This window comes from Bradyrhizobium sp. ERR14, from assembly GCF_014198235.1.
GTDB lineage: Bacteria > Pseudomonadota > Alphaproteobacteria > Rhizobiales > Xanthobacteraceae > Bradyrhizobium.
Genome location: NZ_JACIHD010000028.1, coordinates 1 through 57,671, shown reverse-complemented (window position 1 = coordinate 57,671; position 57,671 = coordinate 1). Strand labels below are relative to the sequence as shown.

Here is a 57,671-nt window from a genome sequence, read left to right as displayed (position 1 = left end):
GAAAACCGCGTTCTCATAACCGACGGCCCCTATGACAGGCAGGAATAGGTTCTTCAGCTCGGCTTCGCTGTTCGCCTGCTGAGTCCGTTCTATGAAGTCTTCGACAGTCGTGATCATGGCGCCCCCCATCTCCAACGACACCTATCCAGCGTGGACCAGAAACTCCTTCATTCGCTCGTTGAACATCGTCGGAACCTGCCAATGAGGTGCGTGCCCGGCGTCGATCAAGACTGGCTTCTTCGTCCAGAGGTTGCGGTACTTGAGCTTGGATAGGTAATTGAGATTCACAAAAGGGTCTTGGACACCCTGAACGATTGCGATCGGGCGCTCATCGGTCTCGACGGTATCGACCTCGTCGACGCCGACCCCAGCCATGCCATTCTGGACCATCCACTTCCGGGCGTTGCCATCGGTGCGCAGCGCGGCAGCCAGATGCTGGTCCGAAGCACGCGGGCAGCCCATCATCGCACGGACATATCTGCGGCAATCGTCGTCGGAAAAGTGGCGTCGGCCAGCAAGTGCGGTTGATGGCGTCCATCGAAATCCGGCACTGATGCCGGCAGGATCGAGCCTCACGGGCGGAGTTCCGGTGAGCAGAAGAGAACGAACCTCGCGGTATCGGGCCAGCATCTCCAGGCCGATATGGCCACCCAATGACCACCCGACGATGTGATAAGTCTTAAACCCGAGCTCGCCCATCAGCTCATGCAGGATGCGCGCGTACCCTGGAAAGCTATACGTGGATCGCGGGGTATTCGACCATGCCGATCGTCCGTGGCCGGGAAGGTCAGGGGCGACGAGGCCGAGACCCATCCGCGTCAATGTGCCGAACTGGGCATAAAATGCAGAACTTGACGAGGAATTGCCGTGGACAAGAAGCACGCCCACGCGCGCCGGCGATCCAGTAAGGACGCTCAAACGGTGGGCTCTAATTGTGCGCTCACGCAAACGAATATTGTGAGCCAAGGAACGACGCTCGGCCATCAGAAAAGCTCAAGTACCGACGCAACCAGTATGACTCGCACGGAAATATTACCCGTATTAAGCCATCAACAACCTGCGCGGTCAATATGTTATGAGGTGTTCCCGCATGGGCTAGAGGGCATACGGACGTCCGGCACTCTGTGGGCGGGCGGTAGCGGTCGGCGGGACGAGCTTGCAGCGCGAATGCATCGCAGTCGATCCGCTGCATGATGGAAGATGCCGCTGTCGGCCCCGAACAGGTAGCCTTGTCCGACGTCGCACCCCGTCGCAGCGAGGACTTTGGCCTGTTCGGAGGTTTCGATTCCCAGCCACCACTGCCATTCTGAGGTCGCTTCCGAACTCGACGATTGCCCTCGCCCATCAGAAGCTCTCGGTGAAAATGATCCGGCCGTTTGCGACATAATCGACATTGGCGAGCGAGCCGTTCTTGCCCAGCCTCAGTATCGCAAACCCGTGTTCGTAGACGCCTTGCTCCACCTTGAGCTTCGTTCCTTCGATCAGCAACGGCGGATCGACGCCTTCCTCCAGCAATTGATACGGGTTCTCACCCTCGAAGATGGGCACGGCACCGTGTCCGATGCATCTGCCACGTTCGAGGTCCAAGTGGGGCTGATAGATGCACAAATTATGCTCATGGCCCCAAAACCAGGCTGAGATGCTGCGACCTGTGGACTTCAGGCGTTTGAACAGCGACAGCAGGTTCGGATTGTGGGTCGTAAGACGGCCATCCGCGGCAGGCTTTCCTATCTTCGAGAATGCAGAGAACAACTGGTGGTGGGATAACAGAATCGACTTACCATCAAATTCAGCCACGCGTGCTTCTAGCCAGGCTTGCTCCTCCTTCTCGACGAACGTAAGTGCATCTCCTACCGAAAGAGGGCTGTAGTCGTGCAGTCCGGTGTCCATCGCAAGCAATTGCCATTGAGCATCCGACGACCTCAAGCAGAAAAAACTACTGATTTGCGATTGACGTCCTCGATTAAGTCTTCTGATCAAATCGTAGTAGGCGATTCCTCCGCTGTACATGTCGTGGTTGCCCGCCAAGGTGAAGACCGGAAGTGGATTGTCCTTTCGATCGAACACATCCTCGATTACGTCCTCGAAATTGACCGCGCATTCGGCCTCCGTGCCCGAGTAGTAGATATCGCCCAGATGAACGAGGATATCCGGAGAGAACGCCTTGATCGACTCCAGAGTCTTGCGTGCCGTCTTGGTCCCCGCGGCCCAGTCACCGAATAGCGCGATGGTGGCGCCAGTCTTGATCTCAATCGGACGAGAGGCCTCTGTGGGCTTGAGGTATGGAATCTGGCGTCGTGTGCCATCCCAACCAAAATAGTCACTGTATTCGCGAAGTGTCCGACCCCACTTCGGATCGCATGTGCTGACTTCCATCTGTTCAGCAAGCAAGGCTGCGCCAGCTTCGTCTCCCGTAACCAAGGCTTCAAGATAGCGTAGACCAAGCGCACTGCAGACTCTGGCGATATCGCCAAATCCCTCTTCGATCACGTCTGAGTGGGCCTCCACCGTTTGCTGCGCTCGTTGCGCTGCAACCGCGGCCGCTGCCATCGCAAAACTTTGCCCCTCGCCAAGGCCCTCCTCGACGATGTCGGTTTGAGTCGTCCGCTCGTATTGAGCAGCGGCAGATTGGAAAATCGACAGAAAATGGTCGCGGAAGGTCGGCATCTCATCCGTCACGAGATCTCTCCATCGTTGATCGTTCAAGCGGCAGTTTCCGCCAGTGGCACGGGCCGGACACCCGGTAATCTCCCTAGGTGACAGTCGAGTCGTTTGACCGCTTTGTCATCGGGTTCTACCTCGAAGTGATTTCCAGAAGATGTCGATTAATCAGAGCTACGGCGACGATATCCTGCAGGACGCCCAGTCGGGCTGGAAACCGCTAGTCCTTACCGTGTCGAGCGCCGCTCAGAAAAGCAGTTGGCAAGACGCCATTCACCGGGTCCTGAAGCCGCATTTCGTCTGCAGGGGTTTTCCGTACAAGAACCTTGGCGGCCGACTTTGGCGTCCGAACATCATCATCGATCTCCGGTGCTGTCTAGCGGCCTTTGCATTAATAGTCTCCAGCTTCTTGGTCGAATGGCCGCTTTACGTCGTCACAGCTACGCTGGCCGTCGCGGCAGCGGCTCTCGGAGTGCAGCTCGCCCGCCGTTATCGTGCCGCATGCGCGAACGTGATGGCCGTCTGGATGACGGATCAAGGAGACGTTCAGCCACACGTCGTTGCCAACGGTTTCGGATCGTATCTGGTCGGAGCGGCGCTGAGCGATCCGCGTGGAGTTAAAGTACGAAACACCATCATGAGAAGCGCGCCGCTACCTCGGCAATATCCATGGCTCCAAATCTTGCGACGGGCCCGGGACATAAATGTGCGAAGCGAAATAGTCCGAGCGAATCTTCTTACCCGGTTGTTCCGGCTGCTGCCGCTGTTTTGCGAGGACATGGGCGACGCCGGAAGTCACGGATTTGATCACGGAGACGCGGTCCATACGGCCGGGTCGGATGGATATTGCGAACAATGCCGACTGAAGGCATTCGCGCCCATACACAACGTCACGCTGGATCTGATCGATGGCCGCGAATCCGAAGCCAGGCTGTATATCCAAGGCTATTGGCTTCCGTTTCTTTGGAATATTCCGATTTACGAGTACCAAATCCTCCTGAGCCATGGGCAGCGTATTCTGGAGCTACTCAGGGCCGGCCGCTTTTCGGAAGCTGAGGAAGCGGCCGGAGCGGTGCTCGATCGGGAATTCGACTGGACGGACGAGCGACCTTTGCGACAGTGGATCAGGACGATGGTGAACAACTACCTCGGCTTCGGGGGGCAGATGGCCCTAGCCGACGACGTTGTCCATTTCGTGAGCGACAGGTTTCTTCCGAACATCGCAATTGCCCACGAGGAGTCACTCAAGTCGGACGAACAGAACGAAAAGGTGATACAGTCTCTCAATCCACATTTGGCGATGGCTCGTCTGGTCGAAACAGCTGTCCGCCAGCAATGGACGAGGCGATGAACGATCAAGTGTTGGACCGGGCGCTTGCAGTTTTGTCTTCGGACCCGAAGGATCAAGACGCTTGGAGAAAGCTCTTCCGGGCGCTGTGGCCGTTCGTCATTGCAGTGGTCTGGCGTCGACTCCGGGATCGCACTCTAGCCGAAGACGCTGCCCAGGAGGTGTTTCTGCGCCTCGTACGGACCAGCCCGTTCCCGGAGATTTCCAATGCTGCGCAGCTACGAGCATACGTTTGGAGGGTGGCGATAAACGTCTCTACGGACCTGCTGCAACGGCGGCGGCGTTTGATGCGAAGCGACAGAGCGCTCAGCGATCTCCACGAGCCTAATCTAGCTTCGGATACGCCAAGCGAAGAACGGATCATCTTCGGAGAGGCGGTTGCGCTGACGAAAGACGCCTTGGGTCCGGAGGAAAGCGAATTATTGCTGCATTTCATCCAGGGACGTACTATTGCCGAGACGGCATTGGCGCTCGGCCAAACATACTCAAATACCGCAGTGCAGCTGCACCGTCTTCGGCGAAAGCTAGCTAAGCTCTTGTTATTACACTAGAAATAATTTTTCGATCTGGCCTGTAAAAATTCACGTCGAGAAGCGGTCTATTTATGAACCCGCAACTTTGAGTAATTCCGATGGTTGACAGAAGTTTTGCATCGTCTCTGACCGCGCCGCGACATTCTATCGTAGCTCCCTCTGGCCTGGAAGTGCGCCTTCGGCGGCGCGCTGACGAGCTCGGCATGTCGGTCTCCCAGATGCTCGAGCACGACGCTCTCGCCGCGTCGAGAACCAACTATCCGACGCCCGAGTGCCTAGACCCTCTCGAAATCGCGCAGATCTTCTCCGACGATCTTTCTCCGGCGAAGCAGGAGCATCTGTCGAAATGCCCGATGTGCAGCGCCCTGGCGGAAGCGGCGAATCCTCCGGAGGCATGGTTTAAGGAGGTGCTCAAGACTGAAGCAGCCGCGGCTTCAGAACCGAAGCGTGCGGCCGCCTCATCGACCGCGAACCGCTTTTTCCTGGCAGTCTCCTACGGCGGTGCCGGCGTGGTGGCGAGCATCGTCGCATTCGTCTTGTATCAGTACGCCTTCAATGATGCCATTTTGTCTGCTTTGGTCCGAAATGGCGCCCTGCGGATTTTCGCCCAATTGGCTTTGTGCAGCGCGGCACTTTGTGCCGTGGCGTTCGTTTCCTCCCGCTACATCGTTTCTCCCACGGTTCGTCCTAGTGGAGCGATGGCGATCGTGGTTGTGTTTGCCGCAGGACTTACGATTCTTATCGCACGCGACTACGCCACTTTTTCCGATCAGTACGAGGATATGACGGCGACACAAGCGTCGCTTGTCAAGCAGATTGCCGCAAGCGCTCGTCTCCCGCTTCCTGCCCAATTGACCGAGGAGGCCCCTGGTGCCTTGCCTGGCTGGGTCATTGTAAAGAAAGATCACAATTCGGAGTTCTCGGTTCTCTGGAACAAAGTCGCCGTGGCCGCCGACTCTCATGCAATGCCGATCGCCAAGATTTACGAGGGGCGGGTACAGCGTGTTAACAATGTTCTAGAAGTCAGTACGAAGTCGAACGGTAGTATGAAGATCTCGGCGCGCGCGATGGATGCGTCCATAAAGGTCGGGGACCAAGTCATGGCGCTAGTCCCGAACAATTCGTCCAATGTGTCGCAGATATCGGCCGTCCCGGCAGCTAAGTAAGGTGCGAGACTGAGTTTGATCCCGATGAATGCGGGCCGTCGTTTACCGCGCCGGCAAAGGCCTTCCTTTCAGAAGTAGTAATTCGGATGTGTGATCGGTTTTCTATCCGCGCGGACAAGTACAGCCATGCTGACCGCGCAGGAGCGTGAATACATCGAAGGCAGATTGCTCGACCTCGTAGCCAATCTTCCGGCGAGAATGACGCTCCTCGCGGGCATGCCTCAAGCCCTCAAGCTCAGGCTTAATGAGGGGAAGCCGCCGTACCTCCTCGTCAAGGAGGCAGTCACGCTCTGCGAGGAGGACGGATACAACATCACCCCGCCGACCCTCTGTACGTTTATCACAATTCTAATTCCAAATGACGAAACCATTAAGAGCATATGCACCCGTATTCTGCTTCCACCGCCCGCTTCCGTCGTCGCCGATCCCTTCGAAGCCGTTCTGTTGGGGCGGCTCCCCTTCTTGGGACGCCCAACCGCAAGAGCATATCTGCGAAGCCTTCTACAAGACCTTCCGAGTCAGCCGATCGTCGTCATCAACGGCACTCGCGGAGCAGGAAAGACGTATACAACCGAGTTGATTGATCATGTCTGCCGAACGCATCAGATCATCAATTCCTGCCATGTAGAACTTAAGCCGGAGCAAGGCCCTTCCATCGGCCCCGCCGAACTCGCTGGGGATATCGTGACCCTGATGGGAGGAGACACTTCGCTGATCCCCAAGCAAGGTGTGACAAACCTGGAGCGATGGACACAAGAGCTGGCCAATTGGGTGTCGCTAGTGGCGAAAAACTCCGGTTCTAAACATTGGATCGTTCTCGACGGTTTCAGCAACGGTGAATTGCGGCAAGACACCCTCCTTTTCATCGTGAAGCTCGCGCACGTGCTCACCTCCGGGGTGGCGAGGCGCCTTCATCGACTGATCCTGTTGGACTTCGATCACACGGCGCTTCCTGTCCCTCCTGGCAGCATCGCGCACGAGACGATACCCGGTCTTAGTCGAGCATTCGTGACCAATTTCGTGAACGATCTCGTTGCTCGGTCCGCTGGCGGTCTGGACGCGCAAGCCATCCTTACCCAGATAGCGGAAGGCCTCGCAGACCCGATTTCGGATCTGCGGGAATTAGGCAAACGTCTGAACGATTTGATCGAGGTCGTGGGATGATCGCATGAGCAGCTCTGTAACCCGCTCGACAAGCGACGTCGTCGCCGAGCTGCAGAAGCGCACACTGGCGCGAAGCAACGCAAGCATGGACTTATCGTCATCGACTTATCTCTTTGCCGCCGCGGTGCTTCACGTTTTCAGCCCATCCAACCTTAAGCCTTGGCTCCCGCTTTCCTCGCCGATCAATCCCGCCCCCGATCTATTCGGAGCTTCGGTGGTGGCGGTTGGTTGGCGGCATCTCGGGCTCCGGACCCTGAAGCCGGAAGAGCGACGGTCCGCCTTGTCATTTCTTTGGAAACTTGGAGGAAGAGAGATTCTGCGGTCCGTTCTGGCCGCCAATCCGGATCGATTGATGACGCCGATCCAACGGGCTTTCGATAAGTGGCTGGCTGGAGACCAGTGTGATCTATCCAATATGAGCTTCGACGACCTGGTGTCGACCGGACAGTTGTATGATTGGGGTATCGCCGAATTTGGGGGGCTGCCGGATCGAGCCAAGTTCGATGTTGCCTTGCGCCGCCGGTCGGCCGTATCGCTTTTCGAGCACCTCGTCGACGACAGTTTCGTCGGACGAGAAGAAGAACTGCAGATACTTCGGGACTACGTTGGTGTCGTGGAGCCCTCGCTCTGGCAGCGGTTGCGGGGCTTCGTCGGGCCCGGCTCCCGCCCTCCACTAGTTCTTTACGGTCCAGGCGGCGTCGGTAAGACTGCGCTTATCGGGAAATTTCTGCTTGAACATGTAAACGCTCCGACGAAGGGATGGTTTCCTTTCGCCTATTTGCCCTTCGATTCCTCGTCCCTCGATGTGAGCGAGCCGTTCACCATCCTCGTAGCGGCCTCGACCCAATTGAGCGCTCAGATCAACGACGAAGCCCGGAGCGATAGATCGACTCAGGAGTTCAGCTTTCTCGTTTCAGAATATCGCGATGAACGGGCACAGCTTAGGCAGCGGGCCTCCAACATCTCGGCGCAGCAAGAAAGATTGGCCAACTACAGTGGTGCCGAGGAGCGACTCTACGTGGCATTCGGGCGCATGCTCGAACGCATCGCATCCGCAGCGGGCCGCCAGCAAAAAGCCGGAGCCGTGCCCGTCGTGCTGGTCTTCGACACTTTCGAGGAAGTTTACTACCGGACCAAAGAAGATCTGTTCAGTTTCTGGCAGATGCTGGCGGTGGTACAAAAGATATTCCCGTCTCTTCGCGTCATCATCGCGGGACGGGCCAAGCCGAATCCATTTACTGTTAAGGGTGAGCATCCAGAGGAATACTCGCTCGGCGATCTTAATCAACAGGACGCCACGCGGTTGCTTTCCAGCCTTGGCGTCGATGGTGCGAGCGCAACTGTAATTGCAAGACAGATCGGAGGCAGTCCGCTCTCCCTTCGCCTGGCGGCAAGAATCGCGCAAAGCGAAGATGCATCTCGAGGAATCACAGGCCTCCAAACGAAGCGGTATTGGCTTTTCGATGTGGCTCCGGAGGTCGTTCAAGGGAGTCTCTACACGCGTGTGTTGGACCATATCCACGATGAAGACGTGAGGGCGCTGGCCCACCCGGGGATGGTTCTTCGACGTGTCACCAAGGAGATCATACGCTTCGTGCTCGCGCCGTTGTGCAAAGTTACCGTCTTGAACGACGAGCGAGCCGAAGAACTTTTCGAAGAACTCCGAAGAGAACATACCCTGGTCAGCATCGAGGACGACGAAGCGTTGCGCTACCGCGAAGAAATTCGACGCCCCGTTCTGCTCCTGATGAAGAACCAGCGCCCCGATCAGGTCAGAACACTGCAGTCGGCGGCTGTTCACTACTATGAAATGGAAGGCGAAACGCTCGTCGAGCGCGCGGAAGAGATCTATCACCGTCTCATGCTTCACGAAGATTCTGAAGCCATAGCAACCAGGTGGCTATCTGGAGTCGAGCAGTATCTCTCATCGGCCATTGCCGATCTCGAGTCGGAGCAGCAAATCTGGTTGGCGGAAAGAATGAGTATCGAGCTGCCGGCCGACGTCTACGACAAAGCGGACTTATCGAGTTGGGAACGGCTGATCGGAAGGAAGGCTCTCGAGACATTCCGGTTTGCCGCTCCGGACCAAGTTCTTGCGCTCGTCAGGCAGCGGTCCGAGCGCACAAGTGACAGTCCGCTTTTTGCCATCGAAGCCCGAGCCCTCCTGGCTTTGAATAGAACCGATGAGGCGGAACGGTTGCTCGAAAGGGCTCTTGACGGCTATCCACTTATGGCCAACAGGGGCCGCTTGGCCGAACTCCTTTGGCTCCAGATTCAAGTCAATTCTCAGCGCAGGCGAGCCGACGACGCGCTCGATCTGCTGGTTCGCTTGCGCGAAGTAAGCGACACATTGCGCTCCCCTCTGCCGAGCATTCAGACGCTGACCGAGACAATCATCCGTAGCCCTGAATCCGCCAAAGCCAGCTTGCGGCTTGCCTTGGTGAACAAGCTGGCCCTATTGGGGCCAGCCGAGATCGATAAAGAAAGGTCTCTGATCCGCCTGGCGCTCGTGAGTCTCGGCGTTGAGTATCCGCAGACGATCGCCAAGCTGCTGCCCCTCGTTATCCACGATTTCTATTACCTCATGCGGCGCTCGCGCGCCGATATTGAAACGGCTCTGCGTTCCCCAGTCGTGATCGAAAACCTGGCACCTCACGGGCTTCCAAACGATCCGCCGACTGCAGCACTCCAGCGCATCCTCGAATACTTCATCTCGAAGCTGATTGAGGGGGAACAAGAACCCCAATTAGTCGAAGCCATTATTATGTTGCTTCGATTGGAGGAGGCATCGTTGTCCGGTGCAAATCTCGGCGGTCTTGATGAATACCGCGAACCCTGGGAATTGAATGTCGTAACGGAGGTTGCGATCTGATGGAGCATTTTAGCCAAGACGAGATCCAGAAGATCGCCGAGGTGACGATGGAAGTCTTCGGGTACGATCCTCCCGTCAGGGCGGCGTTGCTTCAAGGCATGCCGCGACGGTTCGCTGGGTTGCTGCCGGGGGGAATGACGGCGCCCACGATCGGGTTGAAACTGGATCTGGATTATCTGAACACCGTCCCGCGTCTCGATGACGGCAACATACCCTTGAAGAGTTGGCTGAGAAATGCGTCCTGGCTCGCAGCAGGTAGGGCGGACGCAGAGCCGCTCCGCCGATTTCATGAAGCGATCGACGAGAAGGTCACAGGCAGTCCACCCATCAAGACGGTAGGTTTTACTGAACTCCAGGAAGTCGTAGTCCATCACGACGACATGTTGCCCTACGCATATATGAAAGCTGGTGTGTCGGCCGGCGAGGCGGTGGCAAAGCTTCTGGTGACGCGGTATTTGAACAGCGAAGTTCAAAAGAATTCATCGGGTAACCCATCCAAATTCCTGGGTACGGGCTGGCTGGTGGCGCCAGGGCTTATGCTGACGAACAACCACGTTGTGAATGCGCGCGAGAAAGGCGAGCCGCCGGCGTCGGACTCAGATTTCGAATTGCAGGCGAAGTCGACGGTCGCACTGTTCGACTACGACGCGGACGGAGCTGCTGGTTCGAGCGCCAATGCCATCGAATTGATAGCACGCGACCGAAGACTGGATTACGCGCTTTTGAGAATAGACAGCGGAGCCCGAAAGCCACTTTCACATGGCCAAAAGCTTGCAGCCACAAGCAGCCAGGAAGACCGATTGGCACTGAACATCATCCAGCACCCCGATGGAGACCCCAAGAAATTCGCCATAAGAAACAATCTGTTAACGGCCGCAACGGATACTGAGCTGCGGTATTTCACGGATACGATGGCGGGATCGTCGGGCTCGCCTGTTCTTAATGACCTTTGGGAGGCTGTTGGGCTGCACCGGGGAGCCACCCGTGTAACCGGGGTCAAATTCAATGGTCGGGATGTTGCGTACGCCAACGTCGGGACACAACTAAGTGCCATAAAGACTGATCTGGCTCAGCGCTACCGTGGCAAGGTTCCGGAACTCGGCATATAGTAGTCTAGCGAAGCTTCAAGGAAGTCATATGCGCCCCTTCGACGATTTCGGTGGCACTTTCCGTGACCTGGTGAGCCGAGTGGACGAGTCCGCTCTTCCGAGGCTCATTGGCGCAGCCCTGCAGACGTCGCAGGTTGGCGATCTACAGTCGGTGGTCGTCGGACTCGAGAAGAAGGGCCTGGCCGAAACGGTGTCGAGCTGGGCAGAAAAGGCGCCGACGCCGTTTTCCGCGAAAGAAGTGGAGGCCGCGCTCGGAGCGGACAATATCGGACGTGTTGCCGTGACGCTCGGTATTCCGACCCAATCTGCCGCGGAGCTGCTCGCCGAAAGCCTCCCTACGGCGGTCGGCGTCGCTACGCGCAGCGGCACGGTCGTACTTCAAGGGTCAGTCGGGAAAAAGAACGCCCCTTAGTCCTCGCCATTTGCCTGCGCTCTGCAGCGCTTTGGCCGCGGGCCATACTCGCAATCTTCGGCTTCTGCGTGCCAGTGAGGCTCGGTCCACGGTCGGGCGGCTTTTTGCTGGCTGGTATCCGTCGAATATCGATCGCCGTGCAATGGTGCGAATACGGCACCCCCGACCTGGGGAGTGGTCCCGCCGGCCTATTTCATTCCGGAAGGGTATGATCCCCATTTCTGCGACCTGTCCGAGTTCGTGATCGAGCGCGCCCTGAAGGACTGGCATTATCTCTTGGAACGGCAGAGCGCGATCGATCTGTCGATCAACCTGCCGGCATCGTATCTGAGAAAGCCGCAGGTCGTCCGCGACCTCTGCCGCCGGATACCGATGCATCCAGCCTTCGGTGGGCTGACGATGGAAAATCGCCAGCGTTGAGGCGATCGTCGACCTCGATTTCCTGGCCGGGATCTCTCGCGAGATGAGCTTCCACAATATCGGCCCGTCGATCGACAAGCTGGGTGCCAACTGGCCGGAGCTGATGGGACAGGACAGGATTCCCTTCATCAAGCTGAAAGCCGACCGGCAATTTGTCGATTGCTGCGGCAATGACCGGCTGAAACGCACGGTGTGCCGCCACATTGTCGAGCTTGCCCAGGGTTAAGGCGCGCGTGCAGTAGCGGAAGGCGTCGAGAGCGGGGCCGATCTGGTGGCCGTGAGCGAGCTCGGCTTCGACCTCGTCCAGGGCTATTTGTTCGGCAAGCCGATGCCGCTGAAGAAGTTTGCTAGACGCGCTCTGATACGGACCGTGATGGAGCAGAGTGAGGCCCAAAGCCCCCGGGCATAGCGCCGCGCGTCTTGGTCGCAGCCTTTGCATACAGCGCGGCTGAATTTACGGTCTCATCAAAGTTGATCGCTTAGACATATAGCTCCACTTCTAGGGCCGCGCTCACCAACAATCGAGTTCAGCTTTTCAGGCCGCCGCCGGGGTGATCTGCATTCCGCGGCGAGTGAAAATTTTTGAAACCGAGGGATTAAGTCCGTGGTTAAGCCGAAATGGAAGTTACAGCCTTGCGTTGTTGCGCAGCTCTCTTGCTCGGCAAAGTCATGAGAGCAAGCCCAATAGATCCGCTGACGAACGAAGCAGCACATTGAAAAACGCGAAGTCGCGGAAAAATGATTGTGAACGCGTTGAAGTAGTCATTTTGACATGATACATCTATAGGTAGATTTCGGCGCTTGTCCTCCGCTGCAAGCCCAGGCGCGAACCAGATCCATTCTTCATCGTGCGGATGAGGCCATGCGGGGTGGGGTGACGACGCGATCGTTATTCGAGGATTTTCCAAACACGAGTTCTGAGACGAGGCGAACGTTGCGCAAGCTTGGAAAGAAAGCTGGTTTCGTTTCATGGACTGGACATGGATTGCGTCTATGATCGGCACTGTTGGTTATGCGGCAGATCGATCTGGTTGCCCCATATGCGAGTGTCTTCGCTACGAACGGCATTGGCCGCGCCGACACGCCGAGGGCGTCAGATCCTAAGATGCTGGTGGTGTGCATCAAAAATCGGTCGCCTAATTGTGGGTGTGGTGATCCCCACGCTCAGACGGTGCGGATGCGTGTCCTCAAGACGGCCTTGCCGCGTTTGTCGCCAGACACAACCACCAGACACCGGGCTTGTTTAGGCATCCACATGAGAGAGGCGCCGTCATGAGTGGCACAATGGCCGTCGATAACGTCATTTCGCGAGCAGACATCATCAAGCACGCAGATCGGCTTGGTGCCGAAATCAAGAACATTAGGCTGTCGGACGATTTGCCGAACGAGGCCATGATAGCCCTTCACCGGCTGCTGCTAGAACACAAGGTCATCTTCTTCCGTGATCAGGGAGATCTGGATGATGCCCAGAAACAGCGTTTTGTGCTCCGGCTCGGCTCGCTGATACCGAATCTCGCAATGGTGGACACAAGGGAGCGCCTCACAATCCAGAAGACGCTGCCTGATCCCGCCGGCAATCATCTCGACCTTAATGACGATAATGACGATCAGGGCGCCTTCTGTGCCGGCCAGCCGACAATTTCAGTGCTGCGGGGAGCAGCAATCCCCATTTTTGGCGGGGACATCGCTTGGTCGAGCAAGGCGGCCGCTTATCTTGACCTGCCTGCCCCCCTGCGGATGCTTGCTGATAACCTCTGGGCTGTGAGCTGCGTCGCATTCGATCTCACTGCGACAGAGGTGGCTACCGAAGCCCACAAGGAGCCATGGGGCACCGTATCTACCGGAACGATCTACGAAACGACACATCCGGTCGTTCGTGTTCATCCCGAGACCGGCGCACGCATGCTCGCGCTCGGTCGCTCCGTGCGGAACTTTGTCGGCCTGCAGCGCTACCCCAGCCAACGACTGTTTGAACGGTTGCAATCATACCTCATCGCGCCGCGGAACACCCTCTGCTGGAGCTGGAAACAAGGCGACGTCGTAGTCTGGGACAATCGCGCGACTGAGCCGTACCCCGTCAACAAAAACGGCAGTCCTCATTGGGCCGTGGACCAGCTTGCGATTGACGCCGGCGTACCGCACATGAAGCCGAAATCACGCGCCGCTAAGGCGGCTTGACCCTCTGCGAACCTAGCGATTTGGTAAGACGCTCGGCGACTCAAGACAGCCCGCAGGATCGGCTGAGGGGCGTAACCTGCCAAATTAGTTCACATCGCCCAGCGCCGGCAGAAACCATCCCGGTCGTGTTCATGCCGCCGTCTTACGTGTCTTACGGACAAGCCGCCAGTCTAGCCTTTCCAGTCGCACCTACAGTTGCGTCCCGGCAAGCGCATCACACCCATCCTCGATCTTCGGCCAGCAGGAGGTTTCATCCTGGAGCCGTACACGGCTTTGATCCTCACGACTGCTCTGGAGAACGGATCTTTCCAATACTATCGCGCACTAGGGTAGCACGTCCCTCCATACCATTGCAGAAGTCCCGGTTGGCGCTCCTATCACCAGATCCGAGACAAACCGCAACAGACCCTTTGAAAACCTCGGGCTCAAGCGGCGGTCCGTAGGTTTACGCGAGCGGCGCACGCGTTCATGCACCGCTTATAACAGGCCGCTCCGGCGGAGGCGGCTCAGCGCAACCCTGCTGGGCCGACATCGGCTGGAGCAGGAGACCGAATCTAGATCAAACGAGGAGGTGGGCCCCCTCAGGCTTGCTCGCTCCCGTCGTAGCTGAAACATGGCTCTCTCGACAACTACGTCCTCTTCCGGCCAAGGCGCGCCGGCTTGCGTCCTCTAGACATCGGCTTAGGGGGCGCCTCACCCTTGGCCGGCTCAGTGAACAGTTCCGACAAGTGAATACCCAAGGTTGCGGCGATACGGTCCAAGAGATCAACAGTCGGGTTCTCTTTCTTCTGCTCAATCCGGCCCATGTATGAGCGGTCGATCCCGGCATCATAGGCCAGTTGCTCTTGCGGAATGCCGCGCTTTACGCGGATCCGGCGCACATTCCAGGCCACAAGCGCACGAGCGTTCATGCGCGAAGGCAGCCATTTGGATGATTATGAAACCACTGGTTATAGCCAGACTATTACGATAAGCTCGCATCCAACCAGTAGCTGTCCTCCAATTGCTTCGAGGAAGCGGGTGAGGGTGAGATGCAGACGCCTATAGTGTTTGTCGTCTTCGAATCTCGCCGACCATCTCGAGCGTTCCAGCGAGGCAAATAGCTTTCCAATGGCAGAGAATCGCCGCTCAGAGGTACAGCGGCATTTTCCGGGCATCGCGACTAAATAGGAGAACCGCTCGCCTGGAGCTCCAAAAGGGAAACGAATATTCTCCGGTTGGCCTGTTCCTCGGCATTGCCTTCACGAGTGCAAGGGGCCGGTCCACCATAGGTCACCGGGTCTTCCGCTAGGAACAAAGCAAATCCGCGATGAGTTCGATTATGGACTGCTGTGAAACTGGGAAAGCGCAGAATGGAGCCGCCAAGTCACGGTGGGCCGATATGCGATTGCCGTCTTGGAGCGAAAAGGAGGTCGGCGTGCGACCATTGGCGCGGTACCAAAACGACCTCAAGATGGATATCGTTGCTCCGATTTCGATAGGTTTTTCAGCTGGCTAGGAGTTTCAGGGAGTGCCGGCCGAGCCGAAGATCGCAGACTTGGCGCCCAGCGCGCACGAGCTCACGTCCTATGACAAGGAGCACGCTGTTACATACATGCGGCTTCTCGATGCTACTGCTGATAAAGCGGATTGGCGCGAAATCGCGCGTATTGTGCTTGGGCTTGACCCCGCTGTTGAACCTGATCGTGCGCGACGCACGTTCGAAAGTCATCTGGCTCGGGCCAACTGGTTGGCGGGCCAGGGCTATCGCGATCTGCTAGGTGGCGGTTGGCCAAAACCATGAACAGCGCTGATGTCAGAATCCACGGAATTCCTAGCATCGCAAAAGTTGATCATTCCATCGATTAAGTGCATTCACGGCGCGCACACGGTGCGCAAGCAACCGGAAACGGCCACAATCATCGGCTGCATTCGCCCCGTTTGATATCTTGCGGGAAATAGGGCGATGCCGAATACTGACTGGAGATCTGACGAAGCGTACAGCGGCCTGAAAAAGGCAGAAGCTGCCGACTTGGCCTGGGAGTGGCTGCGCCGGGATCCCAACTACCAAGAGGATTATAAGCGGCTATCTCGCCGCGAACGTTCAAGCGCAGCGGCGGGCCAGTTCCGACGCAAGTGGGGGCTCTCGTTTTCCAGCTGATCCGCAACAGACTTTCGACGAGCAAGTAGTCTTCTGGGCGCCCGAGGTGCTGTCGACCGTACTGGCTGTGCGGGCGGCCAACCACATTGCGCCCAAAAGCTACCAGCTCGATTTCGCCAATCTGCCGGGCAGCGAGCTTCGTCGCGCGCCGGATGGATGGCATGCGATCGTGCCGCTCGGTGGCACGAAGCATCGACTTTGGCTAAGCGAGCTTCCGAGGAGCGCATCTGCTTTCCTCGTCCATCTACCGCTCGACTCCAATTTTGAGCTTCGCGTGGGGGCCGCACGTCGACTTTGGCTCGCCCTTGAGGGTCGGCGTCTCGGAATGCCTCCTCTTGCTTTGCCTGCTTTGAAGCAGCGCCGGCTGATCCTTGCGCTGCGCGCATTGGATGGATGGCAGGAGGGAAATAGCTATCGCCAAATCGCGCAAGGCCTTTTTGGAAGGCATCGTATCGCCGAGCGCGGCTGGAAAACAGACGATTTGCGCAGCCGAACCGTTCGGCTTGTCAAGCTAGGCCGGCGCCTCCTGCGCCTTCGCTGCCGCGCATTCCTCGACAAAGCCCGACGTAAAGATGACAGTTCATGACTTCTCAGGCAGACTTGGCATGGCTCCGTTCTATGCAACCTCTTCTGCTGGATCGCAGGATAGGCGATTGGATAAATTCCTGCGCTTCTGGTTTCTCGCTCCGTCCTTTGTCTTCGGGAGCGCTGCACAAGGCGTTATCTTCGTCGGGAGATCCCAGGAGCTTTGTTCAGAGTGTCTTAAAGGTTCAGTGCCCCCGGTCTGAATGGGCGGTACTTAGATCTCTGGTCGACTCATCGAACTCACCTGGGCATGCATTCAGCTACCCTGCGCTAGCGTGGCCTTCTTGCAAAGACGGGCGACCCACCGGCAAAAAGAGCGAGCGATCTCGGGCTGCGCGCTGCGATCCATAGCATAGGCGCGATATTGCATGCCACTTGGAGCACGGGAGCCGGGGAGGACTTGCAAAGTGCCCCCTCGCACCAGGTTACTGACGATGATTTCCGGTGCGACAAGAAGGCATTTTCCCGTCATGACTGCCGGCAGAGCAAGATAATTGTGATCGTACCGCGCGCCCGCTCGTACATCGTTTGGCGACAGGTTCATGGCCCTCAGCCATGTTGGCAAGATATCGGGACGAGATGTGATGTTCAGGATCGGCGTTGATCGCACGATCGAGAGCTCTCTGCCACCAACCAGATTGGGTGAACCCACGCATACCAGCTCCTCATTATAAATCTCCCAATTATCGGCAGGTTCGATGACGGAAAGATCGCGTGTAATCAAAACATCGAAATCGTCTGAAGATCTCGGCGGCGAAAGGGAACTAACGACGTCCACGATGACGTCGCCCGCTTCAGAAGAGAATGCCTGCAGATTTGGAATCAGAAGAGAGAACGCAAACGTCGACAATGATGTGCGAACGACAATCCGATTGGTGCCCGCGGCCGCTCGCCGCCGCATTCTCTTGGCGGTGAAGGCGACTGTCTCGAGCGGTTCAGACACTGCGTTAGCAAATAGTCTTCCGAACTCGGTCAAATCACTGCGCCGGCCGCGCCGCTCGATGAGGTCCGCACCGAGATAGTCCCGCAGGACGGACAAATAGCGGCTGACCGAGCTCTGCGTCGTTCCCAAGCTGCAGGCGGCGCGCGTGACGCTGCCTTCGCGTGCGACGGTCACAAAAGCGCGGATGGCATTTAAAGGAACTTCATCGTCTTGAGCCGCCATTGCCTGCTCCGGCACCAGAATGAACATCCATCACATTATTCGATGTTTAGGGCGGGTTGCCGCGTATCAAGGTTCGGCTGCGCATAAAATCCGCGTGGGAGCGCATTGATACCTGGTCCAATACCGCACAAGATCTGCGTCAATAGCTCGGTGCTGTCAGGGGGCTAGGTCCTTTTGCGGCTTGCCGGCTTTGGCTTGCGACCTTTAGGTAAGGTGGCGGGCGGCGGCGCCCCCTTGGATGGCCGAACAAACAGCTCGGAGACAGCAACGCCGAGCGTCTCGGCAAGGCGATCGAGAAGATCGATTGTCGGGTTCGCCTGTTGGCGCTCAAGTCCGCTCATATAGGAGCGATCAACACCTGCATCGTAGGCTAATTGCTCTTGCGGAATACCGCGCTCGACGCGGATCCGGCGCAGATTGTAAGCCACAAGCGCACGAGCTCTCATGCGCGAAGGCAGCCATTTCGATGGTCATCAAACCACAGGCTATAACCGAACTAAAAACATCGAAGATTTTAGATCGAATTATCCGATGCGTGTCACCGCATCGCCCTTCCCGGACGCTACTGGGGGGCCGTACAAGCGCTGGTATGTCGACCGTCCATCAATTCGCGGCGGCGCAGGTTTTCCGGGCGCTGGCCGAAGCTTACCCGAACTGCTGCCTCGGCGGGGTTCGAGTCCGCTGCCCAACTCGCACAAACGGCCTCGACGCAACCGATACTGCTATATGTCCGTGCGTTCAGGGCCGAGAACGGCGTGCCAGAGGAAGTGCTGATGGACAATCCACGCGTGCTCGTGGTGCGCCACGACGCGGTCAGCCGCTCGGTTCAGTTTAACGACAAGCTCATCGCGTTCGCGAAGCGCCGCGAATGCCCGAGCGTCGCCACGAACACAAATGCTTTGATCTTCACCCCGCCGATCGCGACCAGACGCTCGCCCAAGTCGATCTGCAGCTGCCGGCCCGGGGGCGTCTCGAACCGCTCGTCGCCAGTGCTTCGGCCTTCAGAGCCCGCCGATAGGAGGCTGCACGGCGCGTTGCAACGTTCGCCGGCTGACTGCCACGCCTTGCTCGGCCAACAGGTTCTGGCGCACCACATCCGCATTGCCGCGATGCGGAATGAACCTCTCGCGCAGTCAACCTCGAGGCCACGGCGTCGTTTCGGGCGCTCAGGCGACCCGCCACGTAGCCCTTCACTGTGTGATGGCTGCAGCGCAGGCTGCCGCACAATCCGCTGCAGACCCCGACGAGCCTTCCGCGATTCGTTCCTCGTTCATCGCTCTCCCCTCGGCTATCCAAGGAGGGGGAATTCCTCGTGACGCCGAAGGCAGTTTTCCATGGCGCGTGACACCCAGAAGCAGTCCACGATCTAGAGTACTCTCCGTGCATCAAGTAGCGCTTCGCTAAACCAGTTGTCGATACCTACAAGGAGCAGTCATGAGGCAGGCAAAGAGGCGAAACGATGCTCAAATTCCTGTCGACCAGCTTGTGTCACCCAAGTGTCTAAAATTGCACACGCAGAATGACAAGCTTGTTCGCAACGTTTCTTATGTGCCCGATGAAAGCGATCTCGCGACACTCGATGCGCTGCATGGTACGAGCATCGATGTCATCAGCCGCGCGGAAGGCGGCGCCGCGAAGATGGCGGGGCTTATCGCAAGCTCACGCACCGGCCAGGCATCTGCTTTGTCACCCGACGGCCTAGCGCGACCAACGCCAGCCATGGCGTGCACATCGCGATGCAGGAGTACCCCCGATAACCCTCTTCGAAACCGGGCATTCCCTTTTCGGCAGACCAAACGGCGAAAGCCCATACGGAAGTATTTGGGAAAGTGCCCCGCGAATTGCAGGGCTCCTTTTCAGATGTATTTGCAGGATTGCGTCAAAATTCGTCTACTTTTCGCCGACTTGGCGCGTCCGCACACTGTTAAATTTAAATGGTTGCGATTCCGGGTCCATGGTTACGATTCCGGGTCCATTGCCGTTGTGGCAACAAAAATAGGAGAAGCTGCTCGTGCCCGCCTTTAGTCAACGAGAATATCGCGAGCGCACCACTCGGCTGCGCCGGCTGATGGAGGAGCGCGGTATGGATGCGCTAATTGTCCTAGACGAATCAAATATGAACTATCTCACCGGATATGATGGGTACTCGGATTACGTTCCGCAGCTCGCTCTGGTGTGCCAGGACGAGGAGGATCCGCAGCTGATCTTGCGCGAGATGGATGTCGCATGCGCAACGGCCAGTTCTTACCTGCCGCAATCGCGCGTTCTAAGTTATTCCGAAAAATACATAGGTTCGAGCCAGTTGACGCCATGGCTGCCCATTGGTGATCTGATTCGCGAGCGCATCAAGTCGAGCCGCATCGGGATCGAATTGACGGACAAGATGTTGGGAGTGAAGGGCCATGCAGTCTTGAGCAACCGCTTAGACTTGTCGAAGCCCATTGACGCCGATGGCATGATTTCAAAGCTGAAGAGAGTAAAATCATCAACTGAGCTCGCCTACATGGAGCAGGGTGGAAAGATCGTAGAAAAGGCCATGCAGGTAGGTCGGTCGGCGATCTCCACTGACGCTCGCGAATGCGACGTGGCCGCTGCAGTAACACACGCGTTGATCAGTGGCACACCGGAGTTTCCCGGCGGTCCCGGTGGACCTATTGTTATGCCGGTTGGTACTCCCGCCAACGCGCCGCATCTCAGGTGGACTGACAGGCGCTATAAGATGGGCTGCCAGACCAATTTCGAGCTCGGCGCCTTCCGCCACCGTTACGCCTGCGCTTTGGCGCGCACAATTTTTTTGGGCGAGCCACCCGCTCGGGCGCAACACCTACATCAAGCCGCCTTGGACGGCTTCATTGCCCAGCTCGAAACAATACGGCCGGGAGTAAGATGCTCCGATGTTTCGGACGCGTTTCAGCGCGCTTTTAGACCTTATGGCGTGCGTAAAGAATCCAGGAGCGGTTACTCCATTGGCCTCGGTTGGGTTGACGGTGGATGCAGCTTCCAGGCGGACGACGACACCATAATTGAACCCAACATGACCTTTCACGTCCTCATCGGAATTTGGGAAAAGGACGACGGCTACATCTTCAGTGAGACCGTCCGCGTTACCGATAACGGCACAAAACCGCTGAGCAGCATGTCACGCGACATGCTGGTCAACTACTGACCCCCAGCCGTTTTCGAGCGGATGTCGAAGTGCTGCTCAGCGTCAATGCGCCGACACACAGCATCGATAGCGAGTCGTCGCGACACCATGCGAGAACGCTCCAACGACGGGCCTCTCCAACCCAAATGACTTGCCGCAGTAGGACCAGCGAAATGAATTTCGATATCGCCAATCAGTGCGTCGCCACCATTTTTTCTGATAGCTACAGGGAAGCACGCAACAAATTTCTGGAAGTCACCCCGGGGTCACGAGCCTATAAGTGCAGCTCAACAGGACCATCTGGCGAGGAACTGTTCACCGATGTCGCTTACTTCGGCCCGACGCGGGCCGAGCGACTCCTCGTCCTGATTTCCGGCACACATGGTGTGGAAGGTTACTGTGGGTCCGCGGCACAGCTTCTATTCTTACAGGCCAAGTTCCACGAAGTGCTGCCACCTTCTACAGCGCTGCTCGTTGTACATGCGCTCAATTGTTACGGGTTTGCCTGGGACCGCCGAGTAACTGCCGAGGGCGTCGACCTCAATCGGAACTTTATCGACTTTGCCGAGCCACTTCCTCAAAACCCGGGATACGACGAATTGGCGGAACATTTCGTTCCCGTCGATATTTCGGAGGAGGGCGTTCGACGCGCGGAAGCTGCGCTTGCGGCCTATGAGAAGGCGCACGGCGAGCTCGCATTTCGCAAAGCGGCATCGAGTGGGCAATACACCCAACCGGGCGGCGCGTTCTACGGGGGGACTGAACCGACCGAAGCAAGGCGAACGCTCGAGCAGATCGCGGCTGATTTTGACGTGGCACGGCGTAAGCGAGTCCTTATTCTCGATTACCACACAGGACTCGGCCCATACGGGCATGGGGAGTTGCAATGCGAGCTGTCGTCGGGCCGCGAAGGGTATGAACGTGCCGCTACGATCTTTGGCGCTTCAGTGACCTCGCCAGTGCTCGGGACTTCTTCCGCAGTCTCCATTCCTGGTACACAAGATGCGTTTTGGCAGCGAACTCTGGGCGACCGCCACACATATGTCTGCCCTGAGTTTGGGACCTACCAGCCCCCGAGGGGCCGATTGGTACTCCGCGAAGACCTTTGGTTGTTCATGTATCGGCCCGACGTGGTCGCTTCCGAAGCTGGACGTCAGATTCGCCAAGCGGTCAAATGGCACTTCTATCCGCAAGCGGCAGATTGGAAAGAGATGGTGCTTTGGAGATCACACCAAGTGCATAGACAAGCGTTGCATGGGATGGCGTCCGCGGACTAGTAGTTGCAGCGCTAGCATCGCATGCAAACTCCACGTCTACTCGCGCCGGAACGAATTGCGCTCACAGCTCCGCGGCTTGCCGAAAGCTGCCGCAGTCGGCCGGGCCACCGCCCCTCGAAGGCGTTTCGCTCGAGCGCTTGGCCGCGGATCGCCGAATAGCTTCTTCTCTGAAAATTGGTCATTCTTGGACTCAATGCCTTGCCAGCCTAGTGGCATCAAGGCGTCGAATGTTGGCGTGCTCCGCTTAGAATGCTAAGCGGCCGCTCGCACAACTGAGCCCAGAGCACCGGACTAGATACGCGGCCGCGCACTGCGGATCCGGTGCAAGGCAATGCAGAGAAGTCGACTCAGCGCATCCGGTGCGCAGGTGTTTCTGGATAGCCGGTCGACTACTATTGTCGAGATTTTGCTTCAACGAGCCGCACGACAGCTTGGCGCGCCCGCCAACACCAAATTGTGCTCGGACATTATCCGAGGTGTGCGGATTCCGACGAAGTCGCCCACTCTTCCGATTTGATCTCGCCCAGCGGCGAGGCGTCCTGGCCGGCTGGTTCGGTCAAGCGCCGCGTGGTCAATCTGGAAACGCAACTTGAATCTGTTTTTCTTCTGCTGTGCTGTGGCCATGTGGGCAACGCGATCGCGTTGTGCAAGCGCAGCGGCATGTCCACGGCGCCACGAGCTTAGGACTTTCGGGCGGGGTGACGGGGTTCGGCTCGGGCTCTCGCCGGTGAGGTCGAGCCGATGGGCGTTGTGGACGAGGCGATCGAGGACCGCATCAGCATAAGTCTGAGCTCCAATAGGCCACGGAGAGTTGGCTGGTGACGAGGGTGGAACGTCGGCCGTAGCGATCCTCCAGGATCTCCAGGAGATCGTGGCGGGCGCCGGCATCGAGGGGGGCTAGCCCCGGTCATCGAGGATGAGCGAATCGACGCGGCCAAGGGCGTGCAGCAGGCGCGGATGACGGCCTTCGCCGCGTACGAGCGCCAGGTCGTCGAACAGCCGCGGAACACGTTGATGGAGCACGAAGCGATTGTCATGGCAGGAATTGTGATCGAGCGCTCGAGGCGAGCCACCTCTTGCCGACGCCGGCCGGGCCGCAGATCAGCTGGTTGGCATGGTGGTCGATCCAGCGGCCCTCGACAAGCTCGGCGAACAGCGGGCCGTCGAGGCCGCGTGGGGTGCGGTAGTCAATGTCCTCGACGCACGCCTGCTAACACAGCTTCGTGTAGCGCAGGCGGGTGGCGAGGCGCTTGTCGCGGCGCAGCGAGGCTTAACGTTCGAGCAGCAGCGCAAGCCATTCGGCGTGAGGCTTGCGGCCTCGCCGGTTGCTACGATGTCGGCGAAGGCCTTGACCATGCCGTGGAGGCCGAGGGCGTTGAGGCGATCGAGGGTTGGATGGGTAGCAAGGGATGGTCTCCTGTCCGCGGATGTTGGCGTGCAGCATCGGCGCATCGTTCGGGGAGCGCTGATGAGCGGGACGCCGACCGAGGTTGTTGGCGAGGATCGACCTGACCAAGCCATAGGTGCGCGCGCCGATGTCGATCGCCCGCGAAGCCGCGGCGTCCAGTCGTTAGCGCCCATAGGGGGCAGCGAGCCTGCGGATGCCGAGGCAGGCGCAGAAGCCTTGCTCGGGGTGCGAGCGCTCGTCGAGAATGAGGTCGTACAATGCGCTGGTCGCCCACCGAATGGCGGCGTCCTGATACGGATACGTGCGATGGTTCAGCCGGCGTAGCGCCGATAATTAGAGGCCATGTGCTACGGCACGGTCGTGTGCTTGTGCTTGCCGCTCATGCGCTGATGCGCGGCGATCCGATCGCCCTTGTGGAAGATCTCTAGGTGCGGGCTGTGAACCGCACCTCGACCTCGGCCCGGGCGAAGCGATGCGGAACGCTGTAGTAATGCTTCTCCATCTCGACGTGGTAGTCGAGGCTACGCGGCGACGCCACTCGGCGGGCGCGTAGGAACTCGCCGGCAATGGCTTGAGCGCCGGCCGATCGACCTCCTCGAAGGCGGTGGCGCAACGCGCCAGCCTTGAGCACGGTTGATCACCGGTCTACTTCATCGTCGTTCCTTCATCCAAGCAGCGGCGGGCTTTCCGGTGATGTGACGATCACGTCGCTTTGTGCCGCCTTTCCCCCAGGGCCAAACACCGGTGCGCTTGCGTGCTCGCTGCGCCACAATTTGAGACGACGTTGAAGAGTTCGGAGTACCTTGCGCGGCTAGACCCCTGGGTTTTCTGCGTGAAGCTCTGGACAGGAGTTCGCTGCTGGTCCGCCATGGCTCGGCCTCGAACCATTCGCGGCTGTGGCGTAGCCTTGACGAGCGGATCAGGGCGTCACCGCTCACGCTTCGGCTTCGCAACGGGCCTTTCGGTCGAGCGTTCCGCTCCATCTTGCACGCGATTCGCAAGCTCGACAAGAACTGTTCGATCGGCGGGATAGCAGTTGGATGGCGTGCTGGGGCGGCGTCGGTGAGATTGGCCAACTGCTCCTATACGGCTCGGATATCGTGCAGTAAGGCGATCGGGTCCAGGCCAGCAGAGATTTCGTGGACGCTGGCGCGGACGGCATCAGGTGTTCTTGCTTCGGCAACCAGCCGCTGATGTGGGGTCGCGGGGGGCGCTGTACGTTTTGTGCGTCGCAGAGCACTTGCTACAGAGCGACGGCGCTGCCGGCCGCTTTGCTCAGGAACGCTTCGAAGCGCCCGATCGATCGTCCCCGCACTCATCGACAACAATTTGGCCCGAACCTCTGGCGTCAGGTCGATACGGCCGTGACGCTCCATCGATTCAATCAAGATCGGCAGCTGGGCCTTCAGACGCTTGCCGCACACCCGGTCTGCGGCCTCACAAAATAGTACCAGCACAATTCTCTCGGACTCTTGGTAGATCCGCGCACGATTGCGACGCACTGCTGTCTGGCCGCCAGGGTCGCGGCGCAGCAGCCGCATCGCATGCTTCCGATGCAGGCCAGTAAGCGCGACGAACTCGTCTAGAATACGGCCCTTTTCGATATGGCTCGATACCCCTGTAGCGCCGCGCCAATGCAGATTTCAATTCCTTGCGCCTCGCCATACTCAATCGCCTCATCGTTGCCCCTGCGCTCCCTTGCCATTTGAGGCAACAACTCAGCATTCAGGAACATTTTTGGCGACGCAATGCGAGACCAGTTCAGACAAGTGCCTCCTAGGTTGGCAAAACTCGAGCACTCGCCATCCATTCGAAATCTTTCGCTATATCGAATCGTGTATTTCTGCGCTGTTTACCCATCTAAGTTGCAGGTTCGCACCGATCTTCGATAAAGAGCGGCTCACCAACTGCAAATGAGGATAGGTGTTTAAAGGAAATCAAGACGCACGAATACCGCGTCGGACTGACAACCGGGGCTGTCCGCGAATATGTTGCCGCCGGTCACAATGTCTTGGTTGAGTCGATGCCGAGCTGGGATTGGCGCCAGTGATGACAATCATCGTAAAGCTGGGGCAACCATTGCGGTCTCTGCTCACGAGGTGTTTGCGCCGAGCGCGATGATCATAAAACGGAGCCTCAACCTTCCGAATGAACGCAGTTGCGCGAGAACCAGATTCTTTTCATCTACCTGCATTTGGCGCCATACCCGGAGCAAGCAAAGGGCCTTATAAAGTCGGGGTGCACTGCAATCGCCTATGAAACTGTGATGACGCGCATGATGGCCTTCCTCTCCTTGCTCCGATGAGCGAGGTTGCCGGTAGGCGTGCGATCGAAGCAGCCGGTGCGGCTTTCAAGAGGTATGCAGGTGGACGGGGCGTATTGATTGGCGGTGTGCCAGTTGTTCAACCGGCCGTATTGTGGTGATCGGAGGCGGCGTTGTAGGAACGCATGCCGGGCGCATGGCTGACGGCCTGGGTGCAGTCCTCGACCGTTCGATCCCGCGGCTCCGCGAACTGGATAGTATTTGCGGCGGATGTGTGGTCGGTGCGGTGTCATTCCCGGCGCGAGCGCACCGAAGCTCGTCAGGCGCGATATGTTGACTTCGATCCGCCGGGCTCTGTGATCGTTGACGTGACCATCGATCAGGGTGGATGCTTCGAGACATCGCGTCCGACGACGGATGCCGATCTGACTTACGAAGCGGATGGCGCCATCCATTACTGCGTCGCAAATATGCCGGAGCTGTGCCGCTCACCTCGAGCCAGGCTCTGAACAACGCCACATTGCCTTTTGGTTTAGCTCTCGCGAACAAGCTTTGCTGCGGGGCTCGAAAATCCGCATCTTCGCGCAGGCCTCAATGATCAGGTTGCGGCCTGATTCCCGAGGCCCTCAACAGGGCGTTTCCTCCCTGTCTTGAAAGAGCCACTCCTCGTGAGCGGCCCTTTGTTTAAGAGGGACTTTAAGAGCCATATGCTCCACTCTTAATGCATACCGCTATCTGCATCATTCTTCAGGCGGGATCTCAATCGGAATAGCAAACCCTGACTTGACTCTGTCCATAACAACCATCGTCTTGAAACCCTTTATGTCTGGATTCTCATAGAAGAATCTCCTCGTGAATTGCTCGTAATCCTCCATGGTGCGAGAAGTGATGTAGAGGACGAAGTCAGCGTCGCCGGTGACGTAAAATCCATTGACCACTTCAGCCGACGCCTTGATGGCCTTCTTAAATCTATCAATGATGTCGGCGCGCTCACGCTCGAGGCTCACGAGCACTAGCATTTGGATAGGTCTTCCTACCGCTTTCGCCGAAACAATCGACACATCGGCTTCAATAATGCCGTCAGAACGGAGCCTTTTCAGTCGTCGTTGACAGGCCGTAGCGGAAAGCCCTGCCAGTTCGCCGATCACCTCGGAAGTTAAGCGATTGTTCTTTTGCACAATCTCCAGGATGCGGGCGTCTGTTCGGTCGTATTGCATTATGGGGGCTCCAGGCGAATTTCACCGCAAAATCTCTCTGCGACGCTGGAAACCGCCCGATGGACAGTCAAATGCGACGCAAAATCCCTGTCCGACATTAGTATCCTGAATGACGAGAAATTCAACAAAGGGCGCCAGGACTTTTCTGAAATGGACGTACAATCTAATCGGCAACCCAGGTGTCCGCATTTGGCTGGACTCGCTGCGAGCCATCTCCAGACTTTGCGTCGGCGCGATTTTGTCGCGGGAGCGGCGTTGATCGATGGCCGATGGATTGCGGGCGCGCAGAGAGGAGCTGTTGTTGATCCCGCGACCGGGGAGCTAATCGCAGAGGTTGCTGGTTGCGGCCCCTCCGACATGGAGACAGCGATCGCCGCAGCCGAGAAATCCTTTGTTGCTTGGCGAGATCTATTACCTGCTAGTCGGGGGCGCGTCCTTAGGTCGTGGGCCTCGCTCATGCGCGACCATTTGGAGGAGCTCGCCATCCTGGTTACGAGCGAGCAAGGTAAACCGCTCGCAGAAGCTCGGTACGAGATTGCCTATGGCGCTGGGTTCCTCGAGTGGTTCGCTGCGGAGGCGGAGCGTGCATATGGCGAGACGATTCCCGCCCACAAACCTGGCAGTCTGCTTCAGGTCCGAATGCAGCCAATCGGCGTCGCGGCGGCAATTACTCCATGGAATTTCCCTGTTGCCATGATCACGCGAAAAGCGGGGGCGGCTCTCGCTGCTGGTTGTCCGGTCATCGCAAAGCCTGCGCCCGAGACCCCGCTGTCCGCCCTCGCTCTGGCCAGGCTGGCTGAAGAGGCCGGTGTCCCGCCGGGCGTGTTTCAGGTAGTGACCGGCGACCCGATCGAACTTTCAGCGCCTCTCTTGCATGACCCTAGGATCAGGGCTCTTTCGTTCACGGGGTCTACCCAGGTCGGTCGCCTGTTGCTGGAGAAAGCTGCAGCGACAGTAAAGAAGGTGTCGCTCGAGTTGGGGGGGCATGCGCCCTTTCTCGTGTTTGATGATGTCTGCATCGACAAGGCAGTCAAAGGGGCGATGGCCGCAAAGTTTGCTACCTCTGGCCAGGATTGCTTGGCGGCTAACCGCATCTACGTCCAGCGAGGAATCTATGGCGCGTTCGTCGAAGCGTTTGCCGCGGCCATGGCTGAGCTGAAAGTCGGTCATGGGTTGGACTCCGCGACAGATATCGGACCAATGACGAAGCTGTCGGTGGCCAACAAGTGCAGGGCGCAAATCGAGGATGCTGTCGCAAAGGGGGCACGTAGTTCTTCAGTGAGGCAAGACGAGCGCCTTGGTGCAAACTTCGTTGTTCCAACGCTGCTAAGCGATGTCACTGACAACATGCTGATTGCCAGCGAGGAGACTTTTGGCCCGGTAGCAGCGGTGCTTCCTTTCGACTCCGAAGAAGAGGTCATCAGTCGCGCAAATGCCAGTGAAATGGGACTAGCCGCCTACGTCTACACCGATAGCCTGCGCCGGGCGCTCCGACTCTCTGAGAGCATCGAGTGCGGCATGGTCGGGATCAATACACCGTCGTTCACGGGGCCCCCCATTCCGTTCGGAGGCTGGAAGCAATCCGGTCTCGGTCGGGAAGGGTCCCGGCACGGCATCGAGGAATACATGGAGCTGAAGTACGTCTGCTTTGGCGATTTGGCGGCCTAGGAGAACAGGAATGATTGATATAAAAACCATCGCCGAACAAGATCGCTCAAGTGTTCTGCATCCCTTTACTCAGCTCAAGGACTTTGCCACTGGCAAGATCGGTGATCCTACGATCGTTACTGGTGGTAAAGGCATTCGCATCGAAGACGCGCAAGGACACAGTTTCATCGACGGCTTCGCCGGCCTGTACTGTGTAAATATTGGATATGGTCGAACCGAAGTAGCCGAGGCCATCGCGCGTCAGGCCTACAAATTGGCCTACTATCACACTTATGCCGCCCACACGACCGAAGAGCTTGCGACACTGTCGCATCGTCTTGTGCAGATGGCCCCTGGCAAGGCAAGCAAAGTGTTCTTTGGGCTGTCCGGATCCGATGCCAACGAAACTCAGGCTAAGTTGGTCTGGTACTACAATAATCTGCGTGGTCAACCCAAAAAGAAGAAGATCATCTCGCGCGAGCGCGGGTATCATGGCTGCTCGGTAATGTCCGGTTCGATGACGGGTATGTCGTTCTACCATGATCACATGGACCTTCCTTTTCCAGGTATCCTGCACACGGGTACACCGCACCACTATTGGGGTGCAGAACCGGGGGAGACGGAAGAGGCATTCTCTCGACGGCGAGCCCGTGAGCTGGAAGAGCTAATCACAGGGGAGGGACCTGAAACGGTCGGCGCCTTTATTGCCGAGCCCGTTCTGGGTACAGGGGGGATCACGCCACCCCCAGAGGGCTATTGGCGCGAAATTCAAGCTGTGCTCCGCCGTTATGACGTCCTTCTAATCGCAGACGAGGTGATTTGTGGATTCGGCCGAACCGGAGCCGACTTCGGCAGTACGCTATACGGCATGGAGCCAGATCTAGTGACGGTGGCCAAAGGCCTGACGTCCGGTTATGTCCCTCTCTCCGCCTCCATCGTCGGAGATAAGGTTTACAGGGTTATGGAAGAAGCGGCAGATCGAGTCGGAGCGTTTTCGCATGGATATACTTACTCCGGCCATCCGATTGCGGCTGCTGCTGCCAACGCAGTCCTGGACATCGTTAAGAATGAGCGACTAAGTGACCGCGCGCGCATTGTCGGCGCGCACTTTCAGAAGCGCCTCAAGGAGAGGTTTTCGCAGCTGGAAATCGTAGGGGAAGTACGCGGCGTCGGCCTGCTCGGTGCCATCGAGTTCGTCGCCGATCGTCAGACAAAACGTCGATTTGACCCGCAACTCAAGGTGGGAGCCCGGATCTCAAAGGCTGCTCGTGATCGCGGACTTATCGCACGCGCAATGCCGCATGGAGATATTCTCGGCTTCGCACCGCCCCTCGTCGTGTCCGAATCTGAGATAGATGAGATTGTCGACCTGGCGTATCGTGCGACGAAGCAAGTGATGGACGAGCTCGCAAAGGATTAGCAGTTCGTTCGAAAGCGGATTGACCGACGTCACTAAGTATCTATCGAATCATTTTGATGCGCTCATAAACTGCCCTTTTAAAATGCGAACAGGCAACTCGGGTCTGACGATCGGCCCGGTTTCTGCATTCTAGCCCAAGTAAGATGACGTCCCGTCGGTCCGTGATCTGGAAGACGCAGACGACTGCGGGAGTTCGAAAAGCGTTCCGCTCTTAAGGAGCATTCGCGCGATCTCGGGCATCCCGCCTATTGAGGATATCTGACATCGCCGCTACCGGGGACTTGAGCTTCATGATCGTCCTCGAGGAGGGAACACCCGCCAAGCGCCGCCGATTAAGACGAATTGGCCGAGGATGGAATCAACGGTTCGTCGCGAGCGATTTGGACGTTCATTTGGCGAAGGCCATGACCTTGGACACGTCTGCTCTGAGCGCCAGCGTCCCCGCTGATGGTCGTCACACGACCGTTCGATCCTCAGCGTGTTGGTCTTCAGAGCGGACTTTAGAAACGTGGTTGCGCCGATCCGGTTCACGGCGAGTTGGTGCGGATGCGAACAGCTGTTGGCACCGGAAGCTTCCATCCGCTGCGACAACCGCATGATCCGTCGCTTCTCGACAAGCCGATCAACGCCAGATGCTGCTAAGCCTAGATCTTAGGGCCGGGCCACTACTCACCAATCGAGCAGGTTTTCGCCAAGCTCAAGTCCGCGGCCCTTGAAGAGGCATTGCCAAAGCCGACAGCTTGGCCACGAGCGTGGACCGCCCCGAATCGTTGGTTGAGTACCGCTCAATTCCCAATTCCCGCTCCACCTAAGTTACCCGCTCCAGCTCAAGCTGCACGGTTACCCTATCAACGGTATCCTCGGTCAGGTGCCTGGTCTGGCCGACGTCGGGACACACTGCCGAGGACAGTCCACGTCGCGAAACTGCCGCATTAAGGGTATTCGCGAGCAGATAGGCGACAGTCATGGGGCCAACCCCGCCCGGGACCGGAGTGATATAACTGGCCCGTTTACTCACTTCAGCGAAAGCAACATCTCCGACCAATTTTGCTGTTCCATTCGAGTCGATCACACGATTGATGCCGACATCAATGACAATGGCGCCAGGCGTGATCCAGTCGCCCCGGACAAGGCCAGCGCAGCCGGCAGCAGCGACGACAATATCTGCCTTTCGGCAGTGTTCCGGTAGGTTGCGCGTCTGAAGCTGTGCACCGGTCACTGTGCATCCGGCATCGCCAAGCAAAATTGCCAGAGGCTTTCCAACGATATTCGAGCGGCCGATTACAACAACGTCAAGGCCGCTCAAATCACCTGCGACGCTCTTGATCAGATGCATGACTCCGAGGGGCGTGCAGGGCGCGAGACTTGGTTGACCCGCCGACAATCGCCCAACATTGTAGGGATGAAACCCATCCACATCCTTGGCCGGATCGATGGCCTCTAGCACGCGCCAACGGTCGATGTGCCCGGGTAGCGGAAGCTGAACGAGGATACCATCAATGGAGTGGTCAACGTTAAGTGTCTCGATTACCCTCAACAACTCGGTCTCGTCGACCGTGCACGGCAGCAAAAATTGTTCGGATCTGAACCCGACGGCCTGTGCCTGTCTGGCCTTGTTCTTCACGTAAACTGAACTGGCCGGATCCGTGCCCACAAGAACCACTGCCAAGCCGGGGGTAAAATTAAACTCGGCTCGGAGGAAGGCTACATCACGCTTAACGCATGCCTTAAGCGCGGCAGCGATCGTCTTTCCATCAACAGCTATAGCATTCATGGTTCGACTCCTGAAGACGCGTGCGCCTTTGAGTGGTCTGTTCAAAATGAGCAAGACATGCATGCATGTGCGCGATCCAAGTAAACTCGATCGTGCCGTGCAGAGCGCTGTCCTTCAACTTGGCAGGCACAACGTCTTCAACGTCGGCAGTCCATTGTCGATGGGGCTCCTTCTAAACGGAGGAGCGGCATAATTTGCGACGCAAATATTGAATTGGCGCAGTAATCCAACAATTTTTCGTCCAAAAACGCACACTGGTCGCCCCAGGGACAACCAAACACTTCTCTTCACCAAACTGGAGGGCCTTGCAATTCAGAAACGCATGAGTCCGTCGAGGACTGCGTTCGAGATGTCCATGCGCCCCGACGAGAATTGAAGATCGCCATCCGACCACGTTTACGAAATTACTGACTAGCTCGCGGATTTGTAAGTCGCTCCAAACTGTGCCGGGAAAGCGCCGACAGCGTTATGAAAGCCGATGCGATCATCTCGCCGCTAGAGAGCGCGGACAGTTTCGGCGGCGCCTATTGAGCAAGCATACGGCGCCGAACCAAGTCATGGTTGCACCGAACTGCCCGAACGCAAGCTCCGATGTGGCGCGTAGGGAGCTGATCTGGTTCGCACTTCAAAGTCGGCAGAGGCCTGTTTGGTCGTCCAGCGCGAAGTCCGTCGGTTCCGGTTTGAGCAATGGCAACCCATCACCGGTCAAGCTATTCCGGACCGGAACTTAATCCAGTGAAAGCTCGCCGCTCATCAGTCCCAAGCCTCGTTCCCATTCCAAGTGTTGTTTCTCAGCCTATTTACTTGGCTCTCGTCTGTCCTCTAGGCCGCGTCCTTTTTTTGCGGGCAAATGCGACTGCGGGGCTACGCTGAGCCGAAACTCAATGCGCTGAAGCCAAATTACGAAGAAATTCGTCGGGTATTCGCCGTTCTTCGCTTTAAATCTGCGCCGATGAGCCGACAGAATGCTATCAATATCCATAGACAAGGGAGGTGAAAAATGAGGGGACTAGAATTCAGCAGGCGAGCCGTGTTGGCTGGAAGTGCCGCTCTGGCATTGCTCGGTACTGGAATCTCTGCCGCTTATGCGCAGTCGATCACGGATCGCGTGCTCAAGGAAGGTAAGATTACGATCGGCATCCATAATCGGTCGCCGTGGGGATTCAAGGCCGAGGATGGTAGCGCCACCGGCTTCCATCCGGACTTGGTCAAGGCGGTCCTCGGTCCACTCGGCGTCAAGAATGTCGACTTCGTCATCATCGATTGGCAGGCACTGCTTCCAAGCCTGCTGTCCAAGCGAATTGATGCAGTCGCGACTGGTATGCAAATTACCCAGCAGCGCTGTGAGACCGTGATTTTCAGTAATCCGGATCTTGCGATCAAAGATGGCCTCGCCGTTCGACCTGGCAACCCTCATAATATTCATAGTCTTGCCGACGCGGCGAAAAACCCGGCCCTCCACCTGGGCATTCTTCGCGGCAGCAGCGAAGTAGAGCGCGCCGTTAAGGCTGGTGTTCCCAGAGATCGCATTCTCTTGTTGCCGGACTATAGCGCGCTTGTCAGTGCAATGCTGGGTGATAGGATTGAAGCGGCGATATTACCCCCCGCATCCGTAAACGAGCTTCTCAAAGACCCCAATTTGAAGGGGAAACTTGAGCGCGCAGTGCCGTACGTTGGATTGGTCGAAAATGGTCGGGAGTTTGCCGGCTACCAAGCAGTCGTCTTCAGGCAGGAAGATTCGCAACTGCGCGACCTCTACAATGAAAGTTTGGCAAAGCGTAAAGCGGAAGGAACGGTAAAATCGATAGCGGAGCGATACGGTTTCACCGCGGGGGACATCGCACCGGACGACCGCACAGCTAAAGATATGTGCGGCGCCAACTACCGCTAGATGCTGCCGGCAGATCGAATGAGCTTTTTTGAGATCATGCGGGAAATATACCAAGGTTTTGGGGTGACCGCGTCGGTCACCCTTCTTGGAATCCTCTATGCAATACCATTCGCTCTGCTCGCGGGTGTGATCCAGCACTTCTCAACCGGCTTCTACCGCGGCCTGACTACCGCAGTAATCGAATTCTGGCGCAGCTCACCGGTCATCGTGCTTCTCTATGCCTTCTACTATGCATTACCAGCCTTCGGCATCTATCTTTCCGCTATTGCGGTCGGCGCTATGGTACTCGGGCTAAATATTGGAGGATATGGTAGCCAGTCCGTTCGTGCAGCATTGCAGGCGCTTAATCGCGGGCAGCGTGAAGCGGGGTTGGCCTTGGGGCTGAGCCGCTTTGACGTACTTCGCTTTATTGAATTACCGCAGGCAATCGCGGCGATGGTTCCAACATTTGTCAACCAAGCGATCCAATTGATCAAAGGAACGTCCTTGGTCTCGCTGATCACTCTCACGGACATGACTCTGCGCGCCAAGGAAATCGCCGAATCCAGATACGATCCCGTCCCAATTTATTCAGGCCTGCTGCTCGCCTATCTGATCATTTGCTATCCAGTGACTATTGCGGGGCGTCATCTGGAGAGATCGCTCGGAAAAGGACGGCGCGCTCATGAGTTTTGACTTTGCGTTCGCCGTGCGGATTGTGCCGTTGGTCTTGCAGGGCGTCGGGAACACGATTCTGGTCACAATCCTCAGTTTCGTCGGTGCAACTGTATTCGGAGGCGCCTGGGAGATGCTGCGACGCTCTCATCCGCTTATGCGCCCGGCCACTCAGTTCGTTATCGACGCAATTCGATCTACACCTCTTCTGGTTCAGATCTACTTCCTATTCTTTGTCCTACCCTACTACGGAATAACGCTACCTGCATTGTTCGTAGGTGTGTTCGGTTTGAGTTTCTATTATTCAGGGTACCTGTCGGAGGTCTTCAAGGCCGGAATCGACGCAGTGCCCAAGGGACAAGGTGAAGCTGCTCAGAGCCTTGGGCTTAGTCGCCTTGACACTGTGGTGTTTGTTATTGCGCCACAGATGTTGCGAAACATTGCAGCACCACTTGGGTCCTATTCGATCTCCATCCTCAAATCGACGCCACTCCTTGCCGTGATCGCGGTGCCGGAAATGCAGGGGAGCGCCTTTGATGTGGCGTCGGATACTTATCGGTATGCCGAGCCGATGTTTGTTGCCGAGATTCTCTTTCTTATCTTGGCCCTGATCGCGGTTGCTTTAGTCACTAGCCTTGAGCGGCGTCTCGGGCTCACCGCGCCGTCTCACTAAGGCGGGCACCTAGATAGTCGCGAACTAAACACGGAGCCGACCGCGTAACGTGGTAGCGGAGGAAACAATGAAATCCGGAATAGTGCAATGTAACACGAGAAACAGCGACCTGCAGGAGATGAGGATGGCAGCCCCTGTTGCAGTGCAGATTGAAGGCGTTTCGAAATGGTACGGAAATTTCCAAGTCCTCCGTGACGTTACTCTTGACGTGCGCGTTGGAGAACGGGTTGTGGTGTGTGGTCCGTCAGGTTCGGGAAAGTCCACTTTGATCCGGTGCATCAATCAACTCGACACGCATCAAAAGGGTAGGATTGTCGTAAACGGCACGGAACTGCGCCCCGGCATGAAAGGGCTCGAGGAAGTTCGACGTGACGTTGGGATGGTTTTTCAGCAATTCAATCTATTTCCGCATTTGAGTGTCATCGATAACTGCACTCTGGCCTTAGTTCGCGCGAGAAAAATGGCGCGCGATGCGGCTGAAGAAGTCGCGATGCAAAATCTGCAAAGGGTCCGCATACCCGAGCAGGCGAGAAAATATCCAGCCCAATTGTCAGGTGGTCAACAACAGCGTGTCGCGATCGCTCGCGCGCTCTGCATGAAGCCGAAGATCATGCTGTTTGATGAACCAACTTCGGCGCTTGATCCGGAGATGGTGAAGGAGGTGCTCGATGTGATGACTGGTCTCGCGAATGAAGGGATGACGATGATTTGTGTCACGCACGAAATGGGCTTCGCGCGCGAGGTTGCCGATCGAGTGGTGTTTATGGATGGCGGCGAAATCATCGAGCAAGCAGCGCCGGCGCGATTCTTCAAGCACCCAGAGCATGTCCGCACCAAAAGATTTCTCAGCCAATTATTGACAAACAGCCTTTGAGCAAAGTGCGGCGCCTAGCGAAGAGAGCGATTGAATAGAACCGAAGATCTCTGCGGCGGACCGGCTTATGATAGCGCTGTTGGAAGCATCACCGAGACGACCAGCAAAGCCGGGTGGTGGTGAGGGGTGTTTTACTGGGTCTTCTGGGGTGAAGTAAGCGCTTTGCACTCGTAATGAGTCGTTCCGCGGCTCAGGTGCGGAGCCATTCTGGCTTCTACCGGCATGACGTAGTCCTTTTTATAGAAGGCGGCTGCGAGTCAAGGCTCAAGACCTCTCGGAAGGTGTTCGCGGCTGACAGGCCAATCTGGCGCCCAGATGGCCGAAGGCGAAATGAAAATGCTATGGTTCGCCGGATGCGCCGTTATTCTCTAGATATGCGGCAACCAGCGCAGGATTCGGACGCTATTCTGGGTTCTATTGAGGAAATCGTGCATATAATTGGTCTATGCTTAAGTCGTTGCGCGCGCTCGCCTTCTAGATTAGCGGCGTTCGCAAACAGGATGAGGTGGCATCCAAGGAATTGGATGCTACGGGATTGTTGGTGCAACGCGCAGTTGATTGTGAGTGAGCGCCAGCTTGTAACTCAATGTTGTTGACAGTCCGATGCGCTATTCAGGTTTTGCTCTAATCGCTCAAGCCTTGAAGGGGCATACCGGCTGGCGGCCGGCTTGGCGTGAGGCTTCGCCAAAATCCGAATACGATGTCATTGTCATCGGCGGCGGAGGGCATGGTCTTGCGACCGCTTACTATCTCGCTAGCCGTTACGGCATTAACAAAGTAGCTGTGATCGAGAAGGGCTATATCGGTTCGGGCAATGTCGGCCGCAACACGACGATCATCCGCTCGAATTACCTGCTACCCGGGAACACTCCCTTCTACGAAATGTCGATGAAGCTCTGGGAGGGGCTCGAGCAGGAGCTGAACTACAATGCGATGGTGAGCCAACGTGGGGTATTGAACCTCTTTCATTCGGACGCTCAAGGGGACGCCTTGGCAAGGCGTGCCAACGCGATGCGGCTTGGCGGGGTCGATGCCGAACTCCTCGGCGTCGAGCAGCTGCGCGCAAAGCTGCCCTTCCTCGACTACGATACCGGGCGCTTCCCTATTCGGGGCGGGCTGTTGCAAAGACGCGCTGGTACCGCCCGCCACGATGCGGTTGCATGGGGTTACGCGCGAGCCGCTGATGGCCGAGGGGTCGATATTGTGCAGAATTGCCAGGTGACCGGTATTGCCGTCACGGATGGTCGTGTCACGGGAGTTGAAACTACGCGCGGGCACATCAAAGCGAAAAAGGTTGCGCTCGCTGTCGCAGGTAACTCTTCGCGCGTTGCGGCAATGGCAGGAATGCGTCTACCGATTGAGAGTCACGTCCTGCAGGCATTTGTCTCCGAGGGGCTCAAGCCTCTCATCGACTGCGTGGTTACCTTCGGTGCGGGCCATTTCTATATCAGCCAGTCAGACAAGGGGGGGCTTGTCTTTGGTGGCAATATTGATGGCTACAATTCTTACGCCCAGCGCGGAAACCTCCCGGCGATCGAAGATGTGATGGAAGGGGCGATGGCACTGTGGCCGGGCTTGGGTCGAGTGCGATTGCTGCGTCACTGGGGCGGCCTCATGGACATGTCCATGGACGGCTCTCCGATTATTGATCACACGCCGGTTCGGGGGCTCTACCTCAATGGCGGGTGGTGCTATGGAGGCTTCAAGGCGACGCCGGCGTCAGGCTTGTGCTTTGCCCATTTGATCGCCAACGACGAGCCGCATCCCGTGGCAGCTGCGTACCGGCTCGACCGCTTTGCCGCCGGTCGCCTGCTCGACGAAAGAGGCGTCGGCGCTCATCCAAACCTGCAATGATGGGTCCTCAGTAAAATGCGCATTGCTTGTCCCCATTGTGGGTTACGCGACGTTCAGGAATTTACTTATCACGGTGATGCCAAGCCGCGGCGCCCCGATGGCCTCGCTGCAACCGAAGCTGTGATGTTCGAGTATGTCTATTTGCGCGACAATCCGCCCGGTCTCCATCAGGAGCTCTGGTATCATGGCAGCTGCCGAGCTTGGCTCATTGTGCACCGTGATACGGTCACTCATGCAATCGAGTCGGTGATGCTGGCCAAGGACCTCAAGGTAGGAGGAGCGGCATGAGCACGCAGCCGTTCCGTCTCGCCACTGGAGGCTTGGTTGATCGCACCCGGACGCTCTCGTTCCGCTTCGACGGTAAAAGCTATCACGGGCAGGCCGGCGACACACTGGCCTCGGCACTTCTCGCCAACGGGGTGCGGCTCGTCGGTCGCTCTTTCAAATATCACCGCCCGCGCGGCCTGTTATCGGCCGGCTCTGAAGAGCCGAACGCGCTGGTCGAATTACGCACTGGCGCGCGTCGCGAACCAAACACACGGGCAACCATCGTCGAGCTGTTCAATGGGCTTGACGCAACTAGCCAGAACCGCTGGCCGTCGCTTGCGTTCGACTTGCTGTCCGCAAGTAGTCTCGCTTCGCCCGCCCTGGTCGCTGGGTTTTACTACAAGACGTTCATGTGGCCCGCAGCATTTTGGGAAAAGCTGTACGAGCCGCTGATCCGCCGCGCCGCTGGCCTCGGGCGCGCCGCCGGCCTTGAGGACCCCGACCATTACGAAAAGGCGTTTGCCTTTTGTGACCTGTTGGTGATTGGCGGTGGGCCGGCCGGCCTGTCAGCCGCCCTCACTGCAGGCCGCAGTGGCGCACGAGTAATTATTTGCGACGAGGATTTTCGGCTCGGTGGGCGTTTGCTCGCCGAGAGGCGCGCGATTGATGGACGACCCGCGGTCGATTGGCTCGCCGATACACTAGCTGAGCTTGCCAGTCTCTCGGAAGTGCGCCTTATGCCGCGCACCAGCGTGTTCGGGCTCTATGACCATGGCATCTATGGTGCCGTCGAACGCGTCAATGACCATGTTGCCGTCCCGCCAGCGCATCAGCCCCGCCAGCGTGGCTGGCGAATTTACGCGAAACGCGCGATCCTCGCCTCCGGCGCGCTCGAACGCCCGATCGTTTTCCCCGGTAACGACCGGCCAGGCGTTATGCTCTCAGGCGCCGTCCGTGCGTACGTCAATCGCTTCGGTGTTTTGCCCGGCAGCGACGCGGTCGTTTTCACGGCCTGCAATGACGGCTGGGCGACGGTGCGCGATCTTTCGGCGGCTGGCGTCCGCTTGGCCGCAATAATCGACTCCCGTAGCGAGGTCCATCCAGAGTTTAGAGTGCTCGCCCAGCGTACAGGTGCTCCCTTGTTCACGGAGGCCGCTGTCGAGGCGACTCATGGCGGCCGCGCGTTGCGCGGCGTCACCATTCGCGACGGCTCTGGCAAGCGTGCGACACTGACTTGCGACTTGCTCGCTGTCTCAAACGCCTGGAATCCGACACTTCACCTCACATCGCACCAGAACGGCAGACCGGTTTGGGAAGAATCGATTCAAGCGTTCGTTCCTGGTGCGCTGCCACCCGGCCTTGCCGTTGCCGGCAGCGCTGCGGGCCGCTTTACGCTTGCCCAGGCCCTGCAAGATGGAACTAAGCTCGGCCGGGAGGCGGCAATCGACACGGGCTTCACTCCGGCGGCGGCAGGGTCGGTTCCCGCCACCGACCCTGAGACAAACGACCTAAAGCCAATTTGGCGCGTCAAAGGCAGTGGCAAAGCCTTCGTCGATTTGCAGAACGATGTCACCGATAAGGATGTCGAACTCGCGGCGCGCGAAGGCTACCGCTCGGTTGAACATCTCAAGCGTTACACAACACTCGGCATGGCCACCGAACAGGGCAAGACCTCGAATCTTGCCGGTCTCGCCATCATGGCCGAGCAAACGGGCAGGACGATCCCCGAGACTGGAACGACGACTTTCCGCCCGCCTTACACGCCGGTGGCAATCGGTGCTCTTGCTGGGCACCACCGTGGCAAGGAGTTCCGCCCGGCGCGCTTGGCACCCACACATCAATGGTCGCGAGAACAGGCGGCCGTCTTCGTCGAGACTGGCCAATGGCTGCGCGCGCAGTACTATCCCAAGCCAGACGACAAAGATTGGCAGGCGACAGTCAATCGCGAAGTGCTTGCCGTGCGCACTGGGGTCGGCATCTGCGATGTCTCGACGCTCGGAAAGATCGATATTCAGGGCGCCGACACCGCCGAGTTCTTGGAGCGCGTGTATATCAATGGCTGGAAAACGCTCCCGATCGGTAAGGCTCGATACGGAGTAATGTTGCGCGAGGACGGCTTCGTCATGGACGACGGCACCACCTCTCGCCTCGGTGAATATCACTTCCTGATGACCACTACAACGATCAATGCGGGCAAGGTGATGCAGCATCTTGACTTCTGCCATCAGGCGCTTTGGCCGAAGCTCGACGTGCGGATGGTTTCCGTTACTGAACAATGGGCGCAGGTGGCGGTCGCAGGGCCACGATCGCGCGATGTCCTGCGCGGAGTAGTCGACGCCGGGTACGATATTTCCAATGAGGCCTTCCCGTATCTCGCCGCGAGCGACGTTACGGTCGGTGGCGGCATCCCAGCGCGGCTGTTTCGAATTTCGTTTTCGGGAGAGCTAGCCTATGAGCTCGCTGTACCAGCTGATTACGGTGAGGCGATGATGCATGCCCTAATGGGCGCAGGCGAGCCGCACGGTATAACACCCTATGGTCTGGATGGGCTCAACGTGATGCGCATCGAGAAAGGCCACGCCGTCGGCAGCGAACTCAATGGCCAAACGACGGCTCGCGATCTTGGACTCGGCAAGATGATGTCGTCCAAAAAGGACTTCGTGGGCCGCCTCATGGCGAAGCGAGAAGCGCTCATGCAACCTGATCGACCCAGTCTCGTGGGTTTCCGGCCGGTCGATGCGAGCATACGCTTGTGGGCCGGCGCGCACTTCATCGGCATCGGGCGCACGGCCAACACGCAAAACGACGAGGGCTACCTGAGCTCCGTCACTTACTCACCAAGTCTCAAGCACTGGATCGGCCTAGGCTTCTTGAAGAATGGGCCTGCTCGCATCGGTGAGCGAATCCGTGCCGTCGACCCGGTCCGCAATGGCGAGGTCGAGGTTGAGATTTGCTCACCCGTCTTTTTCGATCCTGAAGGTACACGTCTCCATGGTTGAACAAGCGACTCCCCTTTGGCGTCCTCGCGGTGCGTGGGCCGGTATTGTCGAGGCTGGCCAGATTGGCGCGAGCGGCAAGTCCGGCGTCATCGCGACGACCTTGGACGGTATGGGGTTCGCGACCGTAATCGCACCAGCCGGCTCAGCCGATCTGGAGTCTGCGACCAAGCGGATGATCAGTCTCGATCTGCCCCAAAAAGGTGCCACTACGCGATCGCACACCCATGCGTTGGCTTGGGCTGGAGCGGCTCAGTGGCTGCTCATTGCACGACAACGAGCCGGTTTGACAGACCTGCTTCGGGCGATTTCAAACCATGCTGCTGTCAGCGACCAAACCCACGGCCGCGCAGCGATACGAATTTCCGGCGCGCGAGTGCACCAGGTTCTCGCGAAAGGCTCGATGGTGGATCTACACCCCTCTGTCTTTCCCGTAGGCGCAACCGCACTGACGATCTTCGCACACATCAATGTGCAGTTATGGCGGGCCGATGATGGACCTGACGGTCCGGTTTTCGAGATCCTAGTCCCGCGCAGCATGGCGACCAGCTTTTGGTCTTGGTTTACGGCTTCCGCGGCGGAATTCGGTTGCCAAGTTCTTGGTCGCGACTGATACGTCATGCGTTGCGCTCCCTTCAACCTTCCTTCAACGTAACTTACGAGAGGCCGCTATTTGGCGGCGACCGGTATGTCTGATCGTTCCATGATTCTCGCTCTGTCGTGCCCTGATCGCCCGGGCATCGTCTCGGCCGTTTCCAGTCTTTTGTTCGAAGCTGGTTGCAACATCCTTGACGCCCAGCAGTTCGATGACACCGAAACCGATCGGTTCTTCATGCGAGTGGTGTTCTGTCTCCTCGAGCACGCGAAATCAGAGGCGGACGTCGCCGCATCGATCGAGGATCTCGCTAAGCGCCTCGACATGACATTCACTCTACGGCAAAGTTTCGCAAAGAAGCGTGTAATGCTGCTGGTTTCTAAGTTCGACCATTGCCTCGCAGACTTGCTCTACCGCTGGCGAATCGGCGAGTTACCTATGGAGGTGACAGCGATCGTCTGCAATCACAGTCGCGAGCATCTAGCTTCTTCCGATATCGGCGATCTGCCATTCTATTATTTGCCAATCACCAAGCAGACGAAGATGGAGCAAGAGGCTCGAATTTGGGAGCTCGTGCAGGAGACCAATACCGATCTTGTTGTCCTTGCGCGCTACATGCAGATTCTCTCGGATGGTTTCTCAGCCAAGTTGTCGGGACGCTGTATTAATATTCACCACTCCTTTCTGCCGGGTTTCAAGGGTGCCAAGCCCTATCATCAGGCCCATGAGCGGGGCGTCAAATTGATCGGTGCCACAGCACACTATGTGACCTCCGATCTCGACGAAGGTCCTATCATTGAGCAAGATGTTGAACGGATCACGCATCGTGACACGCCCGATGATTTGGTCCGCAAAGGCCGCGACATCGAGCGGCGCGTACTGGCTAGCGCTGTACGCCATCACATCGAGGATCGTGTGATGCTGAATGGCCGGAAAACTGTCGTATTCACCGGATAAGCGGCACTTGCCAGGAAGCCTACGAATTGGTCGGTCGCTCGTCGATTCAAGGTACTGACGCGATGGCCGGCCTAGTCAGTGCGAATCGCCGATCCCCCGCTGAATGTAGGTGCATAGAAGCGCCTCTCAGAGGCCTTCGTTTGGTCGCCCGCTTTGTTGTCCCTGGATAGCTGACGGCTGACTGTCACATTTTGGCCGCCCGAACGTGAAGGCTCGGATGGCGCCGCCCCGCTCGACGGATTTTTGGAGTACAGAAGTCGCAGAACATCAAGCTAGACCCGGGATAGCGTCGCGCGAGCGACTCTATGAAAAATTCGTCCGGCAATGCCGATGATCCAACGCACAAGGCTCGCTATGATGGCACGCTCAGAAGGAGGTTGAATGCCTCAAAACATTTCTCAGGAGTGTATGGCCCTGCTCGGTAAGTATCGATTCCGGATGAAACTGAACGCCGAATGTTGAATGATCACGGTGTGCGAGGGCCATGATCTCTCCCTCTTCGGAATGCGCCGTCACGATGAGGTCCGGCGAGCATGACCCAACAAGTTCGACGATGAGAGAATGATAACGTCCGACATTCAGTGGAGATGGGACTCCTTCGAAGAGACCCTGGCCGTCATGTGCAATCCGTGATGAGCGACAGTGCATCGGGCGCCGTGCTCGCGTCACATCTCCGCCGAAGACGCTTCCAATGCACTGGTGCCCAAGGCAGATGCCGAGAATCGGGATACGTCCTGAAAGTTCGCGGATCGCGCTCGTAGATATCCCTGCCTGGCAGGGGGAACAGACCAGTGCGCGCGGCTCGAGAGCAAGAAGATCATTCACCGTTATGGCGTCGTTTCGGATCACCTGCGTTGCTTCGCCAAGCGTATGAAAATAGCGGGCAACGTTGAAAACGAAAGAATCGTAATTGTCGATGACAATAATCAAAGGACAAGGGGCATCTCAGTACGAAAGGCATCAAAGACTCCCTTTAGCCAGGGTCTCCTCGTACTCGGCTTCTGGCTTCGAGAGCGCGGTTATACCGCCACCAGCCTGAAACACGGCTACTTGGTCATCGATCATCACAGTGCGGCTTGCGATGTCCGTGTCCATGTGACCGCTGAAGCTGATAAACCCTATCGCTCCGCAGTAGATGCCTCGTGCCGCTCGTTCTAGTTCCGAAATGATTTCCATTGATCTCACCTTGGGTGCGCCAGTGACGGAGCCGACAGGAAAGCAAGCTCGCATGAGACTGACCGCGTCATGGGTTACTGCAAGCTCGCCGGCAATCATCGAGACGAGGTGATGTACTGAATCGTAGGTTTCGAGATTGCACAGCTCTTGAACCCGGATCGAATTGGGCGAGCAGACGCGACACAGATCATTGCGCAGGAGGTCGACGATCATCACGTTTTCGGTGCGGTCCTTTTCAGATGCGAGTAGGTTCAGGGCGCGACGCTGATCCTCGTTGCTATCGGCGCAACGCGCGATCGTGCCTTTTATTGGCCGCGTCTCAACCAGTCGACCATCGAGCTTTACGAATCGTTCAGCTGAACTTGATGCAACGGTGAGATCTCCGTAGCGGAGAAGTGCTGCGAAGGGCGCCGGATTCAATGATCGGACTCAGCAATAAAAGGCAAGCGGATCAAATGACGTTGCCACGCGAGTGCTAGTTGGTTTGCAAGATGTCTCCAGCCAAAATAAACTCGATCGCTCGGCGTATCGCCAAGATACTCCTCTCGGCTGAAGTTCGAGTCCCACGCCCCAAGTCCCCAATAGGATCCTTGTGCTTCATGGGCGTACAGGCAAGCGTCGAGACGAACTCGTCGGCGCGACGCCGTGCAAGGACGCTCCCTCGCGTCTGATCCTGTTCCGGCCATCCGCTAGAAACGACCAGCATTTCTTGCGGCAGTGGTCGAAGCTGACCACCACGTCATAAAGGTGGAGCATGGACTCGGGAAGACGCCGGCCGAGAATTACCGGGGCTGGCAATTGCTCCAATGTCCTGTTTAAATCGTAAGCCCAAAAGTCGGCCGCGCCGCCCTGGAATGGCGGAAGATCAGAGCAATGCTCTTAACGGGTATTTGGCGAGAAGAGCGCGAAGAGCCTCCCATGGATCTCCCTCAATGACTTCTCCATCACAACGCGCCTGGTGATCAACGACGGTGTAAGTGGTGAAGGGATGCATGCTAGATATGAATAGCGCCCTAGCGCCTCGTGGCGCTATCGCGAAACGTCAGATGCCGTCGATCGGTGAGACATCTCATTGCTGCGACATGCTCGATCCATTGTAACTCATGGACGTGCATTGTGCGCTCCGGCGAAGAATCGTGTTTTTGGAGACGACATGCGTTTGTGAAGTACGCATCCGGCCAGCACCCCGGACAGGCGCGCGGTCTGCCGCGGCGCTCAGGCGGCAGCCGCTTTGGACTGTTGAGTCGCCTTCCAATTCCACGGGAGCAGGTCGGCGACTCTATTGACGGGGTGATCTGGAAGCCTGGCCAACACGTCAGCGAGCCAGGCTTGCGGATCAACGTCGTTCATCTTGCAGGTTTCGATCAGGGTATAGACAGCGGCGGCACGATTGCCGCCAGCATCTGAACCGGCGAAGGTCCAATTTCGTCTTCCGACAGCCACACCGCGTAACGTTCGTTCGGCAGCGTTGTTCGAGAGGCAGATGCGGCCATCGTCCAGGAAGCGGGTGAACGCCGCCCAGCGGTTGAGCAGGTAGTTGATCGCCTTTGCAGTATCGTTGCCTGATGAGAGCAAGGTTCGCTGCTGGCGCATCCAGATTTCGAGATCGGCGACGATCGGCCTCGACTTATCACGACGTGCCGTAAGCCGCTGTTCCGGCGTTTTGCCGTTGATGGCGCGCTCGATCTCGAACAGGATATCGATGCGTCGCACGGCCTCGCTGGCAATCGGCGCCTCTCCAGATTTCGCCAGGTCGAAGAACTTTCTGCGGCCGTGGCTCCAACAGGCCGCTTCAAGGATCGGAGCTGGCTTCCTTTGGGCCTTGTAGAGCTGGTTATATCCATCGAAGGCATCGGCCTGCATGAGGCCCACATAGTCGGCAAGATGGCTTTGCGGATGTTCTCCAGCCCGGTTGCGTGAGTAGTAGAACAGGGCCGCCGGCGGATCCGTGCCGCCAAACGGCCGGTCATCGCGAACATAGGTCCAGATCCGGCCGGTAACCGTCTTAAGCTTGGCCAGCACCGGCACCGTCGTATCGTCGGCGTGGATGCGTTCCGCGCTCATGATATGGATCCGGATCGCCTCAATAATGGGATCGAGCGCCACCACGCAGGCGCCAATCCGATCCGCCAGGGTCGAGACATCGATCTCGACCCCTTCGCGGGCATACGTCTTGCTCTGCCGGTTCAATGGCTGATGCAGCAGGAACTTGTTGACCAGCATCATCGCCAGCAGGTTCGGCCCGGCAAAGCCTCGTGGGATCGGATGGGAGGGTGCCGGCGCTTCTGTGATCGCCTCGCAATCCCGGCAGGAGAACTTTTCGCGGACATGCTCGATAATCTTCCAGCGCCGCGGCTCGCATTCCAGGGTCTTCGAGACCACCTCGCCGAGCTTGTGCAGCCGCTCGCTGCCGCACTTACCACATGCGCAAGGCGCGGGTTCGACGACGCGCTCGACCGGCAGATTGTCCGGCAACGGACGTCGCGGCGGCCGTGGATTTTGCGCGCGCTTCTCCTTGGCGGCCCCTGGCGCGGCGAGTTCGGCCTTGGTTTCCTGTTCGGCCTGCGTCTCTTCGAGATCCTCGATGGCAAGCTCGAGCTGTTCGACCAGCAGCTTGCCGCGTTCGGAGGATTGCCCGAACTGTTCGCGCCGTGCCTTGGCCAGCATCAGCTTCAGCCGCTCGATTTCCAGTCGACCGACGGTCACTTCGCTCTTCGCCAGCGCCAGTTGTTCGCGCTGCGCAAGGATTATTGCGTGCGCAGCAGCAAGGTCGGCGGGAAGCGGATCGGAAGGCGTTGTCACGAGGGCAAATCAATCATATTCGCCGCTAAAATTCGCGACCGATCTCCCTCGTGAGTCAATAAGCCACAGCTTAACCGGAAGCCTGCGGACGCCAGGTTGCCTGCGGCATTCGCCAGTCAATTCCGGACAGGAGATAGGATAGTTGCGCAACGCTGATCGTCACAACGCCGTCCGCCAGCGATGGCCACAAAAAGCGGCCACGCTCCAACCGCTTCGTGAACAGACATGCGCCCTGGCCATCATGCCAAATGATCTTGATCAGGTCGCCGCGGCGGCCCCTAAAAACGTAAAGATCACCAGCGTGCGGATCACGCTTCAAGCTCTCCTGAACCAGACGCGCAAGGCTCGGGAAGCCTCGGCGCATATCGGTATGGCCGGTCGCAAGCCACACCCGCACATTACCCGGTATGGCGATCATCGGCGCTCAAGCACCTCGAGAACCCGCGCCAGCGCCTCCGGGTCGACGTGCGCATCCACCCGGATGCGTCGCCGGTTGCCAAGATCGATCTCGATCAATCCAGTACGCGCGGACGCTACGGAGCGCACCCGGCCGTCACCCGCAGGCAAAAGCTTCGGAGTTTCCTCCACCTCCGTAGCGACGATCTGCACCGGCGCAAAAGATGGTACAACCTGCTCTGATGTCCGTGCTTGTCGACGCCAGGTAAACACTAGGCTGGTCGCGACTCCGTTGCGGCGCGCAACCTCAGTCACCTTCGCGCCCGGCACCAACGTCTCCTCGACAATCCGCGCCTTGTCGTCCTGCGACCAGCGCCGCCGCCGCTCCAGCCCGCCCAAAACCTCGACCCGCATCGCCTGATGACCTTAAAGCTAGACTTAAGGTCACACGCTTCGCGAATTACCTCGCGTCACGCAAGACGGCGCCCGTCGGATGCGTACCTATGGCAGATCGGGGGCGCTGGCGGTTCTCAACAGCCTAGGCTGCTGGCGATCGTGAATTGCATGCGATCACCGCTGAACCTATTATCTTGTCCACGGCGAAATCTTCGCGAGCGTTAATGTTCGCCTTCGAGCTCGGCCGCCAATTTCCCTTGCTCGGGCATCGATTTACGAAATCGAGTCGTTCTTAAAGCCAGGAATCGAGTCGCTCTTATAGCTCGAGCAAGTCGTTCTTAAAGTGGACCAACAGGATTCCCCGCGGTACCCGTAAGGCAGCAGGAGGAGGAGAATAAGCTGGTGGCCCTTCTCGGATGCGTATCGAACTCTCTGTATTGCCCAGATACGGAAGTTCGTGAGGTTTTCGAACAGCTCAGCAGCGCGGTGGCATTCACCTAAATAAGACGCCCCTTAGGCAGGCTGATGAGATAGCTCGACCATAAGATTCGAATAGCGAGCGGCTCGCTTGATAGGCCCAAGCCGATCTGCGGACTTGCGATCGAGCGTTTGATCACGATGAAAGCGTCGTCCGTAGGGAACTGAGAAGTTTCGTCGCCTCATCGATCTTCTTTAAAAATTCCGGATCGTTCTTCAGTTCACTAAGCGTTGCCCACGGTACATTCTTTACGGATTCAACGACAGTATCGAGGTCGTCTACCAGTCCGACTTTCACTTTCTGCTGTGGGGCTGCACGAAGGCGCAACATCGCAGACTCTAAATCTCCGTCGCGCGTCATAAAATGAGAGCTTGCTACCGGATCTGGTAGAATCGACCGCAGTTTTCGCAAGTCCTTGGAATTTGTGATCCGTTTTCTCGCGACCTTGTCGACTACGGCGTCAATTACACTTGGGGTGAGGAGCTTCTTGCTAACACCTAGGAGTTCTCGCGCCCAAGTTAAGCTAGCGGCATCATCCTTAAGTCCTTTAAAGCGTTCCGACAGTTCGAACACTTCGGTGAGCTTATCGAGTTCTTTGAAGGTAATGCCCAGCATGTTCGCCGCGCTTGCCCGGCCCACGAGTTGGATCAGGCGATAGGCCACCATTTCCTTTTCTTTTGCATCCCACTCTTTGCGCTGACGATGAATATATATCCAAACACGCAGGCGATCTTCTTCGCTCAACGTACGATCAGTCACTTCGATCGGAACTTGTCGATACTGAGATTTGCCCTGTCCGACGAGTACGCGCGAATTCGCCCAGCGGCGTTCTCCGTCGATGATGCGAAACTTTCCGGAAATCTCAGGATGCGGTTCGACAAGCAGAGGCTCAAATAGACCTTCGTTGTCGTCAATTTGCCGTTGGAGCTCTTCGTCCTCTTTCGGTCCAAGGCGTGGCTGACGGTCATTGGGGATAATGTCGTCTATGTCGGCCTTCGTCCGATAGGTGCGAAGAGTAGTGCGTCCCAGCGGCCGCTCTTGCAAGCCTACCACGCGCCCCTTGGTGGGTTCGGGCATATTCGATCAATCCGTATCCGAAGTTCCGATAATGCAGTCTATCTCTTCCCGGAGTTTTGCGTGAAGTTTCTGAGACGATTTGAGCAAACCGCCACGCCTTTCCCAGATCTTGTCGTGGGCCTTCTTCTCATCGACGTCCAGTTGCAGCAGCTTCTCGTCATTTCCTTGTACGGAACCTAAGAGTTTCGCAAAACCTTCCGACACCATGTAGTCATACAGTTTCGCGGTCTTCTGGCTCCGGTCTTCCTCGCTTAGACGCAGTGTGTGATTGCGGACAATCTCGCCACGGACAATTTCAACCAGGGCCATAACGCGTGCCGGGTTGGCAGCTATAATGCCGTCAACTCCGTGGACTTGGCGCGCTCCGGCGGGAAACTTGCTGGTCGTCAGGAAGGCGTGGTCAGCCTTTTCGCTGACCATGTCCTCTCGCAACTTAATGGCGAATGATGCCTGCCAAGCGTTACGATTGCGCGAGTCATAGACGATTTTTCCACAGACCCTATTCTTGTGCTTCACAACATGAATAATGTCCGCGCCTGAAGGCTTGTTGAGCGCCGCGATTTCGTCCTTCGGATATTTCCTTTTCAACTCTTCCAGCAGCTTGATGTCCGAACCTTCGGCTTCCTCAGCATCGAGCCTACGCTGCATCGCGCTCATCTGCTCGGAGATCTTCGCCATGTCGGCCGCATGCTTGGAGGCGAGGGCGGCAATGTTCTCGTAGTTCTTCTGCTCCATTGCGGTTCGCACTTCTTCCGTTCGTGCCGCAACGAGCGCGTCCTGATCAGTCTTCATCTTTGCCAACGCAGCGAGCGCCTCCGTCCTTTCGCGCTCAGCTTCAAGTGCGCGTTGTATCGTTGCCTCCCGCTGCGCAGCCACCTCATCCATCTTCTGCTTCATCTCAGCTTCGGTTGCTTGCCGAGCGGCAGCTCGGGCCGCCGCCTCCCGCGCGATGGCATCTGCCTGAAGTTGCGCGATCACCGAAGCGTGATGCTGTTGCATCTTCTCAACCGTCGTTTTGGTATCGGCCTCTATTTGCGCGCGCGCCTCGTTCAGTTGCTCCTCCATGCGCGCCTGTAACGCTGCTTGCTCCTTCAGCGTATCAGCCTGAAAACGCGCGCGAATTTCTTCGGCCCGCTCGTTCGAGATAGGTTGTTCGCAGTACGGACAAACCTCGTCACCGACATGGACATGGGCGACGCCATCCGGGTGCAAAGCAGGTTGCAGACTACTCATCGCCTCCTCCATCTTGACAAGGAAATCAATAAGTCCTATTTTGTCCTAATTGGTCCTATTCGTCAACGAGAGTCGCCATGGGTGACTTGAAAATGGAGAAATCCGTGGAAAATCATGAGCTTGAACTCTTCATTCACGCGTGGGGCCGTAAGCCCCAAGCTGTTTTTGCAGCCGCAGAAGACACGCTGAGCGATGTACTCAGCCGCCTTGAGTTGATGCCTGCCAACAGCCATCACATCTTCATTGGCGAGACCATCTGCGAGGCAATCGAGATCACCGAAGACGTGGACGAGCATGCGACGGTCGACATTGATCTGAAGCTTGAGGTTCTCGACCTCCATAAGCATCGGCATGTCCATGTTCATAAGTGCCAGCGAATCGCCGTCACGGTGAATTTCAGCGCCGACACTAAAGAGCACAAGTTCAAGCCGAACACGACGATTGGGACGGTGACAGATTGGGCCCGGAAGCACTTCCCGTTGGATCCCGCGGTAGCTGGCGAATACGTATTGCAGATCCACGGCACTGCTTCGCAGCCCCGCTCGACCGAGCATCTCGGCGACGTTGTCAACGATGACAGCTGCTCGATCTGCTTCGATCTTGTCAAGGAAGTGACGCCGAAGGGCTGAGCATGTTGCCGCCTGACCAGCGCCTGTTCGAATCCCATCTGCTTCTGCCTGAGTACCGTGATGGTGCCGCCAAAGGCCTCTGGGGGCAAGTCGTCGGTGACGGCCTGCCCCAAGACACTGCGTGGCCGAATGTCGTTTTCTGGATGGCGGCAGCGCCACGCCAAGGCGCTCCGGATCGTTATCATGTGGCGCTGAACCTAAGCGGTTATGGCACGCAGCCGCCGACAGGGCCTCTCTGGGACCCGGTAACGAAGCAGACTCTCGCGTTCTCGAAATGGCCGAAGGGCAAACCCGGAAGCCGCTTCGCCATCGTGTTCAGGACGGACGGATTCTCGTTCGCCGGCAAGGCCCTCTATCACCCGTACGATCGATCACCGCTGTCGGACCACCCAGAATGGAGGAGCGAGCCGCTTCGTCCGGTCTGGACAAGTTCACATACGATCGTCGACTACCTCGAAGAATTCCAGTCGTTGCTGATGAGCGGAGACTACCTTGGTATGTGACGCCGACATAAAGGTCATCAAGCTACCCGTCTGGCTGTGGGCTAACGCGATGCGCGACCTGCGCAAGCGCGGTGCCGGGACGCGCGAAAGCGGCGTATTCCTGCTCGGACCGCTCGACGGCCCATATCCCCGCATCACCTCCTATCTCTGCTATGACGATGTCGATCCCGACGCTTACCAACTCGGCGCGATCGCCTTCCACGCGTCCGGATGTGCTGCTCTCTGGAAGCACTGCCGCGAACGCAAGGTGCGATTACTCATTGACGTGCACACACATCCGACACGCGATGTACGTCAGAGCCATATCGATGTTCGTCACCCGACACTGCCGGTCGTTGGGCATACCGCGATGATCGTCCCGAACTACGCCAACACGCCGTGGTGGTCGCTCAAGGCCGCGGGTGTTTATGAATACTGCGGTGGTTTCAAATGGCGTACCCATTCGCCGTTGGCGCCCGACCGGCGCGTCAAACTTTCCCTGTGGTGATGGTTATGAACGCCTTTGACAGCGAGATCTCCCGCATCTCGAAACTCAGCATCGACCGCGATCAAGCCGATCCCGCCGAGGTGCTTGCGCGGCGGCAAGCCTTTGCTTTGACGCTCTGTTGTGGCGATGATGTTGCCGCCTCATACACCCTCCAGCTCGCGGTACTGACCGCGGCAGCTACCGCCAGCCGTTGCTTTCCGGGGGCGGTGCGCGCCGCTATTTCACCGGCGCTCGCCGCAGCGCCCCTTCTCGTTTGGCCATGGCTCGGTCTTTCGTTCGGCCAGGCTATCATCGACGTTCTGGGCCCACAGAGCATTGGCGCCAGCCTTTCATCAACGCCCCGAGCGTTGGTTTTCGGCGATGCTCCTTTCGGTCATGGGGCCCTGCGTGTGACGTTCGATGGATGGATCGGGCTCGCAGGACCTGCGCGGACCGTCGGCCGCTTGCCGGAGCGTCAGTATTTTCCAACCGCCGGCATTCTGGCGGCGTCGATTGCGGTGTCCGAGCTGTTTCTCTCGTTTGCCGATATCAACTTGGAAGCGACCCGACGGCCGGTTGGCTTGTCGCTGTGGCGTCCCGATCTCGATATCACAGATCCTGAAGCGCTTGGCACCCTGGTGCAGTACCTGCCACAAAGCCTTTGGGTTCTGGGTTTGGGGCACTTAGGCAATGCCTATCTTTGGTCGCTGGCGACCCTGCCTTATGCCGATCCCAAGGCAGCACAGTTCGCCTTGTTCGACTTCGACAAAGTCGTAAAGGATAATGTAGAGACTGGCGTGTTGTTCGCCTCTGCATTCATCAGTCAGTTCAAGGCCCATGCCTGCGGCCAATGGCTAAACGAACGCGGATTTGATCAGTCGCGCCTTGTCGAGCGCCGGTTCGACACGACCTTCAACCTCCAGGACGGTGAGCCACGACTGGCTCTGTGCGGCTTCGACACTAACCTCGCGCGTCGCGACATGAAGGGCGCAGGTTTTCTGCGCGTCATCGACAGCGGGCTCGGCGGGACGGTGAACAATTTCGACACCATCAGCTTCCACACGTTGCCAAATCCGCGCCCCGTCGATGAACTTTGGCCGGATCTCAGAAGGGAAGACGAGGATAAGATCGAAGCCGAGCAAGAACGGATCGCAAGTAGCAATGCCGGTTACCAAAAGCTCGCCGGTGACATCTGCGGCCGCCGCGGCCTCGCGGGTAAATCAGTCGCCGTTCCCTTCGTTGGGACCACCGCCGCCAGCCTTATTGTCGCGGAAGCGGTAAAGTTGTTTCATGATGGACCCGCTTATCACGATATGCGGCTCAGCCTCGGCAGTTTAGGCAGGCAGCATACGCTTAGTAACGGCGTCTATCGCCCGCAGGATGCGGTTGGTTTGAGTTATGTCGACTGCGGAAAGTACTTCCCATAAATCGTCGCGTCGTCTCGGAGAGTTAGCATGCAATATCTTTTCAATAGCCGAGGGCAACACATCGCCAATTTGGTGAACGGCCAGTTGCATGCGCCAACCGGCCAAAACATCGGCCACTATCTGGAAGGACAGGCCATCTTTATCGATATGCGTGGTCGCTATCTCGGTGAGATCATCTTCGAAAACCGATTATTGTCGCGGCGGAATTCGCCGCACTTAGGTCAATTACGGCAATCATGGAAATGTCGGTAACTACGGAAATCCTTACGGATCACTTGGAGTTCCCGGTGGGTTTGAAGACATTTCCGTGGAGCGACTGACGATCGAATATTACAGCTAATTCAGTAGTATAAATCTATTTTTGATACAATTCCTTGCGTAATACCCTGACATTTGCAAGGTTTTGTATCATATAGGTTTCATGAGGAAGGAAACGCAGCGCCAAGAGGATAGGGCGATCTCGCTTCTCCAGAAGCGGGGTATGATGCGGCTTTCCGAATTCCTCGAGGAAGGGATCACGGCCGCAACCATCTCCCGGATGGAGCAAAAGAGTATGGTCAATCAACTCAGTCGAGGCCTCTATCAACTCCCTGATGCCCTGCTCGACAGCAACCACTCGCTTGCTGTCGCCGCAAAGCTCATTCCCAACGGCGTCATCTGCTACGATTCCGCGCTCGCCTTTCATGAGCTAACAGATCGTATTCCTCCCTATGTATGTATGGCGATTGGTCCGCGCGACTGGCGGCCCAAAATTACACGGCCTCGCATTCAGATCACGCGTTTTGGCTCCAAAGAATTCGATAAGGGCGTCGAACGTCATACCATCGAAGGGGTATCCGTACCGATCTACGTGCCGGCGAAGACGATTGTTGATCTCTTCAAAAGCGGACAACGTCAGAAAGCGTTCTGCGACGCGCCCGCAGGTCTTGCGCACGCCACACAGGCGATGAAAGACGCGCTCAGGCTACGTAAGGCGACACCTTCCGAAATCGCAAACTATGCGGTCGAGGCCGGCATATGGAAAAAAATTGTTCAGCCGCGCCTTGAGACGCTAACCGTCAATGCATAGGCGGCTGAAGAATGTCGGAGCCTCCGTCCGCGCCCGCCTGCTCAACCTTTCGAAGGAGCGCAACGAGCCATTTGACCGCCTGCTCACGCAATATGCCCTGGAGCGGCTGCTCTACCGGCTCAGCATCAGCAAGTACAAGAACAAGTTCGTCCTCAAAGGTGCGATGCTGCTGCGACACTGGCTCGATGATCCGCATCGCCCGACCCGCGATCTCGACCTGCTCGGCTTCGGCGAAAGTGATCCGCAGCTCACGCTGGGTTGTTTCAAGGAAATCGGTGCCATCCAAGCCGACGACGGTGTCACCTTCGATACCGGATCGCTTGAGGTCGACACGGTCCGCGATGACTCTGGCTATAGTGGACTGCGCCTCAAATGCTACGCGACGATTGATGGGGCGCGCATGCGCATTGTCGTCGATATTGGTTATGGCGATGCCACCGAGCCAGGCCTCCATGAGATCGAACTCTTGCCGCTGCTCGATCAGCCGGCGCCCAAGCTACGGGCCTATCCGCCGGAGACGGTCATCGCCGAGAAATTCCAGGGGATGGTTCATCTCGGCCTTGCCAATACGCGTTTGAAGGACTTATACGATATCTGGTGCTGGCCCGTACCTACGAATTCAAGGATGACCGGCTCGCCCGCGCAATACGCGCTACCTTCGATCGCAAGAAGACATCCATTCCGACCGATCGGCCAGACGCCCTGAGCGAAGCTTTCGCAAAGGATCAGACCAAGATCCAGCAATGGACTGCTTTCATCCAGGATGTCGCAATCGATCCGGGATCCCTTGCCGGTGTCATCGAGACGATTGCCACATTCCTGATGCCGCATGCAGAAAAGGCAAGGAACCTCAAAACCGATTGACCGAACGGTTCTGCTCGCCGTGACCGACCTGGATTCTGCCGCTTCCGCTGTCAGATCGCGAGGCAGCGCCCAGAGCACAAGCTCGGCCAAAACATGAAACAGCAATCGGTAGGCGCCCGTCACCAAGTCGAAGCCAATGATCGGCTCCAACTCCCCACCTAGCCTGTTCAACTCTTCCATCGCCTCACGGCGCAAATTGTCACTGCCGCCAGTCGCGCCTCCCAACAAAGACCAGAATGAAACCTTGACCGACCGCGAACCTGACTGCCTCGCGGTGTCGCGCATTCTGGTTTGCAACTCTGCATCAGCTGTGACCTTGCCCCCATATGTGGAACGGCCCGCGAGGCAAGAGCTTTTTCAGTCGATTTCATACATTGGGACGGTGCGGTCATATGTCCGGCCTTTGCGCGCGGCACAATATGGCCGCTGGCCTCGATGAGATCCGCGGAACGAGGAGCCAAATCAAGTTTACGCGCTTGAGCGCATTGGGGGCAGTAGCTTCACTCGTTTCGGGATTTCGTCCCAAGGGTTCATCGCCTGTTTTTGCACCTTGCCCTCTGCCGGCCTGCGCCGGTCAGATCGTTTTGGTGGTCTGCGTCACCGCGGTAAGCGCCAATGGGTCGGGACGCCGATAAATTCCGCCCTTGTTCAGGAGCGCCCAGATGATCCGCGCCGTCTTATTGGCCTGCGCGACGGCGGCAACCTTGAAGGGCCGTCTGGCGAGAAGGGCCTTCAGCCACGGCCGCGCCCGAGCGTCGTTTCGGACGACCCGCAAGACGGCCGTTGCCCCGACAACGAGGAGAGAGCGGAGTTCCGGATTTCCCATCTTCGATATTCGTCCCAGCCGCTCTTTGCCTCCGCTTGAGTGAGACCGCGGCGTCAATCCCAGCCAGGCGGCAAAGTGGCGAGCCGACTTGAACCCGCCGGGACCCGGCACAAGCGCCTTGATGGTCGCCGCCGTAATGGCGCCGACGCCAGGGATTGTGGTCAACCGACGCATGTCCTCGTCGCGCTTGGCCTCCACGACGATTGCGCGCTCAAGCCTCTCGATCTGGTCGGCTGAAGCTTCAATCTCGTCGGCAATAGCCATCAGCGCGAAGCGCGCTGCTGCGGGCAGGCGAGCATGTCTCATCCCGTATGATTGCGACCAGCGCCTCAACCTTTGCCAGGCCGGCGGTGGCGATTGATCCCCAATTCTGCCAGATGCGCGCGCAACGCGTTGACCGCCTGCGTTCGCTGCCGCACTAGAAGAGCGCGGGTCTTCAGCACCATCGCGGCAGCCTGTTGCTCAGCCGTCTTAATCGGCACGAAGCGCATGGTCTTTCGGGTCACCGCTTCGCTGATGGCCTCCGCGTCCGCCGCATCCGTCTTGCCACGCTTGACGAAGGGTTTGACATAAGCCGGCGGAATGAGCCGGACCTCATGACCGAGAGCTGCGATCTCGCGTGCCCAATAGTGGGCGCTACCGCATGCTTCCATTCCCACCAGGCATGGTGGCAGCTTCTTAAAGAAACGCAGAACTTCGCTGCGCCGTAGCTTCCGGCTGAACACGGGCGAGCCCTCGGCATCCGCCCCGTGAACCTGGAAAACGTGCTTGGCCAGATCGAGCCCGATGGTGATAAGCTGTTTCACGGAACGGTCCCTCCTTTGTGGCGTTCGAACAACGACCACGTTCTAGCACTTTGATGCTGTTGGAGCGGGCCGTTCCACCACATCAAGTTTTATCCAATCCTGAGTTCGCTCCGGTCGTTGGATTTTCCCGGTTGGGCGGTGGGAGCGACGGGAGCTGGCGCGGAGCCTTCGGCATAGCGCAGCGCCAGATTCCGGCGCGGGTGACAGGTGAAGGCGAACTCAGAGGGCGTTTTCCATCCGAGCTGCGAGTGGGGTCGGGCATCGTTGTAATCGGCCCGCCAGCATCCGAGTGCGACGCGAGCCTGGGCCACTGACGTGAACAGTGTCTCGTTCAGCAATTCATCCCGCAGCCGGCCGTTGAAGCTCTCGATGAACGCATTCTGCACGGGCTTGCCCGGCGCAATGTAGTGCCAGGCGACGCGACTCTGATCCGCCCATGTCAGGATAGCGTTGCTGGTCAGCTCGCTGCCGTTGTCGCTGACCACCATTTTCGGCTTGCCGCGCTCGATCATCAGCCGGTCAAGTTCCCGGGCCACGCGGATGCCGGAGCGCGAGGTATCGGCCACCAGCGCCAGGCACTCGCGGGTGCAGTCATCGACCCCGGTGAGGACGCGGAAGCGGCGGCCGCAGGTCAGCTGATCCGACACAAAGTCGAGCGACCAGCGCTCGTTCGGCGCCATCGGCGCCCTGGTCCCGATGGCGCGCTTGCGGCCGCCACGGCGGCGCACTGCAAGCTTCTCTTCCCGGTACAGCCGGAACAGCTTCTTGTCGTCTAATCGCTGTCAACTGCCCTGGGTACCGGACCTTGTCGTCTTCGAGGTCGGAAGAATGTGCCGCCTCATCATGGCCCTCGCCAGT

48 protein-coding genes and 8 pseudogenes (1 of these 56 running past the window's edge) are annotated in these 57,671 nt (G+C 57.8%); 35 read left to right on the top strand and 21 right to left on the bottom strand.

Translation table 11 applies throughout. The features are described from left to right. The 3 genes from GGD62_RS37130 to GGD62_RS37120 form a co-directional block, all read right to left on the bottom strand. Positions 1 to 117, bottom strand: partial view of a LuxR family transcriptional regulator gene (locus GGD62_RS37130; protein WP_183713529.1) — the start only. Its footprint begins 591 nt before the window's first position; the window shows 117 of its 708 coding nt (coding positions 1–117); the start codon lies at positions 115 to 117; its stop codon lies off the left edge, out of view. 24 nt (positions 118 to 141) lie between these two features. Then, positions 142 to 984, bottom strand: coding sequence for an alpha/beta fold hydrolase (locus GGD62_RS37125; RefSeq protein ID WP_183713525.1), 843 nt, complete (start codon positions 982 to 984; stop codon positions 142 to 144). Between the two features lie 360 nt (positions 985 to 1,344). Further along, positions 1,345 to 2,679, bottom strand: coding sequence for a metallophosphoesterase (locus GGD62_RS37120; protein WP_183713522.1), 1,335 nt, complete (start codon positions 2,677 to 2,679; stop codon positions 1,345 to 1,347). Between the two features lie 139 nt (positions 2,680 to 2,818). Between GGD62_RS37120 and GGD62_RS37115 the strand changes: the two genes are divergently transcribed. The 9 genes and pseudogenes from GGD62_RS37115 (at position 2,819) to GGD62_RS37075 (ending at position 13,863) form a co-directional block, all read left to right on the top strand. Further along, a complete protein-coding gene (locus tag GGD62_RS37115; RefSeq protein ID WP_183713520.1) occupies positions 2,819 to 4,012 on the top strand; it encodes a hypothetical protein in 1,194 nt (397 codons plus the stop codon). Further along, positions 4,009 to 4,560 (top strand): RNA polymerase sigma factor, encoded by a 552-nt coding sequence (locus GGD62_RS37110; RefSeq protein WP_183713517.1) that lies wholly within the window; start codon positions 4,009 to 4,011, stop codon positions 4,558 to 4,560. The genes GGD62_RS37115 and GGD62_RS37110 overlap by 4 nt, the downstream gene beginning before the upstream one ends. Before the next feature lie 185 nt (positions 4,561 to 4,745). Continuing rightward, positions 4,746 to 5,708 (top strand): hypothetical protein, encoded by a 963-nt coding sequence (locus GGD62_RS37105; RefSeq protein ID WP_183713515.1) that lies wholly within the window; start codon positions 4,746 to 4,748, stop codon positions 5,706 to 5,708. 126 nt (positions 5,709 to 5,834) lie between these two features. Then, on the top strand, positions 5,835 to 6,872 hold the full coding sequence (locus tag GGD62_RS37100) for a hypothetical protein (RefSeq protein ID WP_183713512.1): 1,038 nt from the start codon (positions 5,835 to 5,837) through the stop codon (positions 6,870 to 6,872). Between the two features lie 4 nt (positions 6,873 to 6,876). Continuing rightward, positions 6,877 to 9,744 carry an ATP-binding protein gene (locus GGD62_RS37095; RefSeq protein ID WP_183713509.1) on the top strand — a complete coding sequence of 956 codons (2,868 nt, stop codon included), beginning with the start codon at positions 6,877 to 6,879 and terminating at the stop codon, positions 9,742 to 9,744. Next, entirely contained in the window at positions 9,744 to 10,853 is a 1,110-nt protein-coding gene (locus GGD62_RS37090) for a trypsin-like peptidase domain-containing protein (RefSeq protein WP_183713506.1), read from the top strand. The genes GGD62_RS37095 and GGD62_RS37090 overlap by 1 nt, the downstream gene beginning before the upstream one ends. Positions 10,854 to 10,881: 28 nt before the next feature. Next, complete coding sequence (locus GGD62_RS37085) at positions 10,882 to 11,265, top strand: YidB family protein (RefSeq protein ID WP_183713503.1); 384 nt, start codon at positions 10,882 to 10,884, stop codon at positions 11,263 to 11,265. Between the two features lie 112 nt (positions 11,266 to 11,377). Beyond that, positions 11,378 to 12,094: pseudogene (locus tag GGD62_RS41220) on the top strand (EAL domain-containing protein); the annotation flags it as partial. 875 nt (positions 12,095 to 12,969) lie between these two features. Next, on the top strand, positions 12,970 to 13,863 hold the full coding sequence (locus GGD62_RS37075; RefSeq protein WP_246800445.1) for a TauD/TfdA family dioxygenase: 894 nt from the start codon (positions 12,970 to 12,972) through the stop codon (positions 13,861 to 13,863). Between the two features lie 629 nt (positions 13,864 to 14,492). Here the strand turns inward: GGD62_RS37075 and GGD62_RS37070 are convergent. Beyond that, complete coding sequence (locus GGD62_RS37070; protein WP_183713497.1) at positions 14,493 to 14,774, bottom strand: helix-turn-helix domain-containing protein; 282 nt, start codon at positions 14,772 to 14,774, stop codon at positions 14,493 to 14,495. Positions 14,775 to 15,373: 599 nt separating this feature from the next. On the opposite strand from GGD62_RS37070, the gene GGD62_RS37065 reads away from it, so the two are divergent. From GGD62_RS37065 to GGD62_RS37055, 3 genes are all read left to right on the top strand, one after another. Further along, positions 15,374 to 15,646 (top strand): DNA -binding domain-containing protein, encoded by a 273-nt coding sequence (locus GGD62_RS37065; protein WP_183713494.1) that lies wholly within the window; start codon positions 15,374 to 15,376, stop codon positions 15,644 to 15,646. A 162-nt stretch (positions 15,647 to 15,808) separates the two neighbouring features. Beyond that, a complete protein-coding gene (locus GGD62_RS37060; RefSeq protein WP_183713491.1) occupies positions 15,809 to 16,003 on the top strand; it encodes a transcriptional regulator domain-containing protein in 195 nt (64 codons plus the stop codon). Between the two features lie 46 nt (positions 16,004 to 16,049). After that, positions 16,050 to 16,589 (top strand): DUF2285 domain-containing protein, encoded by a 540-nt coding sequence (locus GGD62_RS37055; protein ID WP_183713489.1) that lies wholly within the window; start codon positions 16,050 to 16,052, stop codon positions 16,587 to 16,589. A gap of 255 nt (positions 16,590 to 16,844) precedes the next feature. Here GGD62_RS37055 and GGD62_RS37050 read toward each other — a convergent pair whose 3' ends face one another. Together GGD62_RS37050 and GGD62_RS37045 are read right to left on the bottom strand one after the other, a co-directional pair. Beyond that, positions 16,845 to 17,780, bottom strand: a complete 936-nt coding sequence (locus tag GGD62_RS37050; protein ID WP_183713487.1) for a LysR family transcriptional regulator — start codon at positions 17,778 to 17,780, stop codon at positions 16,845 to 16,847. A 137-nt stretch (positions 17,781 to 17,917) separates the two neighbouring features. After that, the gene (locus GGD62_RS37045) at positions 17,918 to 18,199 is read right to left on the bottom strand and encodes a helix-turn-helix domain-containing protein (protein WP_183713484.1); all 282 of its coding nucleotides are present in this window, start codon (positions 18,197 to 18,199) and stop codon (positions 17,918 to 17,920) included. 988 nt (positions 18,200 to 19,187) lie between these two features. On the opposite strand from GGD62_RS37045, the pseudogene GGD62_RS41210 reads away from it, so the two are divergent. From GGD62_RS41210 to GGD62_RS37035, 3 genes and pseudogenes are all read left to right on the top strand, one after another. Beyond that, a pseudogene (locus tag GGD62_RS41210) lies at positions 19,188 to 19,498 on the top strand (thiamine pyrophosphate-binding protein); the annotation flags it as partial. Between the two features lie 266 nt (positions 19,499 to 19,764). Beyond that, complete coding sequence (locus GGD62_RS37040) at positions 19,765 to 20,919, top strand: Xaa-Pro peptidase family protein (protein WP_183713481.1); 1,155 nt, start codon at positions 19,765 to 19,767, stop codon at positions 20,917 to 20,919. A 152-nt stretch (positions 20,920 to 21,071) separates the two neighbouring features. After that, positions 21,072 to 22,175 carry a DUF2817 domain-containing protein gene (locus GGD62_RS37035; protein WP_183713478.1) on the top strand — a complete coding sequence of 368 codons (1,104 nt, stop codon included), beginning with the start codon at positions 21,072 to 21,074 and terminating at the stop codon, positions 22,173 to 22,175. A 717-nt stretch (positions 22,176 to 22,892) separates the two neighbouring features. Here the strand turns inward: GGD62_RS37035 and GGD62_RS37030 are convergent. The 3 genes and pseudogenes from GGD62_RS37030 to GGD62_RS37020 form a co-directional block, all read right to left on the bottom strand. Continuing rightward, positions 22,893 to 23,627 (bottom strand): annotated as a pseudogene (locus GGD62_RS37030) (ATP-binding protein); the annotation flags it as partial. 380 nt (positions 23,628 to 24,007) lie between these two features. Then, the gene (locus GGD62_RS41960; protein ID WP_409333984.1) at positions 24,008 to 24,121 is read right to left on the bottom strand and encodes a Mu transposase domain-containing protein; all 114 of its coding nucleotides are present in this window, start codon (positions 24,119 to 24,121) and stop codon (positions 24,008 to 24,010) included. A gap of 126 nt (positions 24,122 to 24,247) precedes the next feature. Beyond that, positions 24,248 to 25,263: pseudogene (locus GGD62_RS37020) on the bottom strand (hypothetical protein). 208 nt (positions 25,264 to 25,471) lie between these two features. On the opposite strand from GGD62_RS37020, the pseudogene GGD62_RS41955 reads away from it, so the two are divergent. Together GGD62_RS41955 and GGD62_RS41950 are read left to right on the top strand one after the other, a co-directional pair. Continuing rightward, positions 25,472 to 25,888 (top strand): annotated as a pseudogene (locus tag GGD62_RS41955) (hypothetical protein). A 232-nt stretch (positions 25,889 to 26,120) separates the two neighbouring features. Further along, positions 26,121 to 26,442, top strand: a pseudogene (locus GGD62_RS41950) (alanine dehydrogenase); the annotation flags it as partial. A 144-nt stretch (positions 26,443 to 26,586) separates the two neighbouring features. On the opposite strand, the gene GGD62_RS37010 reads toward GGD62_RS41950, so the two are convergent. Then, positions 26,587 to 27,063: an Lrp/AsnC family transcriptional regulator gene (locus tag GGD62_RS37010; protein WP_183713475.1), complete on the bottom strand. Its 477-nt coding sequence runs from the start codon at positions 27,061 to 27,063 to the stop codon at positions 26,587 to 26,589. Positions 27,064 to 27,252: 189 nt separating this feature from the next. Between GGD62_RS37010 and GGD62_RS37005 the strand changes: the two genes are divergently transcribed. Both GGD62_RS37005 and GGD62_RS37000 read left to right on the top strand, forming a co-directional pair. Beyond that, positions 27,253 to 28,731 (top strand): NAD-dependent succinate-semialdehyde dehydrogenase, encoded by a 1,479-nt coding sequence (locus GGD62_RS37005; protein ID WP_183713472.1) that lies wholly within the window; start codon positions 27,253 to 27,255, stop codon positions 28,729 to 28,731. 10 nt (positions 28,732 to 28,741) lie between these two features. Further along, a complete protein-coding gene (locus GGD62_RS37000) occupies positions 28,742 to 30,130 on the top strand; it encodes an aminotransferase (RefSeq protein WP_183713469.1) in 1,389 nt (462 codons plus the stop codon). Positions 30,131 to 30,938: 808 nt separating this feature from the next. On the opposite strand, the gene folD is transcribed toward GGD62_RS37000, so the two are convergent. Further along, entirely contained in the window at positions 30,939 to 31,904 is a 966-nt protein-coding gene (folD, locus tag GGD62_RS36995; RefSeq protein ID WP_183713466.1) for a bifunctional methylenetetrahydrofolate dehydrogenase/methenyltetrahydrofolate cyclohydrolase FolD, read from the bottom strand. Between the two features lie 1,000 nt (positions 31,905 to 32,904). Here folD and ehuB point away from each other — a divergent pair. From ehuB to purU, 9 genes are all read left to right on the top strand, one after another. Continuing rightward, positions 32,905 to 33,795 carry an ectoine/hydroxyectoine ABC transporter substrate-binding protein EhuB gene (ehuB, locus tag GGD62_RS36990; protein WP_183713463.1) on the top strand — a complete coding sequence of 297 codons (891 nt, stop codon included), beginning with the start codon at positions 32,905 to 32,907 and terminating at the stop codon, positions 33,793 to 33,795. 18 nt (positions 33,796 to 33,813) lie between these two features. Next, positions 33,814 to 34,470 (top strand): amino acid ABC transporter permease, encoded by a 657-nt coding sequence (locus GGD62_RS36985; protein ID WP_183713460.1) that lies wholly within the window; start codon positions 33,814 to 33,816, stop codon positions 34,468 to 34,470. Beyond that, positions 34,460 to 35,122: an amino acid ABC transporter permease gene (locus GGD62_RS36980; RefSeq protein ID WP_183713458.1), complete on the top strand. Its 663-nt coding sequence runs from the start codon at positions 34,460 to 34,462 to the stop codon at positions 35,120 to 35,122. The genes GGD62_RS36985 and GGD62_RS36980 overlap by 11 nt, the downstream gene beginning before the upstream one ends. A gap of 118 nt (positions 35,123 to 35,240) precedes the next feature. Then, on the top strand, positions 35,241 to 35,996 hold the full coding sequence (locus tag GGD62_RS36975; RefSeq protein WP_183713566.1) for an amino acid ABC transporter ATP-binding protein: 756 nt from the start codon (positions 35,241 to 35,243) through the stop codon (positions 35,994 to 35,996). Between the two features lie 603 nt (positions 35,997 to 36,599). Further along, entirely contained in the window at positions 36,600 to 37,850 is a 1,251-nt protein-coding gene (locus tag GGD62_RS36970) for a sarcosine oxidase subunit beta family protein (protein ID WP_183713455.1), read from the top strand. 15 nt (positions 37,851 to 37,865) lie between these two features. Next, positions 37,866 to 38,138, top strand: a complete 273-nt coding sequence (locus GGD62_RS36965) for a sarcosine oxidase subunit delta (protein ID WP_183713452.1) — start codon at positions 37,866 to 37,868, stop codon at positions 38,136 to 38,138. Further along, positions 38,135 to 41,116: a sarcosine oxidase subunit alpha family protein gene (locus GGD62_RS36960; RefSeq protein ID WP_183713449.1), complete on the top strand. Its 2,982-nt coding sequence runs from the start codon at positions 38,135 to 38,137 to the stop codon at positions 41,114 to 41,116. The genes GGD62_RS36965 and GGD62_RS36960 overlap by 4 nt, the downstream gene beginning before the upstream one ends. Continuing rightward, positions 41,109 to 41,726: a sarcosine oxidase subunit gamma gene (locus GGD62_RS36955; RefSeq protein ID WP_183713446.1), complete on the top strand. Its 618-nt coding sequence runs from the start codon at positions 41,109 to 41,111 to the stop codon at positions 41,724 to 41,726. Before GGD62_RS36960 ends, GGD62_RS36955 begins: the two co-directional genes overlap by 8 nt. 75 nt (positions 41,727 to 41,801) lie before the next feature. Further along, positions 41,802 to 42,665 carry a formyltetrahydrofolate deformylase gene (gene purU, locus GGD62_RS36950; protein WP_183713443.1) on the top strand — a complete coding sequence of 288 codons (864 nt, stop codon included), beginning with the start codon at positions 41,802 to 41,804 and terminating at the stop codon, positions 42,663 to 42,665. A gap of 366 nt (positions 42,666 to 43,031) precedes the next feature. On the opposite strand, the gene GGD62_RS36945 is transcribed toward purU, so the two are convergent. From GGD62_RS36945 to GGD62_RS36915, 8 genes are all read right to left on the bottom strand, one after another. Then, the gene (locus GGD62_RS36945; RefSeq protein ID WP_183713440.1) at positions 43,032 to 43,595 is read right to left on the bottom strand and encodes an aminodeoxychorismate/anthranilate synthase component II; all 564 of its coding nucleotides are present in this window, start codon (positions 43,593 to 43,595) and stop codon (positions 43,032 to 43,034) included. A 30-nt stretch (positions 43,596 to 43,625) separates the two neighbouring features. Continuing rightward, positions 43,626 to 44,261, bottom strand: a complete 636-nt coding sequence (locus GGD62_RS41205) for an anthranilate synthase component I family protein (protein WP_246800442.1) — start codon at positions 44,259 to 44,261, stop codon at positions 43,626 to 43,628. A gap of 177 nt (positions 44,262 to 44,438) precedes the next feature. Continuing rightward, positions 44,439 to 44,648 (bottom strand): hypothetical protein, encoded by a 210-nt coding sequence (locus GGD62_RS41200; RefSeq protein WP_246800440.1) that lies wholly within the window; start codon positions 44,646 to 44,648, stop codon positions 44,439 to 44,441. 408 nt (positions 44,649 to 45,056) lie between these two features. Beyond that, positions 45,057 to 46,643, bottom strand: coding sequence for an IS66 family transposase (tnpC, locus tag GGD62_RS36935; RefSeq protein WP_183713437.1), 1,587 nt, complete (start codon positions 46,641 to 46,643; stop codon positions 45,057 to 45,059). A 70-nt stretch (positions 46,644 to 46,713) separates the two neighbouring features. Beyond that, positions 46,714 to 47,061, bottom strand: a complete 348-nt coding sequence (gene tnpB / locus GGD62_RS36930) for an IS66 family insertion sequence element accessory protein TnpB (RefSeq protein WP_028344503.1) — start codon at positions 47,059 to 47,061, stop codon at positions 46,714 to 46,716. Beyond that, the gene (gene tnpA, locus GGD62_RS36925; protein ID WP_183250414.1) at positions 47,058 to 47,453 is read right to left on the bottom strand and encodes an IS66-like element accessory protein TnpA; all 396 of its coding nucleotides are present in this window, start codon (positions 47,451 to 47,453) and stop codon (positions 47,058 to 47,060) included. Before tnpA ends, tnpB begins: the two co-directional genes overlap by 4 nt. 595 nt (positions 47,454 to 48,048) lie before the next feature. Then, on the bottom strand, positions 48,049 to 48,990 hold the full coding sequence (locus GGD62_RS36920; RefSeq protein WP_183713434.1) for a ParB/RepB/Spo0J family partition protein: 942 nt from the start codon (positions 48,988 to 48,990) through the stop codon (positions 48,049 to 48,051). A 6-nt stretch (positions 48,991 to 48,996) separates the two neighbouring features. Beyond that, on the bottom strand, positions 48,997 to 50,223 hold the full coding sequence (locus tag GGD62_RS36915; protein WP_183713431.1) for a DUF2130 domain-containing protein: 1,227 nt from the start codon (positions 50,221 to 50,223) through the stop codon (positions 48,997 to 48,999). Positions 50,224 to 50,300: 77 nt separating this feature from the next. Between GGD62_RS36915 and GGD62_RS36910 the strand changes: the two genes are divergently transcribed. From GGD62_RS36910 to GGD62_RS36880, 7 genes are all read left to right on the top strand, one after another. Then, a complete protein-coding gene (locus tag GGD62_RS36910; RefSeq protein ID WP_183713429.1) occupies positions 50,301 to 50,852 on the top strand; it encodes a hypothetical protein in 552 nt (183 codons plus the stop codon). A gap of 2 nt (positions 50,853 to 50,854) precedes the next feature. Further along, the gene (locus GGD62_RS36905; RefSeq protein WP_183713426.1) at positions 50,855 to 51,355 is read left to right on the top strand and encodes a hypothetical protein; all 501 of its coding nucleotides are present in this window, start codon (positions 50,855 to 50,857) and stop codon (positions 51,353 to 51,355) included. A 49-nt stretch (positions 51,356 to 51,404) separates the two neighbouring features. Beyond that, the gene (locus GGD62_RS36900) at positions 51,405 to 51,842 is read left to right on the top strand and encodes a hypothetical protein (protein ID WP_183713423.1); all 438 of its coding nucleotides are present in this window, start codon (positions 51,405 to 51,407) and stop codon (positions 51,840 to 51,842) included. Positions 51,843 to 51,847: 5 nt separating this feature from the next. Next, positions 51,848 to 53,248 (top strand): hypothetical protein, encoded by a 1,401-nt coding sequence (locus GGD62_RS36895; protein WP_183713420.1) that lies wholly within the window; start codon positions 51,848 to 51,850, stop codon positions 53,246 to 53,248. A 27-nt stretch (positions 53,249 to 53,275) separates the two neighbouring features. After that, positions 53,276 to 53,500, top strand: coding sequence for a hypothetical protein (locus tag GGD62_RS36890; protein WP_210318045.1), 225 nt, complete (start codon positions 53,276 to 53,278; stop codon positions 53,498 to 53,500). 229 nt (positions 53,501 to 53,729) lie between these two features. Beyond that, the gene (locus GGD62_RS36885; protein ID WP_246800438.1) at positions 53,730 to 54,317 is read left to right on the top strand and encodes a transcriptional regulator; all 588 of its coding nucleotides are present in this window, start codon (positions 53,730 to 53,732) and stop codon (positions 54,315 to 54,317) included. Next, positions 54,310 to 55,023 carry a nucleotidyl transferase AbiEii/AbiGii toxin family protein gene (locus GGD62_RS36880; RefSeq protein WP_312014325.1) on the top strand — a complete coding sequence of 238 codons (714 nt, stop codon included), beginning with the start codon at positions 54,310 to 54,312 and terminating at the stop codon, positions 55,021 to 55,023. Before GGD62_RS36885 ends, GGD62_RS36880 begins: the two co-directional genes overlap by 8 nt. 732 nt (positions 55,024 to 55,755) lie before the next feature. On the opposite strand, the pseudogene GGD62_RS36875 reads toward GGD62_RS36880, so the two are convergent. Both GGD62_RS36875 and GGD62_RS36870 read right to left on the bottom strand, forming a co-directional pair. After that, a pseudogene (locus tag GGD62_RS36875) lies at positions 55,756 to 56,813 on the bottom strand (IS110 family transposase). Positions 56,814 to 56,902: 89 nt separating this feature from the next. Further along, positions 56,903 to 57,589: pseudogene (locus GGD62_RS36870) on the bottom strand (IS3 family transposase); the annotation flags it as partial. Between the last annotated feature and the right edge of the window lie 82 nt (positions 57,590 to 57,671).

Coding starts and splice junctions, on each gene's coding strand:
- GGD62_RS37125 (WP_183713525.1), bottom strand. CDS start 984: ATGGCCGAGCGTCGTTCCTTGGCTCACAATATTCGTTTGCGTGAGCGC.
- GGD62_RS37115 (WP_183713520.1), top strand. CDS start 2,819: ATGTCGATTAATCAGAGCTACGGCGACGATATCCTGCAGGACGCCCAG.
- GGD62_RS37110 (WP_183713517.1), top strand. CDS start 4,009: ATGAACGATCAAGTGTTGGACCGGGCGCTTGCAGTTTTGTCTTCGGAC.
- GGD62_RS37105 (WP_183713515.1), top strand. CDS start 4,746: ATGTCGGTCTCCCAGATGCTCGAGCACGACGCTCTCGCCGCGTCGAGA.
- GGD62_RS37100 (WP_183713512.1), top strand. CDS start 5,835: ATGCTGACCGCGCAGGAGCGTGAATACATCGAAGGCAGATTGCTCGAC.
- GGD62_RS37095 (WP_183713509.1), top strand. CDS start 6,877: ATGAGCAGCTCTGTAACCCGCTCGACAAGCGACGTCGTCGCCGAGCTG.
- GGD62_RS37090 (WP_183713506.1), top strand. CDS start 9,744: ATGGAGCATTTTAGCCAAGACGAGATCCAGAAGATCGCCGAGGTGACG.
- GGD62_RS37085 (WP_183713503.1), top strand. CDS start 10,882: ATGCGCCCCTTCGACGATTTCGGTGGCACTTTCCGTGACCTGGTGAGC.
- GGD62_RS37075 (WP_246800445.1), top strand. CDS start 12,970: ATGGCCGTCGATAACGTCATTTCGCGAGCAGACATCATCAAGCACGCA.
- GGD62_RS37070 (WP_183713497.1), bottom strand. CDS start 14,774: ATGAACGCTCGTGCGCTTGTGGCCTGGAATGTGCGCCGGATCCGCGTA.
- GGD62_RS37060 (WP_183713491.1), top strand. CDS start 15,809: ATGCCGAATACTGACTGGAGATCTGACGAAGCGTACAGCGGCCTGAAA.
- GGD62_RS37050 (WP_183713487.1), bottom strand. CDS start 17,780: ATGTTCATTCTGGTGCCGGAGCAGGCAATGGCGGCTCAAGACGATGAA.
- GGD62_RS37045 (WP_183713484.1), bottom strand. CDS start 18,199: ATGAGAGCTCGTGCGCTTGTGGCTTACAATCTGCGCCGGATCCGCGTC.
- GGD62_RS37035 (WP_183713478.1), top strand. CDS start 21,072: ATGAATTTCGATATCGCCAATCAGTGCGTCGCCACCATTTTTTCTGAT.
- GGD62_RS37010 (WP_183713475.1), bottom strand. CDS start 27,063: ATGCAATACGACCGAACAGACGCCCGCATCCTGGAGATTGTGCAAAAG.
- GGD62_RS37000 (WP_183713469.1), top strand. CDS start 28,742: ATGATTGATATAAAAACCATCGCCGAACAAGATCGCTCAAGTGTTCTG.
- folD (WP_183713466.1), bottom strand. CDS start 31,904: ATGAATGCTATAGCTGTTGATGGAAAGACGATCGCTGCCGCGCTTAAG.
- ehuB (WP_183713463.1), top strand. CDS start 32,905: ATGAGGGGACTAGAATTCAGCAGGCGAGCCGTGTTGGCTGGAAGTGCC.
- GGD62_RS36985 (WP_183713460.1), top strand. CDS start 33,814: ATGAGCTTTTTTGAGATCATGCGGGAAATATACCAAGGTTTTGGGGTG.
- GGD62_RS36980 (WP_183713458.1), top strand. CDS start 34,460: ATGAGTTTTGACTTTGCGTTCGCCGTGCGGATTGTGCCGTTGGTCTTG.
- GGD62_RS36975 (WP_183713566.1), top strand. CDS start 35,241: ATGAGGATGGCAGCCCCTGTTGCAGTGCAGATTGAAGGCGTTTCGAAA.
- GGD62_RS36970 (WP_183713455.1), top strand. CDS start 36,600: ATGCGCTATTCAGGTTTTGCTCTAATCGCTCAAGCCTTGAAGGGGCAT.
- GGD62_RS36965 (WP_183713452.1), top strand. CDS start 37,866: ATGCGCATTGCTTGTCCCCATTGTGGGTTACGCGACGTTCAGGAATTT.
- GGD62_RS36960 (WP_183713449.1), top strand. CDS start 38,135: ATGAGCACGCAGCCGTTCCGTCTCGCCACTGGAGGCTTGGTTGATCGC.
- GGD62_RS36955 (WP_183713446.1), top strand. CDS start 41,109: ATGGTTGAACAAGCGACTCCCCTTTGGCGTCCTCGCGGTGCGTGGGCC.
- purU (WP_183713443.1), top strand. CDS start 41,802: ATGTCTGATCGTTCCATGATTCTCGCTCTGTCGTGCCCTGATCGCCCG.
- tnpB (WP_028344503.1), bottom strand. CDS start 47,061: ATGATCGCCATACCGGGTAATGTGCGGGTGTGGCTTGCGACCGGCCAT.
- tnpA (WP_183250414.1), bottom strand. CDS start 47,453: ATGCGGGTCGAGGTTTTGGGCGGGCTGGAGCGGCGGCGGCGCTGGTCG.
- GGD62_RS36920 (WP_183713434.1), bottom strand. CDS start 48,990: ATGCCCGAACCCACCAAGGGGCGCGTGGTAGGCTTGCAAGAGCGGCCG.
- GGD62_RS36915 (WP_183713431.1), bottom strand. CDS start 50,223: ATGAGTAGTCTGCAACCTGCTTTGCACCCGGATGGCGTCGCCCATGTC.
- GGD62_RS36910 (WP_183713429.1), top strand. CDS start 50,301: ATGGGTGACTTGAAAATGGAGAAATCCGTGGAAAATCATGAGCTTGAA.
- GGD62_RS36905 (WP_183713426.1), top strand. CDS start 50,855: ATGTTGCCGCCTGACCAGCGCCTGTTCGAATCCCATCTGCTTCTGCCT.
- GGD62_RS36900 (WP_183713423.1), top strand. CDS start 51,405: ATGCGCGACCTGCGCAAGCGCGGTGCCGGGACGCGCGAAAGCGGCGTA.
- GGD62_RS36895 (WP_183713420.1), top strand. CDS start 51,848: ATGAACGCCTTTGACAGCGAGATCTCCCGCATCTCGAAACTCAGCATC.
- GGD62_RS36890 (WP_210318045.1), top strand. CDS start 53,276: ATGCAATATCTTTTCAATAGCCGAGGGCAACACATCGCCAATTTGGTG.
- GGD62_RS36885 (WP_246800438.1), top strand. CDS start 53,730: ATGATGCGGCTTTCCGAATTCCTCGAGGAAGGGATCACGGCCGCAACC.
- GGD62_RS36880 (WP_312014325.1), top strand. CDS start 54,310: ATGCATAGGCGGCTGAAGAATGTCGGAGCCTCCGTCCGCGCCCGCCTG.